Consider the following 55,615-nt stretch of genomic DNA (forward strand, 5'->3'; position numbering starts at 1 on the left):
TTCGTCACCGACGAGGTGCAGACCGGGTGGGGACGCACCGGCCTGCACACCTGGGGAATCGACGCCCACGGGGTCGAGCCCGACATCCTCGTGTTCGCCAAGGGGCTCGGCAACGGGCTGTCGATCGCGGGTGTGGCGGCGCGGGCCGAGATCATGGACAGTCTGCCCGCCAACTCCATCTCCACCTTCGGCGGCAACCATCTCGCCACCGCCGGTGCCCTCGCCAACCTTCGCTACCTCCTCGACCACGACCTGCAGGGCAACGCCGCCAAGGTCGGCGAACGCATCCTGCGGGGACTGCGCGACGACCTCGCCGCCACCCCCCACGTGGCCGAGGTCCGCGGTCGGGGCCTCATGGCCGCCGTCGAACTCGTCGACTCCGACGGTGCCCCCAGCCCGGCGCTCGCCTCCGCCACCGTGGAGGCGGCGCGACGCCACGGCGTCCTCATCGGCAAGGCCGGCCTCGCCGGCAACGTCATCCGCGTCGCCCCACCCATGTCCATCACCACCGAGGAGGCCGACCAGGGGCGTTCCGCGATCGTCGCCGCGCTACGTGAGGCATCGGCCATCATGTCGTGACCATGGATGTGGGTGCCGGCGGCCCCGCGGAAACGGGGAGTGGGCCATCGGCCCGCTCCCCCGCCCCCTCCGGCGTCTCCCGTTTTCCACAGGATCTTTCGAACGTTTGTTTTCATACTGAGGGTCGTCGAGGATGAACCCATGGACCCCTCGCCCCCCTCCACACCCCAATCCGTGCGTGACGCACTCGCGCGGGTCGTGGCACAGGTCGCCGCGCTCGACCCGGCGCCGCTGGAGGAATCCGAACTGGTCGGAGTCATCACCGACTGCGCCCGGCTCGCCTCCGCCGCGGCAGGGCTGAAACTCGCCGCCGTGGCGGCGCTGTGTGACCGCTTCGAGGAACACGACCACGGGCCAGTAGCCACCGGGGTGGAGTGCGCCGGGGGCGAGGTGTCGCTGGCGCTTGGGCTTACACCGGCCACCACCGACCGGCTCGTCGTGTTGGCCCAGGGGCTCAACGCCCGGCTGTCGGCAACGGCTGTCGCGTTGCGTGGTGGGCGGATCGGTGAGGACAAGGCACGCGTCCTGGTGGAGGAAACGAGCGCGCTCGACGACGCCACGGCGAGTCGGGTGGAGGAACGTGCCCTGTCATGGGCCCCACGCCTGACCACTCCTCGGTTCCGGTGGCGTGTGCGAGCGCTCGTCCACGACGCGGACCCCCACGGTGCCGCCGCACGGCGCGACCGGGCCGTCGCCACGCGTCGCGTCGGCGTGTGGGACGACGGGGAGGGCACCGCCGCCCTCGGCGGGTTCGGTCTGCCCAGCGCGGACGCGATCGAGGCCTACCAGTATCTGGACAGCGTGGCCCGCCAGCTCCACCGCGCCGAGGATTCCCTCGTGCGTGGTTCGCGGAGCTTGGAGCAGGTCCGCGCCGACCTCTTCGTCGATCTGCTTCGGGGGCGGGGCGTCGCTACGGTGCCACCGCGGGAGGCCGAACCGGATCCGCTCCTGCCGCCCGCGTCGGGTTGTGCGCCGGTCGGGGCGCCGGCCGTGTCCTTCAGTGCGGTGGGGCGCCTGCACCTGTCGATCCCGTTCGCCACCCTTGTCGGCTCCGGGCAGGCCGCGGGGGAGGCCGCCGGTTACGGCCCGTTGCTCGCCGATGTGGCGCGGCAGCTCGCGCACCGTTCGCTTGTCTCCCGGGGGGCCACTCGGGCGTGTTGGACGGTCACCGACGAGGAGGGGCGGGGGTTGGCGCATGGGGTTACCACCTACCAGCCGAGCGCTCGGATGCGCGCCGAGATTCTCGCGCGCGACGCCACGTGTGCCTTTCCCACGTGTGGGCAACCGGCGACGCGGTGCGACCTCGACCACACCATCCCCCACCACGCGGGTGGGGTGACCTGTCCCTGCAACCTCGCCCCTCTGTGTCGGCGCCATCACCGCCTCAAACAGCACCGCGATTGGTGGGTCGACCATCCATGGCCGGGGCACCTCAGATGGCGGACGCCGACCGGGGTGATCCATACGAGGGATGGCGCGTGTGGGCCGGAGCCGCCGTGAGCAGGGGTCGGTCTGGGGCGGTGGTCGCTCTGTGGTCGCTGTTTCGTACGCGCGTTCGCCTGGGATAGTGTCGGGTTCGCGTACGAACGTTCGAATCGTGGGGTGCTGTATGCGGTGGGACAACCTAGCCATGCGAGATGACGGCGGGCAGCCCGCGCTCATCGAACGTGGGGCGCTCACCCGGGAGTTCGACACGCCCGGATTCCGCGGGATCACCTTCCACGAGGTCCACGCGCGGTCCATCGTCAGCGAGGTGCCCGCCGCCTCACGCATGCCGTTTCGCTACACCATCAACCCCTACCGGGGGTGTAGCCACGGCTGTGTGGGCTGCTTCGCCCGTAACACCCACACCTACCTCGCCTTCGACTCGGGAGCCGACTTCGACTCCCAGGTCGTGGTGAAGACCAACGCCGTGGAGCTGTTGCGCCGCGAACTCGCCCGCCCCGTCTGGCGCACCAAGCGGGCCGGCGTCGCGATCGCCATGGGGACCAACGTCGACTGCTACCAACGCGCCGAGGGCCGCTACCGGCTCATGCCGGGGATCATCGAGGCCCTGCGCGACTACCGCCACCCCTTCTCCATCCTCACCCGCGGGCCTCTCATCCTGCGTGACCTGGAGCTGTTGCGCGACGCAGCCAGGTATGTCGACGTCAGCCTGGCCGTCTCGGTGCCGTTCGTGGACCGCGACCTGTCGCGTTCCTTCGAGCCCGGAGCCGCCACACCGGCTGCGCGGCTGCGCGTCTGTTCCCAATTCGCGGCCGCCGGTCTGGGCTGTGCCGTGCTGATGGCGCCGATCCTGCCCTACCTCTCCGACTCACCCCGCCAGCTCGAGGCCGCCGTCGCCGCCATCGCCGGGGCCGGAGCGCGCAGCGTCACCCCCATCGTCCTGCACCTGCGTCCCGGGGCGCGGGAGTGGTACATGGGATGGCTCGCCCACCACCACCCCCAGCTCGTGTCGCGCTACGAGGCGCTGTACCGCGGCGGTTCCTACACGCCCACCAGCTACCAGCGGCGGATCACCGACCAGGTGCGCGAACTCGCCGACCGCCACGGCATCGGCCGCCGTCACCATCGCGGCAGCGACGATGGGAGCCGGGCGGTCGACGACGCCGAGGCCGCGCACGCCGCGCTGAGCACCGCCCGGCCCACGACCGCCCAGCCCCAAACGCGGGCCACGCAGCTCAGCCTGCTGTGACCGGAGGCCGCCGCGGGGTGTAGCCGACACGGAAGAACCCTCGCACCGGATGGGCGACCCCCAACGTGTGCGCGAATCCCCGCTCGGGGTGGGCCGTATCGAACACGATCACGCCCGCGGTGTCCGCCCCCAGATTCGGGTCGTACACCCACACCCGGTGGCGCGTCGCTCCCTCGCCGACGTCGGAGTCGGCGTCGGCGTCGAACCGGTAGGCCAACACCTGGTGGTTGCGCGGCAGGAGCCGCGGGTCGGCGCCCCGCGCGGTGACCAGCCCCAGGATGACCGGGCGGCCTCGACCAAGGGACCGGGCGATCACGGGCCACTCCCCCGCCATCGTGCGCCGGGCGAGGGCCGTGTCCTCGCGCAGCATCCCGATGTAGTAGCCCGCCGCGCCGCGCGGCGGAAGCCAGGAGTCCACGAGTCGCCGCACCAGGTAGCGGTATAACGGGTGCTCGGGGTCGGGGCGGCGTGCGGGGGCGGGGAGTTGGGCGTGGAAGTAGTCCGCCGCGGCGAACACCATGCCGCCGCACAGGCCACGGGCCGCGTCCCCCACCGGTAGCCGTCCCCACGGAGTCCACACCCGCACCGCCGGTTGGTGCGGCCAGCGGTTGGTGAAGGGGAAGCCGTGGACGTGGGGATCGAAGCGGTGCGCCTCGGGCATGGTGGTCACCAGCGGGCGTGTGCGACGACGAACCATGCCCCGTCCATGCGGGCGTCGCCGTGGATCTCGGTGGCGAGTTGGTGGGCGGTGAGGTAGCGCTTGTAGACGCGGTGGCGGGAGCCGTCGCTGAGGGTGCGGGGCTGCCAGTGGGCGTCGGGGGTGTCGGGGCGGTGCGCGGAGTCGACGACGAGGAGTTCGCGCGCGACGCGGCGCGCTTCGGTGAGGAACGCCGCGCGTTCGGCGTCGGGAAGGTGTCCGTAGAAGTGACCGGCGACGAGCCGTTGGACGGCGCCGTCGCGCAGTGGCAGCCGTAGCGCGTCGGCGCGGAGCACCCGGCCGGCGGGCAGGCGGGTTGAGGCGAGGCGGGTCATGCGGGGGCTGAGGTCCAGCGCGGTGACGGTACCGGGCAGGTGGCGGGTGAGGAACGCCGTGCCGCAGGCGACGTCCATGGTGGTCGCGGGCCGGAGTTGGGACAGTAGGGCGGTCACGGCGGTCACCTCCTCGTGCCAGCCGGGTCGCTCACGTCCAGCGAAGAGTCCTTGTCCGTGGTACCACTGGTCGTACTCCTCGGCGCGCTGGTCGTAGTAGTGAGCGGTGGCTGCGTCACGGGCGAAGGCTGGAGTGCTCATCGTCGTCCATTATGCCGACGGGAGTAGGATGCGCCCAGATCATTGACGTGCGATTACTGCAGTGGCAGGAGGACCACACTCATGGGGCAGGCCGCCCAGGCGCCCTCGGGCACCCGCGATTTCCTTTCTGACGAGCTGCGCCGCCGTAAGGCGGCGATGGACACCGTGGCGGCGGTTTTCGAACGCTACGGGTTTGACCCGTTGGAGACGCCCGCGTTCGAACGGGTGGAGGTTCTCACGGGTAAGTACGGAGAGGAAGCCTCCCAGCTCCTGTTCAAGATCCTCAAGCGTGGAGTGCATGAGGCCAGCGGTGAGGCGGACCTGGCGTTGCGTTACGACCACACCGTGCCGCTGGCGCGGGTGATCGGCACGCACGGGGGGCGGTTGCCGTCCCCGTTCAAGCGCTACGTGATCGGCCCGGTGTGGCGGGCCGACCGGCCCCAGGAGGGCCGGTTCCGTGAGTTCGTGCAGTGTGACGTGGACACGGTGGGCTCCAGTTCCCCGCTGGCCGACGCCGAGGTCCTGTGGGCGCTCAACGACGCGTTGGAGGCCCTGGGTGTGTCGGGGTTCCGTTTCCTGCTCAACAGCCGCAACACCCTGTTCGGGCTGTTGGAGGTGCACGGGGTCAGCGAGAAGCTCGGCGCGAGCGTTCTGGGAGTGCTGGACAAGATCGACAAGGTGGGGGCCGAGGCCGTCACCTCGGAGCTGGTGGACTTGGGCGTGCCGGTGAGTTCCGCGGAGCCGCTGGTCGCCGACGTCGCCGCCGACGACCCCGACCGGTTGCGCGCGCGGCTGCGGGGTGACGAGCGCGGCGAGCGTGGCCTGGCCGAGATCGACCGGATGTTGGAGCTGACGCGGGGCCTGCCCGAGGGGCGGGTCGTGTTCACCCCCCGGATGGTGCGTGGCCTGGACTACTACACCGGGTGCATCTTCGAGGCCAACGCCGAGGGCTACCCCGGTTCCATCGCCGGAGGCGGCCGCTACGACCAGCTCGTCTCCTCCCTCGGTGGTCCCGACACCCCGGCCTGTGGTGGCTCCATCGGTATCGAGCGCATCCTCGCCGGCCAGCAGGACGCCCACACCCAACGCCGCGGCCTGGACGTCGCGTTGACCGTGTTGGACGGTGTGGCCGAACTGTGGGACCTCGCCGCCCAGCTGCGGGGCCGTGACCTGCGCGTGGGTACCTACCTGGGCACGTCCAGCAAGCTCGGCAAGCAACTGAAGTGGGCGAACGAGGCGCAGGCGCGCCTCACCGTGCTCTACGGCGCCGAAGAGGCCGCGGCGGGCGAGGTGACGGTGCGCGACATGGCCTCGGGTGAACAGACCCGGGTCGCGTTGTCCGCCGCGCCCGACCACATCTCCGCCGCGCTGGCGGACCGGGGCTGAGCCTCACCTCGCCCGTGTGGTGGGTTCGCCGGCGCGGACCCACCACACGTCCCCTACTCGGGGAGGAGCTCGCGCAGCAGCCGCGGCTCGATGTTTCCGCCCGACACGACCGCGACCGTACGGCCCTCGGGCGCCACACCCGACAGCGCCGCCGCCGCGGCCACCGCGCCGCTGGGCTCCACCAGGGTGCGACTGGCCCGGATCAGTGCCCCGGTCGCCCGGCGGATTTCCTCCTCCGACACGGTGAGCACACCGTCGAGGTGGGCGCGCAGGTGGGCGAACGTCAACTCCGACAAGCCGGTGCGCAGCCCGTCAGCGATCGTGCGCCCCGTGTCGGCCAACGGCCAGGACACCAGCCGCCCCTCGGCGAGGCTCTGCGCGGCGTCCCCCGCCAGCTCCGGTTCCACCCCGTACACCCGCACGTCCGGGCGCAGTGCCTTGACCGCCGTGGCCACTCCGGACGCCAGACCGCCCCCGCCGACGGGAACCAGCACCACCGCCACGTCGGGGCGCTGCTCCAGGAGCTCCACCCCCACCGTGCCCTGACCGGCGATCACGTCCGCGTGGTCGAAGGGGGGAACGACCGTCATGCCGCGCTCCGCCGCGACCCTCCGGGCCTGTTCGGCCCGCTCGGCCACCGGAACCTGAAGTACCTCCGCCCCCAGCCGGCGCACGGCGGCGACCTTGGACGCGATCGCCGAATCGGGAACGACGACCACGCACGGGATGTCCGCGGCTTTGGCCGCGTAGGCGAGGGCGGCGCCGTGGTTGCCGGAGGAGTGGGTCACCACGCCCGCGGCGCGGGCGTCGACGGGCAGGTGCGCCACGGCGTTGAGCGCGCCGCGGAGCTTGAACGCGCCCACCGGGGTCAGGTTCTCCGCCTTCACCCACAGGCCCTCCCGCAGCGTGGGTAGGGCCAGTACGGGGGTCGGGGGCAGGTGCGGTGCGATGAGGTGCGCCGCGGCGCGCACGTCGGCGAGTGTGATGAGGTCCATGGCGCCAGTGTGCCCGGCACGGGACGTCGCTTCGGTGGGTGGCCCCGCCGCACCACACCAGCGGCCGCGCACCGTGGCGGGGCCATCCACGGCTCGCTCAAGCGGCTCCGAACGTTCCGGCTCCACGGTCCGTCGACACCGCGAGCGGTCTTCCTGGAGGCCTACCCGGATCGGCGCGGGCGGCTCCCCGACGCAGAGGAGTCGCGACGGCGTCGGTACTACGTCGGCCGGCGAGTTCGCGTCCCTGGTCAGTGATCCGCCGCTGATCGCTGCTGAGCGTGTGGGAACCGCTGCGGTCGGGCGAACGCGTGAGCGTGGATCACTCTTGTCGCGATCGAAGGATCTGCGGAGGTGGGTGTCCGCTCATCACCCGCTCCCCCGCCGACCGTGGAGAACCCCTCCGCGGGCAACGGGCACGCATCCCGCCCGGGCGGTGCCCAGTGCTTCGGATCCGTCCGGTTCGTTCCGGGCTGCTCCCCCTCGTTCGCCGCTCCGGCGGCGTGGTGATGGGCGCGCGACAGAGCGGAGTCGATGCCGGCTTCCAGCGGCTGGGCGGCGGCGTCGTCGACGCGCTTGCTCCTGGGCGATCCTGCTCCAGGTGCCGCCCCCTGGCAGGTCCCGGGGAGGATCTCCTGGCGAGACATGACGACGAGCCCGATGGCGTCCAGGTCCACACACCAAACCCCGCGGACCCGCGCGGTGGGCCGGGCGTCTAGCCTGTGTGGGTGCGCACCGAACTGACCCGTGTTGACCTGCCCGGACGAGCCTTCTATCGGTTGTTGACCGCGTTGGTCGTGCCGCGCCCGATCGCCTGGGTGTCCACGACCTCCAGCGACGGCGTCGACAACCTCGCCCCCCACTCCTTCTTCACCGTCGCCTCCACCGATCCGCCGATCGTGCAGTTCACCTCCACCGGGCGCAAGGACTCCGTCACCAACGCCGAGAAGACCGGCGAGTTCGTCGTCAGCCTGGCCCCGGAGTCGATGCAGTCGCAGATCAACGCCACCGCGATCCAGTACCCGCCCGACACCAGCGAGTTCGACGAGGTCGGAGTGCTGCGGGAACCCAGCCAGCACGTCACCCCGCCGCGCGTCGCCGACGCCCCGGCCGTCCTGGAGTGCCAACTGCGCGGCACCGTGGAGATGGGCGACTCGGTGATCGTGTTCGGCGAGGTCGTGCACGCCGCCGTCAACAGCGCCGCCATGCGCGAGGGCCACCCCGAGATCACGGCGCTGCGCCCCATCGCACGCCTGGGCCGCAACGAGTGGGCCACCGTCGGCGAGATCCGCCCCATGGACCGCGTCCGCCGCGCCTGACCCCGCCCCGCGCGGTCAGCGTGGTGTGGCCGCCACACGGCGGCGCAGCCGCGCCGTGACGACGCCCTGGCGTGGCGCGAACAGGTAGGCGACGGTGAACGCCGTGGCCTGCGCGATCACGATGGATCCCCCGGTCGCCAGGTTCAGGTGGAAACTGGCGTAGGTGCCCAGCAGGGAGGCCGCCACCGACACCCCGACCGCGATCAGGAGCATCCGGGTGAAGCGGTCGGTCAGCAGGTAGGCCGTGGCACCGGGGATGATGACCATCGCCACCACCAGGATGATGCCGACCGCCTGCAGCGCCACCACCACCGTCAGCGCCAACATGCCCAGCAGCAGGATCTCCAACCGGCGCGGGCTGAGCCCCAGGGCGTGGGCGTGGACCCGGTCGAAGGCGAACAGCGTCAGGTCCCGGTGTTTGAGCAGCGCCACCGCAAGCACCACCACACCCATGACCACGACCTGGGCGATGTCGGTGTCGGAGACGCCCAGGACGTTGCCGAAGAGGATGTGGAACAGGTCGGTCTGGCTGGGGATCCGTGCCACCAGCACCACACCCAGGGCGAACAGTGCGGTGAACACCACCCCGATCGCGGCGTCCTCCTTCACCCGCGATGTACGGTTCACCATCCCGATCAACGCGACCGACCCGCCGCCGAACACCAGCGCGCCGAGCGCGAACGGCACCCCCAACAGGTAGGACAGCACCACCCCGGGGAGCACGGCGTGGGAGACCGCGTCGCCCAGCAGTGACCAGCCGATCAGGGTGAGCCAGCACGACAGGACCGCGCACGTCGCGCCGGCGATGAGCGCGACCAGCAGGGCGCGACGCATGAACTCGAACGCCAAGGGAGCGGTGAACCACTCCACCACCGCGGTCACCACGTCCATCACGCCTCCGCCGCCATGTGTGTGCTGCCGGTGCCGAAGACCTCCATGACGCGTTCGGGCGTGAGCACGTCATCGGGGGTTCCCTCGGCGATGACCCGGTTGTGCAGGAGGGTCGCCTCGTCGCACAGGGCGGGGACGCCAGCGAGGTCGTGGGTGGAGACGACGACTGTGTGTCCTCGGTCGCGCATGTCGCGCAGTACCTCGGTGATGGTGGCCTGGGAGCCGGTGTCCACGCCGGCGAAGGGTTCGTCCAGCAGGAACACCGCGGCGTCCTGTGCCAGGCCGCGCGCGACGAACGCGCGTTTGCGTTGCCCGCCGGACAGGGCGCCGATCTGGCGGTCGGCCAGTTCGGTCAGTCCGGTGCGCGACAGTGCCTCGGCGACGGCCTCGCGGTCGTGGGCCCGTGGGCGGCGGGTGAAGCCCATGTGGCCGTAGCGGCCCATCATCGTCACGTCCCACACCCGCAGCGGGAAGCTCCAATCCACCTGTTCGGACTGGGGGACGTAGGCGAGGAGCCCGGCGCGGCGGGCCCGCGCGGTGGACTGCCCGTGCACGGTGACCGTGCCGCGTTGGGGCATCACCAGGCCCAGCAGGCTTTTGAACAGGGTCGACTTTCCCGATCCGTTGGTGCCCAGGATCGCGCGGATCCGTGCGGCCCCGATGGTGAGGTCGACGCCCTCCAGGGCGCGCACCTCGCCGTAGTCCACGGTCACGTCCTCGACCACCACCGCCGGTTCGGGCGCCGTCGGGTGGGTCGGGGGCGCTGTCACGGCTCCTCCCCGGTCAGGCCGGCGACGATGGTGTCGGCGTTGTGTCGCAGCAGGTCCTGGTAGGTGGGGACGGGGCCGTCGGGTTCGGACAGGGAGTCGACATAGAGGGTGCCGCCGAAGTCGGCGCCGGCCTCGGCCGCGACCTGTTCCTGGGTGCTGGCGTTGACGGTGCTCTCGCAGAACACGGCGGGTACGGCGTTGTCGGAGACGAAGTCCACCACCTCGGCGACCTGGGTGGGGGTGGCCTCCTGTTCGGCGTTGACCGGCCAGAGGTAGCGTTCTTCGAGGTCGGCGTCGCGCGCGAGGTAGGAGAAGGCGCCCTCGCAGGTGACCAGGGCGCGTTCGGTCTCGGGCAGGGCTCCCAGCGCGTCCTGGGTGTCGGCGCCGATCGCGTTGATCTCCTCGGTGTAGGCCTCGGCGTTGGCGGCGAAGTCCTCGGCGTGTTCGGGAGCCAGGTCGGTGAGGGCGGCGCGAATGTTCTCGACGTAGATCGTGGCGTTGTCCGGCGACATCCAGGCGTGGGGGTTGTCCTGGCCCGCGTAGCCCCCGGCGGTGATGGCGATCGGCTCCACGCCCTGGCTCACGGTGACGCTGGGAGCGTCGACCTGGTCGGTGAACTGGGTGAACCACGCCTCCAGACCCATGCCGTTGTCGAGGATCAGGTCAGCGTCGGAGGCGCGGACCATGTCCCGGGGGGTGGGTTCGTAGGTGTGGATCTCGGCGCCGGGGCGGGTGAGGGACTCGACCTGGACGTGGTCGCCGGCGACGTTCTCCGTCATGTCGGCGAGCACCGTGAAGGTGGTCAGCACGGTGGGGGCGGCGTCGGTGTCCTGTGCGGCGGTGGTGGCGCATCCGGTGGCGACGAGGGTGAGGGCGGACCCCACGACCAGAGTTGTGGATAAACCACCTTGAATGTTCGTCACACCTAACTTTTTACCACAAGGCACCTAACAGTACTGATGGCGGGCTTGGCGAGGGAGTAGGGTCGCGCTCGAGCGGGGCCTCAGGCGTCGGCGCGGATCCACAGGGCGGCGGCGGCCACGTCGCCCAGCGCCTGTTCGCGTTCTTCCGAGCCGCGTCGGACCCGCACGATGAGGGGGCCGCCGAAGGGTTCGCGTTCCACGACCTCCAGGCGCATTCCCAGGGCGAGGTCCTGGTCGGTGAGGTAGCGCAGCAGTTCGGGGTCGGAGTCGTTGACGCGGACGATGTAGCCGATGGTGCCGGCGGGGGCCTCGGAGAGTTGGTGGGTGGCGCGGGCGACGATCTGTCCGTCGCGGGTGGGGATGGGGTCGCCGTGGGGGTCGGCCGTGGGGTTGCCCAGGTAGTCGGCGACGCGGTCGACGAAGCGGTCGGAGACGACGTGTTCCAGGACCTCGGCCTCGTCGTGGACCTCGTCCCAGGCGTATCCCAGGGCCTCGACGAGGTAGGCCTCGATGAGGCGGTGGCGGCGCAGTACCGATAGGGCGGCCTTCTCGCCGGACTCGGTGAGGTGGACGTCGGCGTAGCGGGCGTGTTCCACGAGTCCGGTCTCGCTGAGCTTGCGCAGCATCCCGGAGACCGAGGAGCTGGAGACGGCCATCCGTTCGGCGATGCGGGAGATGGTGACCCGGCCGGAGCCGCGCTCCTGGAGGTCATAGATGACCTTGAGGTAGTCCTCGATGGAGGTCGACGGCCGCTCCGGGACAGTGCTCATATCTCGCTACCGTACGCCAATCGGGGGGCGACTGTCGTACCAGCGGGTTTGCCGTGTCCATGATGTTCACGCCATGATCATCTCCCGCTCGCCTTCTCAAAATCGACATTTCGGGCGAATGGTGTCAGATTGGATCGTCGCTGTGGTGACGGTGAAAAAACAAGGGAGGGCTGATGTCGTCGAGCGTAGAGCTTCGTGGCGTCGACAAGTACTACTCGGCAGGACGGAGTGACGCCACGCAAGTCCTCTTCGACGTCGCGTTCACCGCCAACCCCGGCGAGTTCCTCGTCCTCCTGGGCCCCAGCGGATGCGGAAAGTCCACCAGCCTGCGCCTCGTCGCCGGCCTGGAACACCCCCAGAAGGGCGACGTCCTCATCGACGACCGCGTCGTCAACACCGTGCCCGCCGCCCAACGCGCACTGGCCATGGTCTTCCAGAACTACGCGCTGTTCCCCCACCTCACGGTCGAGGAGAACATCGTCTTCGGACTGCGCGTCCGCCGCGTCTCCAAGAACGAACGCGCCCAACGCCTCCAACGCGCCGTCGAACTCCTGGAACTGGGCCCCTTCCTCAGCCGGCGCCCCGCCCAGCTCTCCGGCGGACAGCGCCAACGCGTCGCCCTGGGCCGCGCCCTCGTCTCCGGCGCCTCCCTCATCCTCATGGACGAGCCCCTGAGCAACCTCGACGCCAAACTGCGCCAACAGATGCGCGTCGAACTGCGTCAACTCCAGCGCGACCTCGGCCTCACCGTGCTCTACGTGACCCACGACCAGGTCGAGGCCATGACCATGGCCGACCGGGTCGTCGTCATGCGCGAGGGCCGCGTCGACCAGGTCGACGCCCCCCGGGCGCTCTACCAGCGCCCCGCCCGCGCCGAGGTCGCCCGCTTCATCGGCTCCCCACCCATGAACCTGCTCGACGCCCACCTCACCGACGGCCGAATCGTCGTCGGCGAAGGCGAGAACCGGCTCACGGTCACCCCACCCCCCGGCCTCGCCGACCTGCCCGACCGCCTCCTGCTGGGCGTGCGCCCCGAGGACCTGCGGCTGGACTCCGAGGACAACACCACCAGCGCCCGGATCCGCGACGTCGAACTCCTCGGCGCCGACCAGCTCCTGCACCTGGACCTGGGAACCGCCAACCCCCTGGTCGCCCGGGTCCACGCCAACACCCCCGTCACCGTCGGGCAGACCCCACGCTTCGGCGTCCGCACCACCGACATCCACCTGTTCGACGCCGACACCGGGCTGCGCGTAGCCGCCTGGGACGACGCCGTGCCCGCCGCCGAGGCCCCCGGCGAGCGCAACCCATCGATCGGAGTAGCGAAGTAATGTTCGAGCCCCTCCCCCAGCGGGGTGGCGCACGCCGCCGCCCCACCACGGCCCTCGTGGCCACGGTCAGCGCCACGGCATTGCTCGCGGCGGGCTGTTCCGGCGACGGTGGCGGCGGTGACCTCGACAGCGCGACCGCCGAGGACCCGCTGGAGATCACCCTCTACTACCCCATCGCCGTGGGCGGCCCCCTCCAAGAGGTCGTCGACGACCTCGTCGCCGACTTCGAGGAGGAGAACCCCGAGATCTCCGTCGAGGCCGTCTACTCCGGCGACTACGACGAGACGATCGTCGCGGTGCAGACCGCGGTGGAAGGGGGCGACGCCCCCTCCACCTCAGTGCTGCTGTCGGCCGACATGTACCAATTGATCGAGGACGACATGATCGTCCCCTTCGACGACGTCATCACCGATGACGAGGACCGCGAGTGGCTGGACTCCTTCTACGACGGGTTCCTGGAGAACAGCCGCGACGCCGAGGGCCAGACCTGGGGCATCCCCTTCCAACGCTCCACCATCGTGCAGTTCTGGAACAAGGACCTCTTCGACGAGGCCGGCCTTGACCCCGAACAGGCGCCGCAGACCTGGGACGAGGTCATCGACTACGGCACCCAGGTCCAGGACGAGGCCGACGCCCGCTGGGGCGTCCAGATCCCCTCCGTCGGGTTCGCCTACTGGCTCTACCAGGCCCTCGCCATCCAGGCCGGCACCGAGATCGTCAGCGCCGACGGCACCGAGGTCGACCTGACCCAACCCGAGGCGCTGGAGGCCCTGGAGTACTGGGTCGACCTCTCCGAGGAGCACGGTGTCCACCCCGACGGCGTCGCCGACTGGGGCACCACACCGGAGGACTTCCTGCAGGGCGAGACCGCCATGATGTGGACCACCACCGGCCAGCTCAGCACCATCGTCGAGGGCGCGGAGTTCGACTTCGGCGTCGACCTGCTGCCCGAGGGCGCCCAGCGTGGCTCCCCCACCGGCGGCGGCAACTTCTACCTCTTCGCCGACGCCTCCGAGGACGAGCAGATCGCCGCCATGCGGCTCATCCGCTTCCTCACCGAGCCCGAGCAGGCCGCCCAGTGGAGCATCGCCACCGGCTACGTCGCCCCCACCCCCGAGGCGTGGGAGACCAACCTCATGCGGGACTACGTCGAGGAGGTACCCCAGGCCGAGGTCGCGCGTGACCAGCTCGACCACGCCGTGCGGGAGCTGTCCACCTACCAGCGTGGCCGCGTCTACGACGTCATCAACGACGCGCTGCAGGGCGCGCTCGTGGGTGACATGACCCCCGAGGAAGCCCTGGAGCACGCCCAGGAACAAGCCGACTCGATCCTCGCCCCCTACCAGGACTGACGCCAGGACCACACGTGGCGACACACGACGACACCACCCCCCGGACGGAGGACGCTCCGTCCGGGGCCCCGGACCCCACCACCCCCATGGGTGACTTCCACGGCCCACGCCGGGGACCGCTCCACCTGGCCCGACGCATTCCCGACCGCGTCTTCGCCTGGCTCCTGCTCGCCCCGGCGCTGCTCTTCCTCGCCGGCTTCACCGTCTACCCGGCGATCAGCGCCCTGTGGAGCAGCCTGCAGGAACCCGGACTGGGATCCAGCATCGGCCTCGGCCACTACGAGTACATGGTCAACGACCCGGTGTTCCGCCGCAGTCTGATCAACAACCTCGTGTTCTCGCTGGTCACCGTGCCGGTCAGCATCGCGATCGCCATGGCGATGGCCATCATGATCAACAAGGAGATCCGGGGACGCGGCCTCCTACGGCTGGCCTACTTCACCCCCGCGATGCTGCCCGTCGTGGCCGCCGCCGCGATCTGGCTGCTGTTCTACCAACCCAACTTCGGGCTGATCAACCGCACCGCCGAGGCCATCGGCCTCCAGGGGCAGAACTGGCTCGGCAGTCCCGGAACCGTCCTCCCCGCCCTGATGATCATGATGATCTGGCACCAGGCCGGGTTCTTCATGCTCTTCTACCTCGCCGGGCTCCAGGCCATCCCGCCCGAACTCAACGAGGCCAGCACCCTGGAGGGCGCCGGGCGCTGGTACCACTTCCGGCGGGTCATCTTCCCCATGCTCATGCCCACCACCCTGTTCGCCTCCATCGTGGGCCTGGCCAACAGCTTCAAACAGGTCGACTTCGTGTTCGTCATGACCAGCGGCGGACCCAACAACGCCAGCAGTCTCCTGCTGTACTACATCTGGCAGTCGGCCTTCCCCCAACGCCAACCCGACTACGCGGCCGCCGTCACCGTCGTACTCGTGGCCATCCTCGTGGGACTGGCCCTCATCCAGATCCGCCTGCTCGACCGACGAATCCACTACCGGTGACGCCCGTGACACGCACAACCGCCCTCCCCCGACTCTCCGACCGCGTCGAGGTCGCCACCGCGTGGCTGCTCGGCGCGTTGTGGATCGCCCCGCTGCTGTACGTGTTCTGGGCCGCGCTGCGTGAGCCCGCCGTCGCGCTGGTCTTCGACCCGACCACCGGGTGGACCTTCGACAACCTCGTCTCGGTGTGGAACGCCGCCCCGTTCGACCAGTACTACCTCAACACGGTGCTGCTGGTCACCGGGCTCACCACCGCCCAGATCGTGCTGGGGACCCTGGCCGCCTACGCCCTGGCCCGCTACACCTTCCCCGGCCGGGACGCGGTGTTCGTCTTCGTTCTCGTCCAACTGATGATCTTCCCCGAGATCCTGCTGTCGGAGAACTTCCGGCTGGTGTCGCTACTGGGACTCCAGGACACCATCCCCGGCATCGGGCTGCCCTACCTGGCCAGCGCGCTGTGCATCTTCCTGCTGCGCCAGTCCTTCAAGGGGGTGCCCAGCGAACTCGTCGAGGCCGCCGAACTCGAGGGCTGTTCCCGGCTGGAGACCCTGTGGAAGGTCTACGTCCCCATCGCGCGCCCCACCATCGTCGCCTTCGGGCTGGTGTCGGTGAGCTTCCACTGGAACAACTTCCTGTGGCCCCTGGTCATCACCCGCTCCGATGAGTCCCGACCGATCACCGTCGGCATCGTACGGTTCCTGTCCCCGGAGACCGGGATCGACTTCACCTCCCTGACAGCAGGCACCGTCATCGTCGTCGCGCCGCTCCTGGCGGTGTTCGTCATCGCCCAGCGCCAGTTCGTCCAAAGTTTCATGCGCTCGGGCATCAAGTAGTCCACCCCCACACCCTCAACACTTAGAGTGATCTAGTAATCGCTTTGGGTGTTGGGGGTGTGATGTCGATCGGGCCGATCGGCTCGGCGGGCTCGGGCTCGTGGCGCCGCCCCATGCGCGGTCGCGACACCGCCGAACGCCACCGCGCCTCCACCTCACTGGAACTGCTGTTCGACCTGTGCTTCGTGGTCGCCATCGGACTGGCCGCCACCCAGCTCAGCACCACGATCGTCGAGGGCGACGCCCGCAACGGCGTCCTCAGCTACCTCGAGGTCTTCTTCGCCATCTGGTGGGCGTGGATGAACTTCAGTTGGTTCGCCTCGGCCTACGACACCGACGACGTCGCCTACCGGGTGATGGCCCTCATCAAGATCAGCGGCGTGCTCGTGCTCGCCGCAGGCGTCCCCGCCGTGTTCCACGACACCGACCTACGCGTGGTCACCGCCGGTTACTGCATCATGCGACTGGCCATGGTCGGACAGTGGATCCGCGCCGCCGTCGAACACCCCGAGGGCCGCCCAGCCGCCGTGCGCTACGCCGCGGGCATCTTCGTCGTCCAGCTCGGCTGGATCGCCCGCCTCGCCCTGCCCGAGGAATGGGCGAGCTGGGGCTTCCTCGTCCTCGTCGTCGCCGAACTCTCGGTCCCCGTCTGGGCCGAACGCGTGCGCGGCACCCCCTGGCACTCCGGCCACATCGCCGAACGCTACGGACTGTTCACCATCATCGTCCTCGGCGAGGTCGTCCTCGCCGCGACCACCGCAGTGCAGTCCGCCCTGAAGGACACCGCCGCCCTGGACGAGCTGATCATCGCCGCCGCCAGCGGCCTACTCATCGTGTTCGCGATGTGGTGGCTCTACTTCGACCTGCTCGCCGAGTCCCCCACGACGGGCAGTCGCGGCAGCACCACCTTCGTGTGGGGCTACGCCCACTATTTCGTCTTCGCCTCCGCCGCGGCCGTCGGCGCGGGACTGGAGGTCATCATCGACATGGACACCGGACACACCCACCTCTCCGCCGGCCAGGCGAGCGCCGCGTTGGCCGTCCCCCTCGCCGTCTTCCTCGCCTGCCTGTGGTTCCTGCGCGCCTCCTTCCACCCCGGCCATCCCTTCCGGCACGCCGCCATCCTCCTCGGCGCCGCCCTCGTACTCCTCACCCTCACCACACCCGTCCCGCTGCCCCTGATCGCCGGCGTCATCACCCTGCTCACGGTCGGGCACGTGGTGGTGCGCGACAACGGTCGGTGACTCAGATATTGTGGGTACAAAGATGCGAATATAGGTACAGGGGGTGCGATGAGCTCGGTCTCGGTGAGGGAGTTTTCCTACAATCCCAGTGCGATCTTCAGTCGGGTTGAGAGGGGAGAGAGCATCGAAGTAACGAGGCATGGCAATCCAATCGCCGTTCTACTCCCCAGCGGAGGCGTCTGGGGGCGTTATTCAGAACTTGTCGCCAAAGGTGCGATTCGCCTGAAGTCCGCGACCAATCTCGACATCGACCGGTTCAGGACCTATAACTACACCTCCGAGATTGACCCGCTCGATGTGCTTCTCGCGGAGCGGGCGGAGGACGACCGGTGATCTATCTCGATTCGTCCGCTCTGGTGACACTCGTCTCTCAGCGTCGCCACGTTAAGGCTCTTCGTGGCTATCTTGATGCCCAGCCGTCGATGCCGATGGCGACCAGCACCATCGGTTTCGTGGAAACGGTTCGGACGTTGGATAGCGTTGGCGACTTCCCGAACGTGCTACAAGAGCTGCTCGACAACTACACCGAGATCGTCCTCACGGACGAAGTCCGCGATATGGCAGCGCAGCTTCCTTCGGGGGTGCGGACTCTTGACACCCTCCACATCGCGAGCGCGCAGCTTCTCGGCGAAACCCTCCACTGTCTGGTGAGCTACGACAAGCGTATGGTGCAGATGGCTCACCAAATTGGGCTCCCTGTGGCTTCTCCGGGGCTGGACTGAGGCGGTGTGTGGATCCCCACTCCACGCGTCCCGCCGTGGCGCCCCAAGCCCGCGCTGGGTGGGGATCTGGCTCTCCCCCGCCCCCGGCTTTGGAAACTCTTTGCAGGTCACGACCATGATCATTGATGATTGGAAGCTATGATTCGTACATAGGTTCTATCGCGGGTGGCCCTTCCCCGGCTGCGATGTCCCGCGCATCCGCGGCCCGCGCACGTCGCGACACCGGGGGGCGCCATGGGGGAAGCGGGCACGCCGGCGTTCCCACACCTGCGTACGGTCTCCTCGGGATCCATGCGGTACGGCACGGTGCATCCCCCCACCCTGGTCGCGCGCGCCGTTGAGCTCGGCATGGACATCCTCGCCCTCACCGACCGGGACGGCGTCTACGGCGCCGTCAAACACGTCCGCGCCTGCCAGGCCGCCGGCATCCGGCCCGTCCTGGGCGCCTCCCTCGCCCTGACCGGCGGTGGACGCGTCACCCTGCTCGCCCGCGGCCAGACCGGATGGGCCAGCCTGTGCCGCCTGATCACCACCGCCCACACCAACCTCGGCAAACCCCACCTCTCCCCCGCCGACATCGCCGAACGGGCCGCCGGCGTCGTCGTCCTCCTCGGCCCCGACTCCGACGTGGGCCACGCCCTGGCCGACCAACACCCCGAGACCGCGCGGCGTCTGCTGTCCCGGTGGCGCATGCACTGCGAAACCGTCCTGGAGATCGTCGATCACCTCGGCCCCGGCCAACGCCGCCACGCCCGCGCCGCCCTCGACCTCGCCGCCGACACCCGCACCCTCGCGGTCCTCACCAACGCCGTGCGCTACCCCACCCCCGACGGCGCCGAGGTCGCCCGCGTGCTGGACGAGGCCCAACGCCTGCTCCCCGGCGGAGCGCCCCCCGAGACCGACAGCGGCGAGGCCTACCTCAAGGACACGCCCACCATGCGGGAGGTCGCCGAACGGGTGTGCGCCGGGGACGCCACCGCCGCGCGGCGCCTGCTCGCCCACACCCGCGCCCTGGCCGAGTCCCTCGCCCTGGATCCCGACACCGACCTGGGCATGGCCCAGGCCCACCTGCCCGCCACCCCCGACGCCGTCACCGCGCTGTGGCGGGACTGCCAGCGCGGCATGGAACGACGCGGCCTGCACACCGACCCCCAGGCCCGTGCCCGCCTCGCCCGCGAACTCGCCATCATCGAGGCCAAGGGCTTCTCCGGGTACTTCCGCACCGTCGCCGACATCACCCAGCGGATCCGCGAGCGCGGCATCCGCGTCTCCATCCGTGGCTCCGGCGCCGGCAGCCTGGTCAACCACCTGATCGGGATCTCCACCATCAACCCCCTGGACCACGGGCTGCTGATGGAACGCTTCCTCACCCCCAGCCGCACCGGGCTGCCCGACATCGACTTGGACGTGGAGTCCGCCCGCCGGCTGGAGGCCTACGACACCATCTTCGAGGCCTACCCCCACTCGGCGTGTGTGTCGATGATGGAGACCTACCGGGCGCGCAGCGCCATCCGGGACACCGGAGCGGCCCTGGGGATCCCACCCGTGGAGATCGACACCCTGGCCAAGGCGTTCCCCCACATCAGTGCCCGCCGGATCCGTTCGGCGGCCGACGACCTGCCCGAGCTGCGGTCCCTGGGACTGGACCGGCCCCCCGTGCGGGCGTTGTTGCGCCTGGCCGAGCGTCTTGACGGTCTTCCCCGCCACATCGCGATGCACCCCTGCGGCATCGTCGTCTCCAACGCCGGACTGCCCGACCGCGCCCCCACCGAGCCCAGCCAGCTCGGCTACTCCATGGTCCAGTACGACAAGGACGACGTGGAGGAGATGGGGCTGATCAAGCTGGACGTGATCGGGGTCCGCATGCAATCGGCCATGGCCCACGCCCTGGACGAGGTCGAACGTGTCTCCGGCGAGCGGATCGACATCGACGCCGTCCCCGACGGCGATCCCGCCACCTACGCCATGATCGGCTCCTCCCGCACCATGGGCTGCTTCCAGATCGAGTCCCCCGGGCAGCGCGAGCTCGTCAGCCGGCTGCGCCCCCACAACCTGGAGGACCTCATCGCCGACATCTCCCTGTTCCGCCCCGGCCCCGTCAACAGCGACATGATCAGCCCGTTCCTCGCCACCCGGGACGGGCGCGAGGAACCGCGCTACCCCGCCGCGGCGCTGCGCGACGTGCTGGCGCCCACCGGCGGTGTCGTCATCTTCCACGAACAGGTCCTCGGGGTCCTCCACGCCATGACCGGATGTGGACTGGACGCCGCCGAGGCCATGCGCCGTCGACTCGGCGACGAGGAGGGTGCCCGACAGGTCCGGGAACGGTTCACCGCGATGGCCCTGGAGTGCGGCCACGACCCCACCGTCGTGGAACACGTGTGGGAGATCCTCGCCTCCTTCGGCGCGTTCGGGTTCTGCAAGGCCCACGGCGCGGCGTTCGCGCTGCCCACCTACCAGTCAGCCTGGTTGAAACGCCACCATCCGGCCGCCTTCTACGCCGGGGTCCTCACCCACGACCCCGGGATGTACCCGCGCCGGGTGATCCTCGCCGACGCCCGCCACTTCGACGTCCCTATCCTCCCGGTGGACGTCAACGCCTCCCTCGGGCAGTGGCGGGTGGAGTGGGCGGGGCAACGGTGGGGCATCCGGGCCTCCCTCGCCGACGTCAAGGGGATCAGCGGAGCCGAGGTCACCAGGATCACCGACGGGCAGCCCTACACCTCACTGCCCGACTTCGTCGACCGCGCCGCGGTCTCCCACGACGTCACCGACCGGCTGGTGCGCGTCGGCGCGTTCGACGCGTTGTACGCGGTGGGTGAGGGCCCTCAGGCGCCGCACCGTCGTGACCTGCTGCTGCGCGCCGACGCGGTGGACCGGGTTCACCGCCGCCGCGGTGTGGCCTCCGGGCAGCTCCCGCTGGCGGTCCAGGACCGCGAGACCGCCGCGCGGCTACCGGAGATGACGACCGCCGAGGAGATCCAGACCGAACTGGAGGTCCTCGGCTACGAGGTGGGTCACCACCTTCTCGACAGCTACGCCGAGGTGACGGCGGCGTTGCGGCGTTTGGGGGCGGTGTCCGCGCGGGATCTGCACCGGACGCGGCACGGGCAGGAGGTGGTGGTGTTCGGGGTGAAGGTCGCCACCCAGACCCCCGCGGTGCCCTCGGGGCAGCGCATCATCTTCACCACCCTGGACGACGGCACCGGCCTGAGCGACCTCACGTTCTTCGAGTCGGTGCAGGACCACTGCGCGGCCACCGTGTTCGGGTCCTGGCTCTTGGTGGCGCGGGGTCGGGTCCGGCGCCAAACCCACGGGTTGCCCACCATCAACGCCACCGACGCCTACGATCTCGACGATCTCGCGCGGGCCTGGTACGACGGCGGCCTGCGCGGGATGTGGGAGGAACTCGCGCGGCGGGGCGGCTCATCCCGGGGCGGAGTGGGTGGCGCGAGGGTCCGCCACTCCACGGGGTACACGGTGTCGGCCTACGCCGACCTGCCCACGACCCAGCAGGCCCCCCGCAAACTGTGGCACTCCAGCCCCGGGAGCGCCGGACAGTGAGCCGAGCACGGGAACGTCCTCGGGGCGCGCGGACTACGCCTTGTCCGCGATGACGCGTTCGGGGGGGTGCGGGGTCGTCCTGGGCCGTACCGGGGAACTCGGATGGTGTCCATGAGCTGGGGGAAGACCGTGGAGTCGTTGGTGTTTCCCGTGGTGATGACCAGGGCTCGCGGGAGTCGGCGCCCGTCGGTGGCCAGGTGGACCTGGGTGCTCAGTCCACCTCGAAAGCGACCGAGTGCTTGGTCCTGCTTTGTTCCGTGTTCGGTCCCTTTTTTGGTGCGCCGGCGGCGTGCTGGTGAGCGCGTACCCCGGTCGAGTCGATGCCGACCTCCCATTGGATACGGCCCACGGCGTCGTGGCGGACCTGGACGTGTCGCAGGATGGCCTCGATGGTGCCGTCGTTGGACCAGCGCCGGTAGCGGCCGTAGACACTCTGCCAGGGCCCGTAGCGTTCGGGCAGGTCACGCCACGGACAACCGGGAGCGAGTTTGTCGATCATGCCATCGAGCATGGTTCTGTGGTCGCGCCAGCGCCCACCTCGGCCCTGGTTGGTGGGCAGGAGCGGTCGGTGATCTCGTGTCGTCGAACCACACACCCATCACCAGACTCAACGACCTCCCCGAACACCGCACTTAGAGCCAGGACACGAACTGACCGTGCGATCCCGTGCGGGCCAGGGGGTGTTCGTCCAGGGTGAGCACGAACGCGTCGGCGCTGGAGGTGGTGGGCACCGGCCAGTCGAACTGGCTGGCCACCATCGGGCCCTCGTTGCAGACCCAGTGCACGCCGAGTCCGTGTACCAGGTGGCGGAACTCCGTACGTTCCTCGGGGGTGAGGTAGGCCAGGACGGCGCTGTGGAACACCACCGGAGTCGCGCCTTTCGGGATCTCGCGCACCAGGTCGGGCAGGGCCGACATCATGTCCCCCGCGACGATTCGGGGCGGTTCCCGTCGTGCGATGTCGACCATGGCCCGCAGCCGGTCGCGACGCGGGTCGTGGGTGGGGCCCGGCCAGATCAGGCACTCCAGCCAGTCCACGTCCTCTGGGTCGGTGACGTCGAGTGGGTTGAGGTCGATCCCCGCCCGCCAGGCCACCTCGGGTGGCTGTCGGGGTAGCGGTGCCGGGCCCGTCACCGCGCACCGCAGGGTCACCGGGCTCTCCGGGCCGATCGGCGGCCGATCGCCGTAGCGGTAGCGCAGCCGGTCCGGGTACAGGCACAGGCCGGCCGCCGCCCCGACCTCGATCAACGCCAGGGGTTGGGGCAGCGACGCCAGGGCCGGTAGCAGGGTCGCGCAGCGGGCCGCCTCGTTGGTCTGGGTGCGTCGCCGCGCGGTGACCTCGGTGAGTCGTTCCCAATTGTGGAGGACCCAGTCGCGGAAGGTGGCCGGGCTGTCGGTCGGACCACCGAGGTGACGCACGGCGGCCAGGACCAGGTTGGGTTGGCGCTGGCGTCGCGGGAGCGACGCCAGCCGCGACAACAGTTCGTCGTCCGCGGCGACCGCGCGGGCGATCGGCGCGTAGCCGGACCCCTCCTCCTGTGCCGCGTGGGCGAACCCGCGGTACCACGCCGCGAGGTCCCCGTCCCGGCCGGTTCCCCACTCCTGGTGGCGTGCGGTCATCGTCCCTCCCGTCGCGGCGGCCGTCGCTGCGCCCCTTAGCCTACGCAGCCCTCCGAGGGGAGCCCCGCGTCGGGGCGCGGCCGGTCGAGGCAGCGCCCCGGGGAGGGAACAACAAACAATGACATGTCCCAGCAAAGGTTCCGTTGGCGCACATCCACGCCGGCGACCGCCTGGGTAGGCTCTGCAGTGTCCGTGCCACGAGTCTTGAGGGGGGACACCATGGCACTTCCGTTGCGGTACCACAGGCCGGTTCCGGTGCAGAGCCAGTCATACGCATCCACCTGGGATCCGTTCTCGGAGATCGATGATCTGTGGTCGCGGATGACCAACCTGTTCGACCAGGTGGCACCGGATCGCGCCACCAGGGACACCAGCGCCTGGGTACCGGTGGTGGAAGCAGAGGAGCACGACGACGGCTACGTCGTCAAGGCGGAGCTGCCCGGCCTCAAACGGGAGGACGTCGACATCGACGTGCGCGACCGCGAACTGATCATCCGCGGTGAGACGACGACGCGGGACGAGGAGGGGAAGGAGAGCACGAAGACCGAGACGATGCTGCGCCGTCGTTCCGGCTCCTTCTACTACCGCACCTCCCTACCCGCGGACGTGGACACCAAGAGCATCACCGCCTCGATGCGGGACGGAGTGCTCAGCGTCGACCTGCCGCGCGGGCAGGAGGAGTCCGCGCGCAAGGTGGAGATCACCAGCGAATGACTTCCTCCCCTCCCGGGCGGGAAGGGACCATCCTCCGCGGGCCTGAACCAGACGTGTTCTCGGACCGCGACGGGGGTAGGGCGGGCCAGTGTCCTTCGCCGCGTTCACGCGACGCGGCGCCGGCGAGCCGCGGACCGGACACGACCACACCCGGGTGAGCCAACGCGTGGCGGCCGGGAGGTTACCGGTGACCCGCGCCGTAGGGTGCGTGTGGTGGGGCGGGGCCGGTCGGTGACGGTGCGCCGACCGGCCCCGTACTCGATCGTGAGATCGACCCCGTGGTCGTCGCGCTCCTGCGCCACCGTCGGGGAGGGTGGCTCTGGGCCACGGCCTTCGTGGATCCTGCTTTCACCGCCACTAGCGCGGGGTTCACCACCTGGCTCGCGACGACGAACTCCGTGAGCGCCACGGCGTGGCTTTGGCTAGCACCGTCGTGGGGACTCTGAGCCTCCTCAGACGCGGGGGCTCGCCTGCGGATCCTGGACGAACTCCACCCTGCCCGCTGAACCGTCCACGGTGATCACGTCGCCCGTCGTGATCAGGGTCGTCGCGTCCCGGACGCAGATCGCCGCCGGGATCCCGTACTCGCGCGCCACCGTCGGTCCGTGCGCGATCGGCGACCCGGTCTCGGTCACCAGCCCCGCCGCGGTCATGAACAGCGGAGTCCAGCCCGGGTCGGTGGTGGGTGCCACCAGGATCTCCCCCGGGCGTACCTCGGCGCCACGTGGGTCGCGCACCACCCGCGCCGGGCCGGTGGCGCGACCCGGCGCCGCCGCCATCCCCACCAGGGTTCCCTCCGGCGCGTCGGGCGCCGCCAGTTCGGCCTCAACGTCGGTCCCGTCGGAGAGCAGGACTCCGGGGACGTAGTGGCGGCGGGACTCGCGGGCGTGGACGGCACGCCGCTGGGCCACCAACGCCCGATGATCCACCCCGTGCCGGACCATCTCCCCCAGTTCGGTCAGATCCAGGAACATCACGTCGTCGGCCTCGGCGAGCCGACCCGCGTCCCGCAACCGCTCACCCACCGCGAGCAGGGATCGACGCGACTCGGCCAACGCGTACAGCCACACGAACTTCGGCAACTCCCGCAGGCCGCCCAGCTCCCGTGCGCGCTGGAGGAAGAACCCCGCCAACCACGCGCGCACCGGGCGGGTCCGGCCCGCCCGACGTACCAGCGTCGCCGCGTGCCGTTGGGCCTCCTCGGCCGCGCGGGCGAACCGTCGGGGCGGCGCCTGCTCCGGGTCCTCCACCCGCAGGTAGCCGGCGATCGCCGCGAGGACCGGGGTGGGGTCCTCCCGCCATCGCGGGTTGCCCACGTCCACCTCACCGGCCGCCCGGTGCCCATAGGTGCGCAGGAATCCGGACAGCCCGAACTCCGGGAGAGTGCCGGCGAGATAGCGTTCGGCGAGCTCGGCGGGCGGCGTGTCCCGGAGCAGGTCGCCGTGTTGCGCGGCGCGCCGCGACACCTCCCACAGCGCGAGGTCCATCTCGGTGGTGACGTTGTGCGGCATCCCCCGGAACACCGCGGAGATCTCGGCGGTGTCGGCGACGCCGCGCAGCAACAGTCGTGGGACCTGCTGGGCGAGCATGCCGGCGCCCAGAGGCGGGATCAGGGACCCCATTCTGACGCGCATGAACGCCACCTCGATCCCGGTCGCGCGTTGCAGTTCCCGCTCAGCGGTGACGGTCGGACCCAGGGGAACGATCCGGTCGCGCGTTCGGCGCATCGACGCGAACGCCTTCGCGCGTGCGTGGGCCGGGCGGGCCAGTGCGGCGGCTGTGCCCGCGATCAGGGGACCGGCCAGCGACGCCGCGACCCGGAGACTCGGCCCCCACGGGACGGATCGTCCCGGCCGTGGTGCGAACCGTGGATCGGACAGGGCGTGCCGTACCGCCTTGGCGGCCGTGGGGCCGTAGGCGCTGAGGGAGGGCCCCAACCGGTCTCGTGTCGTCCGGTCGCGTAGGAACGGCGTCAGGTCGACGTACATCCGTCCACCGACCGCCGTCATCACGTCCGCGGCCTGCGCCCGGGTGATGCTCACGCCGACACCGGCGAGCCAGTCCACCAGTACCTGGTGCAGGAGCGACATCCCCATCGGGGTGACCGGCCGCACCAGGCCCTGCATGTGTCCGACGTGGAAGTACAGGTGGGTGTCGGCGTCCTTGGCCGGTGGGAGCGGGAACAGCGTGGTGATCGGGCGGGACTGCAGCAGCCATAGTGTCCCGGCGGTGTCGATCGCCCACTCGGCGTCCTGGGGAGCACCGAAGAGGTGTTGGAGACGTTGACCTGCCGCGCGCAGCACGGCGAGGTCCTCGCGGCCCAGACACCCCGACGTCGCGCCGAGCGCGTCCTCGCCGAGGACGTAGTGGTCGGTGTCCCGCGCGCCGTCCACCACGCCCGTGCCCAGCCCGGCGACTGCGTCGACCACCATCTCGGTGCGTGCGTTGGTCAACGGGTTCGCGGTGAACAGGACGCCGGCCGCGCGGGGGCGCACCATGCGCTGCACCACCACCGCCATCGCGGCGTCGTCGATCGTGTGGGCGCGGCGGTAGGCGACGGCCCGCTCGCCCGTGAGGGAGTCCCAGCATCGTTGGACGGCGTCGAGCAACGCCTCGACGCCCACCACGTCCAGCAGCGTGTCCTGTTGGCCCGCGAAGCTCGCTTCGGGCAGGTCCTCCGCGGTGGCGCTGGAGCGAACCGCGACCGGCGTGTCCTCCCCCAGCCGCGCGTAGGCGGCACGCAGCGCCTCACGCGGAATCTCACCCCGTCGGAACGGCTCGGTGGTGAGACAGAAACCATCGGGCACACGCTCCCCGGCGCGGATCATCTCCCCCAGTCGCGCCGCCTTGCCCCCGACCAGGTCCAGCATGCTCGCGCGGGCCTCGGCGAGTGGGATCACGTCCATGGCGGGACCTCGTCTCTGTTCGGTGTCCTCGGGCGCGCCGGGCGACGTGCGCCGAGGATTCTCCCCCGCCCTGATCGTCGCCAAAACTGACCATAATGGCCGACTGTTCGCGAAACGATGGCGGCGCCTCCGGGGCACGCCGATGATGGGGCGCGGCCGGTCGCACGGTTGGGACGAGGACGGTGGTGGATGAGTCGCGGCGCCGCTGGGGACGATGACCCGCTCGCGTGGGACGCCGACTTCGTCCCCGACGACGACCAGGACGACGAGGAGGATGACCCGGGCGACGCGGAGTGGCCGGTCCTCCTGGGGGCGGAGGACCCGACCGTCCCGGTCCATCCCGACATGGACGTCGTCGACGACTTCGGCACGATCGACGACTACATCGACGAGGCGTTGGGTGTGGTGGGGCCGTCGCGCTGGGTCGCCGTGGTCGACGTGCAGGTACTCCTCATCGCCCAGGAGTCGGTGCTGCTCGTGCGCCGCGCCAACACCGGCTTCTGCGACGGGATGTGGAGCCCGCCCACCGGTCGGCTACGTGCGATGGAGTCGGTCGTGCTGCGCGCCGTCCGGGAGGCCGAGGAGACGCTCGCGGTCAGCGTCGACCCCGAACGGTTGCGCTTCCTCCACGTGACCCACTATCGCAGTGACTCCGACCGGGTGGTGTTCGTCTTCGCCGCGACCGCGTGGGACGGAGAGCCCGCCAACGCCGAACCCCACGAGCACGACGCGCTCTCGTGGTTCCCGTTGGACGCGCTGCCCGAGGAAACGATCGCCTGCACGGTGGCGGCGATCGCCAACTACCGTGCCGGGCGTCCCTTCAGTCTCCTCAACTGGTGGTGACGCGTCCCCTCACCCAGGTGCCGTTCCCTGGACGAAGGCGAAGCGGTCGGTGTAGCGGAGAATCGACTCGGGGTGCGCGCGGCGCATCTCGGCTGTGCCCTCGGCCAGCTCATCCTCGGTGAACGTGAACAACACCGACATCCATCGGTTGTGCTGGACGAGACGGATGTAGTGTTCACGATCCACGGCCACGTCGAACTCCTCGTAGCGGAGTTCGGTGTCCAACCCAGTGGCCCGCATCGCGGTGGCGAGATCCTCCGGCTCGGGCTGGTTCGCGGCGAACCGGTCCAGGGCCGCCTGGAACAGGGGGTACTCCAGCCGGGGCGGCAGGCTCACCACGAGGAGCCGCCCGCCGGGGGCCAGGCGTTGGCTCAGGCCGTGAATGGTTCCGGCGATGTCGCTCACGTGGTGGATGGTCTCCTTGACCAGGATCGCCTCCACCTGGTCGTAGGGAAGGCTGGCCGCGCCCGTGGCGACCGCCTCGGCGCCGGCGTGGACGGTGCGGATTCGTGGGTCGGCGGGCACCTGGTCCAGCATGTGGCGCGAGGGGTCGACACACAGTAGCGGGGTGTCCGGGCTGACCGAGGGCAGCAACCCCCGCACGAATAGCCCCGTCCCTCCCCCGATGTCGGCGACGCGGTCGCCGGGCCGAACCCGCAGCCACTGGGCGATACGGTCGTTCATCCAGGTCACGTAGGCGTCACTGTGCGCCCAGTTTCCGTCGTAGTCGTCGGCCAGATGCTCGTAGTGCGCGGCGACGGCGTCGTGCACGAGCCATCCCTCCCGGGGAACCGATCGGGTGCGGTCGAATCTCGACCCTAGGCACGGATGCCCCCCAGCGGTCAAACCTCCAGCGTGGACCGCCCGGCCGTTCCGACCCGGCGCGCCGGCGCGTCACTCCCGGTCCGCGTATTGGTGGCACCGGCCAGGGAACACCTCGCCCACCGCGTCCCAAACAGCGGACACGGCCATGGAGGAGAGCTCACCCGTGGCGCCGGCCGCCGGCCCCCCGACCGAGGCGGGTCCGCTGTTGCCGACATCGAACATGGTGCTGGCCAAACCGACGATCAGCGATTGGAGACGCAACGCCGCCCGCTCGGGGTCGAGGTCCGGATCCACCTCACCGCACTCCACACCGTTGGCGATCGCGACGGCCAGGCGGGTACGAATCCGCCGCCCGGTGTCGGCGGCGGTGCGCGCCAACTGGGGATCATCGGCCGCGAGCCCGCCGAACGCGCGCATCACACGCTGTTCCCCCCAGCGTTCATCGTCCAGAGGCAGGAGCTCCAGGAGACTTTCCGCCACGACCTCGCGGATCGAACGGCGGTGCGCGGGCGCTGCCGCGATGTGCTGGCCGGCACGAGCCTCCACGTCGGCCATCGCCTGGGTGTAGGCGCAGCGCAACAGGTCGTTCTTGTGCGGGAAATAGTGCTGTACCAGGCCGACGGAGAACCCCGCCTCGGCCGCGGTGCGGGCGACGGTCACGCCGGGCAACCCCCTGGCCGCGGCGACAGTGCGAACGGCCCGTGTGATCTGGCCGCGACGGAGTTCATGGTCGGCGACGCGTGGCATGACATAACCGTATCAATGTATGGTTATGCGGATTCCAATATCCCAATACGGTTATAGGGGCGTCATGATCCTCTCCATGCGCGGCGCCATAGCACTCGTGGCACTCCTCCTCGCCGTACCGGCGGCGCCACCCGACGTCGACGACGACCTCCTCTCCAGGGTCGACTCCACACTGGAGGAATCGCTGTCGGACACCGGCGTTCCCGGACTGGCCTACGCCGTCGTCACCCCGGACGGCGCGCAGCGCGTCGGCGCGTTCGGGCACGACGGCAACGACGCCCCGGTCACCGCCGACACCCCGTTCCTGTGGGGGTCGATCGCCAAACCCGTGGCCTCGACCGCGGTGTTGACGCTGGTCGAGTCCGGCCAGGTGGAACTGGACGCGCCCGTGCGTCGCTATCTGCCCGAGTTCGACCTCGCCGGTCCGAGCGACATCTCCCGTATCACCGTGCGTCACCTGCTGGAGCAGACCAGTGGATTCCCGGAAGACACCCCTCTCACCGACCGCTTCGACGAAATTGGCGACCCCTATGAGCGTGCGGTGCGTGACCTGGCGGACATCGCCCCCCAATCCGAACCAGGAGTCGCCCACACCTACTCGAGCGTGAACTACCTCATCATCGGGGCGATCGTCGAAGCGGTCACCGGCGAGTCCTACACGTCCTATCTGCGCCGCGCGGTGCTCGAACCGCTGGAGATGGACACCGTGATCATCGAGGACTCCGACGGACAAGGACTCCCTCCGGGCCACCGGGTCACCTTCGGCAGACCCGTCGCCTTCGACGCACCCTACGACCCGGCCGGCGCGAGCTACGGGGGCTATATGGGCGGGACCGTGGAGGATCTCGCGGCCTTCGCCACCGTCCACCTCAACGGAGGGGAGGTGGGCGGCCAACGTCTCCTCGAGGCCGAACAGGTGGCCGAGGCGCACGAGGGTGCCATCACGCTCAGCGACTCGATGTCCTATGGACTCGGATGGCGTGAGGACAGTCGAAATCAGGACCTCGGTACCGTCACCTACTGGCACGGCGGGGCCGTGAGCGGCTACCACGCCATCGTCGTGTTGCTGCCGGAGGCCGGATACGGGCTCGTCGTCCTGCAGAACGCCTACAGCGATTTGCTGGACGACCAAGTCGTGTCGGTCGGACTCAACGCGGCGCGGATTCTCGCCGGTGGGACGGGCGAGGTGCCCGCGTCGGCCCCGGCCTACTGGTGGCTGTTGGTGGCGTTGAGCACCGTCGTCGTCACCGGCGCGGCTCTCACCGTGGACACGGTCCGTCGTCTCTTGGGCGTTCGCTCGGCGGAAGGAGAAGGTCCCGCACCGGCGCGCCGCGTCTGGGCGCCAACGCTCGCATGGGTGCTGGGCGCAGCGTGTGTGGCCTGGCTCGCCGTGGTGGGTTTCCCTGCCTGGGCGGGCTTTGGAATGCGGACCATACTGCTGTTCACCCCGGACATCGGCTGGCTGCTCGTCGCGATCGCGGCGACGGGGATATGCGTGGCGGGCCTGCGGATCGCGCTGGCGGTCGTTCGGACCCGGGCGCGGCGGTCTCGAGGGGCCGTCTAGAGTGCGAATCGGACATGGATTCGTGGGAGTAGGAGCGGTATGAACCTGGAGGAACGGGGACCGGGGTTCGCGGCGTTTTGGACGGAGCGCCACCTGGCGACCTTGACGACCCTGCGCGCCGACGGGACTCCGCACGTGGTGCCGGTGGGGGTGACCCTCGACGTGGCGCGCGGCGTGGCCCGGGTCATCACCAGCGGCGACTCGCTCAAGGCGCGGCTGGTCGCCACGAACGCCGGCGCGGAGGGCGCTCCGGTCGCGGTCTGTCAGGTGGACGGCCGGCGCTGGTCGACGCTCGAGGGGCGCGCGGTGGTCCGCGACACCCCCGAACAGGTCGCCAGCGCCGAGGCCGCCTACACCGACCGCTACAAGCCGCCGCGGGACAATCCCCGCCGGGTCGTCATCGAGATCACCGTGACCCGGGTCAAGGGCAACGCGTGACACCGCGCGGCCTCGGCCGATCCGCTCACCGCGGCGTGGTCAGGCGCGCGAAGAAGAACCGGATGTCACCCACCAGGTCGGCGGGGTGCTCAAGCCCCGGGAAGGTCCCCCCACGGGGGAACTCCGTCCAGTGGATGATGGTGGGGTTGTCCCGCTCGGCGAACCTCCGGATGGGGCGCACGATGTCGGCGGGGAACACCGCGACCCCCATCGGAACCGTGGGTTCGGCGATCGTCACCCCCTCCTCCGCGGCGTGGTCGGGAGTGTCGGGCGACTCCACGAACGACCGCGCGCTGGAGCCCGCGGTGCGGGTGAGCCAGTAGAGCATGACGTTGGTCAACAGCGCGTCCCGGGACACCTCGCCCAGTCCCGGGCCGTCGGTCCACTCCTGGAACACGTTGGCGATCCAGGCCAGCAGCCCTATTGGTGAGTCCGTCATGGGATAGGCGTAGGTCTGGGGACGAGTGGACTGGATCAGTTTGAACCCGTACAGCTCCCGCATGTAGTAGTCCACGCGTTCCATCCGGCGCTGTTCGGCGTCGCTCAGCCCCTCCAGCTCGCCCGGGTCCCCCGAGGGCCAGGAGATGAGGCCGTTGGTGTGGACGCCGATGACGTGCTCATGGTCGATGATCCCCAGTTCACGGGAGATCCACGTCGCCCAGTCCCCGCCCTGCGCGCCGTAGCGCGTGTACCCCAGGCGACGCATGAGTTCGGCCCAGGCCCGTGCGACCCGTTCGGCGCCCCATCCCATCTCGTGCGTGGGGCCGGACAGGGTGTAGCCCGGCGGGGTGGGGACCACGAGGTGGAACGCCTGGGTCGGGTCGCCGCCGTGGGAGCGGGGGTCGGTGAGCGGGCCGATGACGTCGAGGTACTCAACGATCGAACTGGGCCATCCGTGCGTGATGACCAGCGGCGTCGCGTCGGGCTCGGGGGAACGCACGTGCAGGAAGTGCACGGTGGCGCCGTCGATCTGGGTCGTGAACTGCGGTAGGTCGTTGATCCGGCGTTCCCAGGCGCGCCAGTCGTAGCTGGTGCTCCAGTGGTGGGTGAGCCGCTTGAGCTCGTCGAGCGGGACGCCCAGGCTCCAGTCGGGCGTCGGTGCAGGGTCCGGCCAGCGGGCGCGGTCGAGCCGTTGGGCGAGGTCGTGGAGTTCTCCGTCCTCGACGGCCAACGTGAACGGGTGGATTCGGGTGTCGTCCTGGTGTGGGGACACAGACGCCTCAATTCATAGTACGGCGTACGAGATTACTTGACCCTATAACGTACGGGGTACGGAGATATTCCGTCGACCAAGGAGGAGTTCGCGATGGCACGCCACCAGAGCGGGGCGGGGGATCCGGTTCGGAGTCTGCGACTCCTGTGGCAGGACCCAGAGACACCCGTGCGCCGGGCCCGCGGCCCCCGGCCCGCGCTGCGTCTCGTGGAGATCGTGGAGACCGCGCTGCGTGAGGCCGACGCCAGTGGGATCGACGCGGTCTCAATGCGTCGCCTCGCCGACTCGCTGGGCGTCGGCGCCATGTCGCTGTACACCTACGTCCCGGGCAAGTCCGAACTGGTGGACCTGATGGTCGACGCGGCACACCGCACCCTCTACCGCGAGTCCAGCCCGCGTGACCTCCCCGGGTGGCGGGACCGGCTGGACCTCGTCGCCTGGGAGAACTGGCACCTGTACCGACGCCACCCGTGGTTGTTGGACGTCGACGTGTCCAGCCGGCCAACGCTGGGGCCGGGAACCACCGCCAAGTACGACTCCGAACTCGCCGCGGTGGACGGAATCGGCCTCGACGACCTTCAGATGGACAGTGTCGTCGCCCTGGTCGTCGGCCACGCCCAAACCTCGGCCCGGGCCGCCGAGGCCAGGACGCGCACGCGGCTCGCCAGCGCGCACGACGACGAGGAGTGGTGGCGGCGGTGGGAACCCGAACTCCGGCGTGTCCTGGACCCTACGCGGTTCCCTCTCGCCACACGGGTCGGCCAGCACGTCGGCGAGGCCACCGCGACCGCCCACGATCCCGAGCGCTCGTTCGTGTTCGGCCTCAACCGCATCCTCGACGGCGTCGCCCAGCTCATCGCCGCCGGTGGGGGCGACAACGCCGGAGCCACCTGAGGCGTGGCCCCCGGTTAGCCCTCTCCCGGAGGGTTACTCCGAGGTCGTGGTGCGCACCGAGGTCGCCAACGGTTTCTCCCGAATGAAGAAACTCAGCACGAAGCCGCACACCAGCAGCGGAACCGCGTAGAGGAACACCGGGGGAAGCGCCCCCGCGAAACTCCCCACGATGGTGTCCTGTACCGCGTCGGGAAGGTTGCGCAGGGCCTCCGGCGTCAACGAGCTGAGGCCGGCCTCTCCGCCCTCCAGCTCGAACCCACCCGGGACCCGCGAGTCCACCTCGGTGTTCAGACGGGAGACGAAGATCGAGCCGAACACCGCGATCCCGAACGACGCCCCGATCTGACGGAAGTAGTTCGACGCCGACGTCGCCGCTCCCAAGTGCTCCGGCGGCGCCGTGTTCTGCACGATCAGGACCAGGTTCTGCATGATCATGCCGACGCCCAGGCCGAGGACCAGCATCGCCGTCGCGTTGTACAGGTAGGGGGTGGAGGCGTCCATGCGGGACAGCAGCGTCATCCCCACGGCCGTCACCGCTGTGCCGAGGATCGGCCAGATCTTGTAGCGACCGGTGGCGGTGATGAGCCGTCCGGTGGTGATACTCGCGGTCAGCATCCCCACGATGATCGGCAACATCAACAGTCCGGAGGCCGTCGCGCTTACCCCGTTCACCATCTGCAGGAACGTCGGCAGGTAGGCGACCCCGGAGAACATCGCGATCCCCACCGTCACCCCGATCACGCTGGCGAGCACGAAGTCACGGTCGCGGAACAGGCTCAGCGGGATGATCGGCTCGCTGGCACGGCGCTCCACGAGGACGAACAGGACGGCGGTGACCACGGTGCCCACCCCCAGACCCACGATGACCGGGCTGGACCAGGCGTACTCCGATCCGCCCCAACTCGTGAACAGGACCACGCAGGTGCTCGCCGCGGCCAGGAGCACCGTGCCCAGGTAGTCCAGCCGCGGCCGGGGGCCACGCCGAGGGCTGCCGGGCAACACGAGGGCGATCACCAGCACGGCGACGGCGCCAAGCGGCAGGTTGATGTAGAAGATCCACCGCCAGTCCAGGTGGTCGGTGAAGAACCCGCCGAGGATCGGCCCGGCGACCGAGGCCAGACCGAACACGCCACCGATGAGACCCATGTAGCGACCTCGCTCCCGCGGGGACACCACGTCGGCGATCACCGCCTGGGCGCTGATCATCAATCCGCCGCCGCCGAGCCCCTGCAGCGCGCGGAAGGCGATGAGCTGCGTCATGTCCTGGGCGATCCCGCACAGGACCGACCCCACGAGGAACACCACGATCGCGAACTGGAACACCCGCTTGCGGCCGAAGAGGTCGCCGGCCTTGCCGTAGATCGGCATACCGATGGTCGCGGCGAGCATGTAGGCGGTGATCACCCAGGACAGGTGCTCGAGCCCGTTCAGTTCGCCCACGATCGTGGGCAGCGCGGTGGACACGATGGTCTGGTCCAGCGCGCCCAACAGCATCGCCAACATCACGGCGGCGAAGATCCACCAGATCCGCCGCCGAGGCAGCCCTGTCCCCGGGCCATCCGGCTCCGGAGAGGGAGGTGGCGAGTCCGTGGGCCGGTCGGTAGCAGTCATGAACGCCCTACTTACGTCGTCGTGGCTGGTCGCGCGGCGGCCAGACGTGGGGCCGGGACGGCCGGGTCAAGGACGGGGGATGTGCCGAGCGGAGTGTGGGACCGCCGACGGTCACGGGCCGTCGGCGGTGGAGAAGGCCGCGCGCACGGTCGCGAACGTCTCCTCGAACAGGGAGGTGAACTCCTGGGCGCCGGAGTGCGGCTCCGCCGCGGCGCGCCGCATCGCGAGCCGCGCCGTACCCGTGGCGATCATCGCGATCGCCTGCGGACGCACGTCGTCGGGGTCGTCCCCCAGACGATCGGCGACCGATTCGGTGACGAAGCGTTCCATCGCCGCGAACACCGCCATGACCTGCGGCATCAGTTGTGGTTCGCGTTCCAGTAGCTCCTTGCGGCGGTGCATGTCCTCCAGGAAGACCCGCACCTCGCGCGGGTCCTCGTCCATGGCGGAGGAGAAGAAGACCTTCAGGTCGGTGATGAGATCCCCGCTGGGGCCTCCGTCGACGAACCGCTGCCACGCCTGTGGTCCCGGGCGGGGTGGTCCGCTGCCCACCAGGGCGTCGTCCTTCGACGAGAAGTAGTTGAAGAAGGTGCGGGTCGACACGTCCGCCGCTGCGGCGATGTCGTCGACGGTGACGTTGTCCAATCCGTCCCGGATCGCGAGCTCGACCGCCGCGCGTTCCATCGCCAGGCGGGTGGCGCGTTTCTTGCGTTCCCGCAGTCCCGGTTGGGCGTCGTTCACCGTCACACCCAAATTATTGCAGAAACTGCAAACATGCGCGTAGTGAATATGTGCGTGACATGCACCTCAGCGGTGCGGTGGCGGAGAACCCGTGCGTTGGCGGAGGAGATGGGCGCGAAGGCGGCGCCGGCGGGTCAGGGTCACCAGCTCGACCGTCGCGCCGAGCAGGAAGCCGAGGAGCACCGGAGCACCGCCCGCGACGAACACGGACAGGATCGTGGCCGTCGTCGCCGCGCCGTCCTCGCCGTGGGCGACGGCGTAGCGCTGTCCGTCGGATGGATCGCCACAGAAGACGGTGTACTCCCCGGGCTCACCCACCGAGAACGCCGTCACCAGCCGCCAGTACTCCCCGTCCACTTCACCCTGGTGGTCGACGACCGTCGCGCCGAGTGACGCGCCGGGGTCGGGACCCCGCCAGGTCGCGGTCAAGGTCGGACGCGGTGAGATCGGGATCGTCACTGTAGAGGTGCCAGGCGCGACCTCGTTGGTCGACCGCGGCCACGGTGAACGTCGCCGCGTGACCGCTCGGGAACCGCGCCGTGAAGTCCGGCGGCTCGACCGCGCACACGAACACGACGGCGAAGCCGATGACCCACAGACCCCCGCCCAGTACCACGGACGGGGGAGGACCTCGGAGGGAGTCACCGCGTTTGGACGCACACCCTCTGTGTGACACCCGCGGTGTGGGGGGCGACCGGCCGTCGCCCCCCACGGGTGTCAGCGCTTCTCGATCGCGACGAACTCGCGCGCCGCCGAGCCGGTGTACACCTGACGCGGGCGGTTGATCTTCGTGGCGGGGTCGTGCTTCGCCTCACGGAAGTGCGCGATCCAGCCCGGGAGCCGGCCGATGGCGAACAGCACGGTGAAGAAGTTCGTCGGGAAGCCCATGGCCCGGTAGATCAGGCCGGTGTAGAAGTCGACGTTGGGGTAGAGCTTGCGCTCGACGAAGTACTCGTCGGACAGCGCCGTCTCCTCCAACGCCTTGGCGATGTCCAACAGCGCGTCGTCGCCGGCGAGACGGTCGATGAGCTTGTCGGCGTGCGCCTTGACGATCCGCGCGCGCGGATCGTAGTTCTTGTAGACACGGTGCCCGAAGCCCATGAGCTTCACGCCGTCTTCCTTGTTCTTGACCTTGCGAACGAAGGAGGCGACGTCACCACCGTCGGCGCGGATGCCCTCCAGCATCTCCATGACCGCGGCGTTGGCTCCACCGTGCAGCGGACCGAACAGGGCGTTGATCCCGGAGGAGACGCTGGAGAACAGGTCGGCGCCCGAGGATCCCACCATGCGCACCGTGGAGGTCGAGCAGTTCTGCTCGTGGTCGGCGTGCAGGATGAACAGCAGGTCCAGGGCCTTGACGACCTCGGGGTCCAGCGCGTAGTCCTCGGCGGGGACACCGAAGGTGAGGCGCAGGAAGTTCTCCACCAGCCCCAGGTCGTTGTCCGGGTACAGCAGGGGGTGGCCGATGGACTTCTTGTGGGCGTAGGCCGCGAGCGTCGGGAGCTTGGCCATCAGCCGCGCCGTGGCGAGGTCGAGGTTCTCGTCGTCGTTGGGCTCGAGGCTGTCCTGGTAGAAGGTGGAGAGCGCCGACACCGCGGACGACAGCACCGGCATGGGGTGGGCGTCCCGGGGGAAACCGTCGAAGAACCGTTTCAGGTCCTCGTGCAGCATGGTGTGCCGGGTGATGCGTCCGGCGAAGGCGTCGTACTGCTCCTGGGTGGGCAGCTCGCCGTAGATGAGGAGGTAGGAGACCTCGAGGAAGTTGGCCTTCTCCGCCAATTCCTCGATCGGATACCCGCGGTAGCGCAGGATCCCTGCGTCTCCGTCGATGTAGGTGATCGCGGAGGAGCAGGCTGCGGTGTTCACGAAACCGGGGTCGAGTGTGACCATGCCGGTGTCCGCCAGCAGCCTCTTGACGTCGATTCCGCGAGCGCCCTCGGTCCCGCTGGTCACGGGCAGCTCCAGCTCCGTGCCTTCGTAGCGCAGTGCGACGGACGGGGTAACTGAGGTCGCATCGGGCATGTGAGTCCCTCTCCAGGTCTTTCGGGAACGAGGTGTCAGTCGCTTGCCGCCGTTCGCGCCGGTCAGCGGGGCGACCTCGGTACTGTCTCCCGTTGAAGTCTGATCTGGTCCTACGGTAACGACTGACCAGCACGATGAACGCGGCGGGGTGAGCGCTGATCGCTCCGTTGCTTGTTGGTGGTTCACGTCGGCTGGCGCGGCAAGCTTTATGAGAGTACTTCTACCCGCTGAGCCCGCACGACAACCCGGACAATCTATGTCAAACCCGGCGTTCTACGGTGGTCTGGGCGGTGCGGACGGGGCGATGCCGGGGGCGTTGGAGGCACAGGTCACCGTTGTGGGTTGCGTCACCGACGGTGATGCGGGGATGCCGGTGCCCCCGTGCGGCGGTGGCAACAGTCCCCACACACGCCCGCGCCGGGCACCCGGTAGTACAGGCAACAACTGCGGCGGACGAAGGTCGTCAGCGGATCGGGAGTCGGCTCGGCGAGCCCCCGCAGCGGAACCTGGTCCAGGAGGCGGGTGGTCACCTCACGGACGACCGCGGCCTGGTCCGGGCGGGCGGCCGCCAGTGCGCGAGCGGAGCCCGCGAGGGACGAGACGGCGTTCCCCCACAGCATCCGCACCGAGATGCGACCCCGCCGGCGCAGGGCCTCGAACGTGGGAGCCAGGGCCGCCTCCACGACATGCGCGCGCAGCGCGGCCACCCCCGCCGTAGGGTCGCCGCGCCCCACCACGTGCGCCGAGTCGCGCGCGAACCCCAACGTCAAAGAGCCGCCCGGAGGTTGTCGCCAGACCAGCGCCTCGGGTGCGGCGACCACGCCGTGACACACGACCGTCGCGAGCGTCGGCGACAGCAGGCGCGACGCCAGACCCTGGCCGAACACGGAGGCGGCGACGCGCCACTCGACGTCGGCGGGCGCGCACCCCAGGCGTTCGGCGAAGCGCTCCGCGACGGCGGCGACCTCCGCGTCCAACAGCGGGGGGTCCTCCCACAACGCGGACAACGAGTGCCAGCCAGGCTCCTCCGCGGAGTGCCAGCCAGGCTCCTCCGCGGCGGCGGCCAACGAGAAGAACGCGTTGACACCCGCCACGTCCCGGACCGCCTCGCGCAGCGTCGTCACCACTCCCCCTCGCTGTCGTGTCACCACCCCGATTCTCCCCGAATCCCCTCGTGGTGGGTCCAGGCGCCCTCCCCACCGACGCGGAAACCGTTGGTGTCCCCGGACGTGGCGCACTACGCTCGGGGGTATGCCTGGACCGCTGCCCGTCACCGACTCCCTGGTCATCCCGGAGTCGGACCTCAGCGTGCGGTTCTCCCGCGCGTCGGGCCCGGGAGGACAGGGCGTGAACACCACCGACAGTCGGGTGGAGCTCTCGCTGGACCTCGCGCACACCGGCGCGCTGACCGAGGAGCAGCGTGACCGTGCGTTGGCGCGGCTCGCGGGTCGCCTGGTCAACGGGGTGCTGACGGTGAGCGCGTCGGAGTACCGCTCCCAACTGCGCAACCGCCAGGCCGCGGAGGAACGCGTCCAGGACCTGCTGCGCGATGCGGTGGCCCCACCGCCACCTCCGCGTAAGCGCACCAAGCCCTCCCGGCGCGCGAAGCAGCGACGCCTGGACGCGAAGAAGCGCAGGTCCCAGGTCAAGCACCTTCGCCGGGGAGGCTGGGCCGACTGACCCCTCCGTCGTAGCCGGGGCTCGGCGGAACCATCGATCCCAGCCAGCCTCTTTGTTCCCGCCCATCCTTTTTGGGATGCTGTGAGGGTGGTGAGTCAACCGACAACGAACCCCGTTCCACAGGGTGTGCCGGACGTGCTGGGGCCCGAGTACACCGCGATCACGCTGCCCTTGGGTCAGGACGAGGAAGGCGACGTCGTCGCGACACTGGTGCGGCGCAGAGCGCCCGTCGACCACGGCCGCGCGGTCCTGCACCTGCACGGCTACACCGACTACTTCTTCCAGGCGCACGTCGCCGACTTCTACGTGGACCGGGGCTACCACTTCTACGCCCTGGACCTGCGTAAGTGCGGACGGTCGCTACGGGACTACCAGACCCCGAACTTCTGCCACAGCCTCACCGACTACATCCCCGAGCTCGACCGCGCCGTCGACATCATTCGCCGCCAGGACGGGGTGGACACACTCGTCCTCGAGGGGCACTCCACCGGCGGTCTCCTCGCCGCGCTGTGGGCGCACCGGGTGCGGGGCCGAGGCGTCGTCGACGGGGTCGTCCTCAACAGCCCCTACTTCGACCAGAACGTGGCCCCGGGGCTGCGGCCCGCTCTCGACCCCCTGTTGTCGATGCTCGCGGCGCGCACCCCCAAGGCGCGCCTCCCGATCGGTATGCGCGAGGGCTACGGACAGAGCATCCACGTCGATGACCACGGCGAGTGGAACTACGACCTCACCCTGAAGCCCCATGGTGGTTTTCCGATCCGACTGGGGTGGCTCGCGGCCGTCCTGCGCGCGCAGAGCGTGGTCCGCCACGGGCTCGCCATCGACGTACCGGTGCTGGTGCTCGCCTCCTCCCGCAGTCGACGCTCCCCCCGCTACAGCGAGGAGGGGCGCGCGGCGGACACGGTGCTCAACGTCGCGCACATGGCCCGTATCGCCCCCCGCTTGGGCAAGGACGTCACCTACGCCACGGTGGAGGGCGGCATGCACGACGTCACCCTCTCCGACCCGGCCGCGCGGGAGATCGCCTTCACCGAGCTCGCGGACTGGTTGGACCGCCACTACACGAGCACGGAGGCGCCGACGCCCCCGCACGCGTGACCGCGATGACCCGCGCCGCGTCCCTTCCTAGGGTGCGGCGTCGGCGACGATGACGACCAGGTCGCGGTACTCCCACTCGACCCGGGGGGTCAGACCCGCCGCGCTCAGCCAGTCGAGTTGCTCGTCCCTTCCGCTGGGCGTGTCGAACACCCCGTCGATCTCGGTGTGGACGTCCCGCGGGTCCGATGGGACGACGATGTCGGCCAGGGTGAAGCGTCCGCCGGGCCGTAGCGCCGCCGCGACGCGGGTGAAGAGGTCGGCCTTCTCCGGTCCGTCGAGGTGGTGGATGGCGAGGGTGGAGACCACGGCGTCGAACCCTCCCTCGGGGAGGGGGTCCTGGAGCCGTTGGGTCACCAGGTGGGTCGAGTCGGGCAGTTGGGTGCGGGCTCGGTCCAGCATGGACGCGTTCTCGTCCACGCCGACCACGGTGGCCGTCGGGTGGGAAGCGAGGATCCGCAGGGTGGTCTCCCCGGTCCCGATTCCGAGGTCCAACAGGCGACGGACGGGGCGCTGGGCGAACGCGGCGGAGGCGTGTCGCTGCAGGCCGTCGTAGTCGGCGATCTCCTCGTCCATGAGTGCGCGGTAGGTGGTCGGGTCGAACGCGAAGGATTCGCTCATATCCGCCTTCTACCACGCGCGAACGCCGCACGCACCGTGTTTTCCCGGCCGGCGCTCCTGGCGCGCGGTCATTGTCGGTAGTGCTCGACCTCGTTCTCCGAGCGCAGTGCCGCCTCGTTAGGATCCTGGCCGAACTCGCGCCGTGCCCGGCGCTGACGCAGCAGGTCCCAACACTGGTCGAGCTGTCGCTCCAGTTCCGCGACCCGGGCTCGGTCCTCGTCGGTCGAGCCGCCGGAGGCCAGGGCGCTCCGCAGGTCGCGTTCCTCCTGCGTCATGTGCTTGATCCTGGCGAAGATGTCGTTGTCGACGCTCATAACCCACCCCGAATCATGTGCTCGTCAGGTTACTCATTGTAGTTGTCCGGCCTCTGGGGTGGTGGTGGAGAACGACTAGAGTCGCACCCATGGGTGAGGAGACGACACCGACCAGCCCGTCGGGTGAGTCGGGTGAGGGGCAGCCGCGTCCGCTGCCGCCGGGGCCACCGTCCACACGCGCGGATCGGTGGTTGTGGGCGGTGCGCCTGCTCAAGACGAGAGCCGAGGCGGCCCAGGCGTGTCGTGGTGGACACGTACGAGTGAACGACCAGTCCGCGAAGGCGGCCAGCCCGGTGCGGGTGGGGGACGTCGTCAAGGTGACCGCCCATGGTCAGACACGGATCGTCGAAGTCACCCACGTGCTGGAGAAGCGCGTGGGCGCTCCTATCGCCCAGCGCTGCTACGTGGACCGGACTCCCGCACCTCCCCCACAGCAGGCGACCCCGGTCGCGCGTCGGGACCGAGGGGCCGGCCGTCCCACGAAACGCGATCGCCGTGTGATTGACCGGACCTTCGGATCGCGGCAGAGTTAACGCGCCCAATATCACTGCCGGTGAGTTTTACTCGAGGTTCTCGGTAAAACGCCATTCATGGTTACGCAAACGCACGGGAGTTTTTTTCCTTTGTGATGAAAAATGTCCCGGTTTGTGCATCAATTTGTCACCCGCGCTGCGGAGGGTGTTGCCGGTAGCTCTTGATCTACGACACCGAGGAGTGCCGTGACGTTGCAGGTTCCGTTAATCCCGCACACCCGTACCTCCGCTCCCGCGCCCCGCACTCGCCGTTGGGTGCGGACCGCGGCCACGACGGCTGTCAGCTTCGCGTTCCTGCTGGGTGGAACCGCGACGGCCAACGCAGACACGGTGGAGAGCGACGACGTCGAGAGCGCGAGCTGGGGCATGCCCCGGCCCGACCTGATCGACGTCGCGCACCGTGGGGCGTCGGCGTACGCGCCGGAGAACACGCTGGTGGCCTACGAGGTCGCGGACGATCTGGGCACGCACATGGCCGAGATCGACGTCCAGCGCACCGCGGACGGCGAGCTCGTGCTGATGCACGACGTCACCCTGATTCGCACCACAAACGTCGAAGAGGTGTTCCCGGACCGCGACTCCTACAACGTCGGCGACTTCACCCTGGAGGAAATGCGTCAGCTCGACGCGGGGTCGTGGTTCGACGAGTCCTTCGCCGGCGAACCCATCCCGACCCTCGGTGAGGCGCTCGACCTCTTCGAGGAGCTGGACCTGCCCATGCTCCTCGAGGCGAAGTCCACGAGCCTGTATCCGGGGATCGAGGAGGACATCGCCGAGGAACTCTGGCAGCGCTCCTACTGGAACCGGCCCGGCCGTCCATTCGAGCCACACCGCCTGGTGATCCAGGCGTTCGAGTGGGACACCATGGAACGCTCCAAGGAGCTGTTGCCACGGATTCCGCACGGGCTTCTCGGTCGCGTGGACGAGTCGGAGATCGAGGACTACGCCCAGTGGGCGGACCAGATCAACCCGAACCAGAACACCATCGACGCCGACTACGTCGAGGCGGTGCAGGACGCGGGTCTGGAGATCTACGTCTACACCGTGAACAGCGAGAGCGACATCAATCGGGCGATCGACAACGGTGTCAACGGGATCATCAGTGACTACCCGGACCGCGTGCTGGAGATCATGGCCGAACGCGATGTCTGACTGAGTCGTCCGTAAGCGGTTCTCGGGGTGTGGTGCCGGTTGGTACCACACCCCTTTCGTCGCGGTGCTACCGATATCACCCAATAGTTACGGATCGCGACCTGATGCGGCCACACCGTTGACGGAAAGCCGAAGCCCCCCGGCACCGTTGAGACATGTCTCACATCCCCCCGCCACGCAAACGCCGCGTAATCCACCGATTCGGTCCGGCCCATCGCCGATCACTCGCCGCCCTCACCACCCTCGCCCTCCTGCTGTGCGCGTGTGGGGACGACGGAGACGCCCCCGAAGCACAGGACAGATCAGAAGAGGAACGAGAGGACGAACAACAACCCCCCGAGCCGCGCACCGTCACCGTCCTGGGCGCGGGTGACCTCCTCATCCACAGCACGGTGTGGCAGCAGGCCGAGGCGCACGGCGACGGCACCTTCGACTTCGCCCCGATGATGGACGGCCTCGCCCCCACGATCGGTGAAGCCGACCTCGCCCTGTGCCACCTCGAGGTGCCGCTCGGTGAACCCGAGGGGCCCTTCTCCGGATACCCCATGTTCCAGGCGCCGCCCCAACTCACCGACGCCCTGGTGGAGTGGGGCTACGACGGCTGCTCCACCGCCTCCAACCACACCCTTGACCAGGGCACCGACGGCATCGTGCGCACGCTGGACGCGTTGGAGGACGCCGACCTCGGCGCCGCCGGCAGCGCACGGGACGAACAGGAGGCCGCGGAGACACAGATCTACGAGGTCGCCACCGACGACGGGGATCCGGTGAGCGTCGCGCAGCTCTCCTACACCTACGGGTTCAACGGGATGACCCTGCCCGAGGGGCAGGAGTGGATGGGCAACCTGATCGACGCCGAGACGATCCTCGCCGACGCCCAGACCGCGACGGAGGCCGGGGCCGACCTCGTCACGGTCGCGATGCACTGGGGTGAGGAGTACGTCCACGACGCCACACAGGAACAACGGGACCTGGCCGCGGAGCTGCTCGCCTCCGAGGACATCGACGTGATATTCGGCCACCACGCCCACGTCGTGCAGCCCGTCGACGAGTTCGACGGCGACTGGGTCATCTACGGGATGGGCAACCAGCTCTCCGGCCAGCACGTCGTTGGCACCCCCCAACGGGAGGGGGCCATGGCCCAGGTCACCTTCGTGGAGGACGCGCAGGGGCAGTGGAGCACCGACGCCGTGGAGATCGTGCCGACGTGGCTGGCCACCGACCCACTGCGCGTGGTCCACCTCGCCGACGAACTCGCCGACCCCGATCTCCCCGACGCCCAGCGTGAGGAGTTCCAGGGCGCCTACGACCGCATCACCGGACACATCGACGGTCTCGGCGCCCTGGACCACGGAGCGGAGGTCACCCCGGTCGACTAGCTCCCCGTCAGCGGGGAGTCACCGCGCGCCGTGAGGAACGCCCGGAGGTGTCGCAGGAGCTCCTCCGGGCGTTCCTCGGGAACGAAGTGTCCGCAGCGCTCGATCGCGGTGCCCGTCACGTCCTCCGCGTACTCGCGCCAGATGTCCAGCGTCGGTAGCCGCGCCGGCAATCCCACCGACCCCCACAGGGCCAGGAGCGGGGCGGTGACGCGGCGCCCGGCCGTCGCGTCCTCCTCGTCGTGGGCGAGGTCGACGTCCTGCGCCCGGTAGTCGTCGAACCCCGCGCGGAGTGCCCCGGGGCGGGAGAACGCACGCACGTAGTCGTCAACGGCCTCGGGCGGCAGCGCGTCCCGGTTGTAGGTCCATCGCTCGAAGAAGTACTCGAGGTAGCCGCGAACGTCCGGTGAGACCAGGCGTTCAGGGAGGTCATGTTGCATGTGAAACAACCAGTGCCAGTAACCGGCGGCGACCGTCGCGTCCAGGCGGCGGAACATCTCCCGCGTCGGTACGACGTCCAACACGACGAGCCGGCTGACCTGGTCGGGCCGGTCCAGCGCCCAACGGTGCCCCACCCGGGCTCCGCGGTCGTGGCCGATGACGGTCGCTGAGTCGAAGCCCAGATGTTCGACGAGTCCGGCCATGTCGGCGGCCATCTGACGCTTGTCGTAGCCGTGTCCGGGCTTGTCGCTCGTGCCGTAGCCGCGCAGGTCCGCGGCGACGACCGTGTGGTCCCGCGCGAGGTCGTCGATGACCAGGTCCCAGCACCGTCGGGTCTGTGGCCACCCGTGGAGAAGCACCAACAGCGGGCCGTCGCCGGCGCGGGTGTAGCCGATGCGCACGCCCTCCACCTGAGCGAAGTCGTGGTGACGGACCGGGTCTTGCGTCATTTCTACCTCCAGGGGGATCAACCGAGCGCGAAGAGGGTGATGCCGTGTTCGCGCAGCAGACGACGTTCGCCGGACGTGACGGGGTCGCGTCCGGTCGCCTTGGCCACCATAACGGCGTCGTCCCGGCCCAGGGAGGACGCCGCGTCGACGGGGGTCGGGCCGAGCAGGAGATCGACGACGGCGGACAGGCCCGCCGGGCTGCTCCATCGGTCGGTCGCGGTCCCCTTGGCGAGGTCGATGCCGTGGAGGACCAGTTCGACGACGCGGGTGAGGACGTAGTCGCGAAGGAGCATCGCGTCGCCGTGTCGCGTGCGGACGATCCGGTCCGGTGGTTGCGTGGCGCACTGGTGGGCGACCGTTCGCCATGTGTGGTCGAAGTGGTCGATGAGCGCCGCCCTCGTGGGGAACGCGTGGGCACGGTGGCGGGCTGACTGGACGCGTTCGTCACTGGCCGCGGTCGTGAGTGCCTGCCCCTCGAGGTAGTACCGGGTGGGGTCGGTGTCCGCGACCGTCGGGGGGTCCGGCGCGCGGAGCATGGCGGGCACCCGCTCCACCGTCATCAGGACGTGGGCGAAGAGCTCCCGGTTGCTCCACGGAGGGCATGGCGAGGGCAGGTCCCACGCCGCCCCGGGGAGAGCGCGTGCGTTGGCGGTGAGGCGCTCGGCCTCGGCCCGCATCGCCGCGATCTCGGGGAGGTGGTCCTCGTCCATCACGGTGCCCGGAACTCGACGAACCGGTCGCTGGCGGCGACGATCTCCGTGGTCATGGGGGTTGCGCCGTGACCGGCCCCGTCGACGAGAACGAGTTCGGCGTCGGGCCAGGCGCGGGCGATGCGCCAGGCGACGTCGGGAGGCCCGCTGATGTCACGGCGACCGTGGATCAGGACGCCCGGGATGCCGGCGAGGTGTGCGGCGCCGCGCTCGAGCTCACCGTCGTCGAGGAAAGCGGCGTTGCTCCAGTAGTGGGTGACGAGGCGGGCGAAGGTCATACGGAACGCGGGATCGGCGTAGCGCGGGTTGGGGCTGTGGGGGGCGGCGGCCGCGACGTGGGTGTCCTCCCACGCGCACCAGTCGCGGGCGGCGCGTTCCCGTACCGCGGGGTCCGGGTCGGCGAGGAGTTGGGCGTAGGCGGCCGCCAGCTCGTGGTCGCCGTGCGCGGTGGGCGCGCCCGCCCGGAGGCGGTGCCAGGCCTCGGGGAACACGCGTCCCATGTCGCGGGTGATCCACTCGACCTCGCGGCGGGTGGTGTTGGTGACGGCGCACAGCAGCACCGCGTTCACCCGGCGGGGGTGGCGTTGGGCGTAGGCGAGGCCGAGGGTGCACCCCCAGGAGACGCCGAAGACGACCCAGGAGTCGATGCCGAGGTGTTCGCGGAGCCGTTCGATGTCCTCGACGAGATGGTGGGTGGTGTTGACTGTCAGGTCCGTCGCGGGGTCGCCCGCGTCGGGCGTGCTGCGACCGCTGCCGCGCTGGTCGAACAGGGTGATCCGGTAGGCGTCCGGGTCGAAGAACCGCGCGAGGTCGGGATGGCTGCCGCTGCCGGGGCCGCCGTGCAGGACGACCACCGGGGTTCCCTCAGGGGTGCCCCGGGACTCCCAGTAGACGCGATTCCCGTCGCCGACGTCGAGCATTCCCTGGGCGAAGGGCTCGGTCACGCTGTAGCCCGCGGACATGACATCCCTTCCGTTGTGAACCGGGTTCGTGATCCTACCGGTGGCCCGCAGGCGCAGCTAGGGGATCGGTCGGGGCGGTGCCGGGGGATCACCGGATGTCCTGGATGTCCGATTCTGGGATGATCATCGTCGTTGGATCTCTTACGTGGCAGGGGTTAGGCGATGGCGCGGGTCTCCCGACGGGCGGTACTGAAGTACGGGGCGATTGGGATGTCGGTGACGGCGCTCGCTTCCGGTGGCGGAGTCGGGTGGGCGTTCCTGGACGCGACGACGGACACCGCCGACCGGTTGGACTTCGACAATGCGTTGGCGATCCCTCCACTCGCCGACTCCGAGGTCGACGACGACGGGCGGCGAACCTTCGCGCTGGAGGCCGACATCGGCGAGCTCCAGATTCATCCCGGCGAGGCGACGACGACGTGGGGGCTCAACGGCGACTATCTCGGTCCCACACTGCGAGCCACCCGGGGCGAAACCGTCGCGATCAGCGTCACCAACAACATCGGGGAGACCACGAGCCTGCACTGGCACGGCATGCACCTGCCCGCCGCGATGGACGGAGGCCCCCACCAGGAGATCGACCCCGGGGACACCTGGACCCCCACGTGGACGATCGACCAGCCGGCGGCGACCCTCTGGTACCACCCACACCCGCACGGCGCGACCGCGCAGCACGTCTACCGGGGGGCGGCCGGTCTGTTCCTCGTCGACGATCCCGAGGCGGACGCGCTGGGGCTGCCCAGCGAGTACGGCGTCGACGACATTCCCGTGATCGTCCAGGACAAGAACTTCGACCGGGCGAACCAGTTCAACGAGTCACCGACCCTGATGGGCGACGTCGGCATCGTCGGGGACACCATCCTGGTCAATGGGACCCACGCCCCCTACCTGGAGGTGGGCCACGAACTCGTGCGGCTTCGCCTGCTCAACGCCTCCAACGCCCGGGTCTTCGCGTTCGGCTTCGTCGACGAACGCGAGTTCCAGCTCATCGCCACCGACGGAGGACTGCTCCCCGCTCCGCACACCATGACCCGGATCCAGCTCTCCCCCGGTGAACGCGCCGAGATCCTGGTGTCCTTCACCCCCGACGAGGAGGTCGTGCTGCGCGGCTTCCCGCCCGACCTGGGGCGGGTGGGCGCCTGGTCGAGCCGGTTCGACGGCGGCGACGACACCTTCGACATCCTCCAGGTCCGAACCGCCTCGGAGCTCCACTCCGCCCCGGCGATCCCCGAGGAGTTGGCCCCCGCACCCGATCTGGATCTCGACGGAGTCGAGAACCCCACCCGGGTCTTCCAACTGGCGGGGCGCAGTATCAACAACGAGCACATGGACATGCGTCGGATCAACTTCGCCACCACCGTCGACTCCGTGGAGATCTGGGAGGTGTTCAACGGCCACGCCACCCACCACAACTTCCACGTCCACGACGTCCAGTTCCAGGTGATCAGCGTCGACGGCGTCGAACCTCCGCCGGAACTGCGGGGTTGGAAGGACACGATCTTCCTGCCGCCCTACGAGCGCTTCCGGATCGCCATGCACTTCAAGAACTACACCGACCCCGACGTGCCGTACATGTACCACTGCCACATCCTCTACCACGAGGACCAGGGCATGATGGGCCAGTTCGTCGTCGTCGAGCCCGGCCAGGAACCGGGACTGCCCGAAACCGACCACGCGGCGCACTGACCCGCGAGGCGTCGGCCGTCGTCAGCGGGACCGGTAGGCGTCTCCCCGGTGTTCGACTGCGGTAACTGTGACCGTCCGAGACTCGTCATCGATCCCATACAGAACGCGGTATGTGCCGCGACGCGCGGAATATGTTCCGTCGTAGGGCGGCAACAGGAGTTCCTTTCCTACACGACGGGGATTATCCAGTAGTACCGATGTGATGAACTCGCAGACCGCGTGGGCGACCTTTTGCGGAAGCCGGTTTGAGAGTGCCCGCGCCACCGGAGCAGCTATCACAAGGTGATATCGGGTTTTGATGTCATTCACCGCGATGCTCGGCCATCAGGGATCGAAGCTGATCGACGTCGAGAACATCACCCTGCTCTCGGGCGATTTTGGACTCGGCGAGTTGGCCCATGAGCTCCGGACTGCTGAGTACCTCCAACGTCTCCTCCAAGGCGTCCAGATCGTCGGCGGACATGATGACCGCGGCGACCTCACCGTGTCGGGTGATGGTGACGCGTTGATGCGTGCGCTGTACGTCATCGACGAGTTCGGACAATCGATTGCGTGCCTCGGTGAGGGGCAATGTCTCCATGACACGAAGACTATCTAAAATCTGGCGTGATGTCTGTGCAGACTGTCCGCGGGCTCGCGAACCTATGCACTCCGGCATAGGCGTGCCGTGCGGATCCGGCGATGCGGGGCGGCCGTCTGACGCTCACCATGGAGGGATGAGGCGGGTTGACTGGGTGACACGACTGTTGGGTTCGTATCGAGGGGGCACCGTGTGGATCATGGTGGTCGCGTGGGCCGGGCTGAGCGCCGTGCTGCTCGTCGAGGCGGACGGCATGACGGACTCCCGACAGCGGGCGGTGGCCGTGGTGGCGAGCGCCCTGTTGGCGGGCGCCTTCGTCGTCGCCCGCCGCTCCCCCGCCATCGCGCTGATCCTCGTGGGTGCGTTGGCCCTGGCACAGGTGCTGGTCAGTGTCGTGGTCCTCCAGTCGGCGTGGGCCATGTCCTGCCTGCTTCCCGTCATCGTGTTCGCCTTCCACGCCGGCCGTCGCTCGGTGGGACCACTCGCGGTCGTCGGGCTGGTCATCGGTGCGGCGACGGTCTCGGGCAGTGTGCTCGCGGCACAGTGGATGACGGGTCGTGGCGCCGACAATCCCGCGAGCGTGTTCGCGGACTGGGCCGGCGTCGTCATCGTCGCGATCATGGTGGCGCTCGCGCCATGGCTGCTGGGCCGCTACTGGCGGGACCACGACGCGATCGGGGCGCGCGGGTGGGAGGTGGCCGAACACCTGGAACGCGTGCGCACGGTCGAGACCGAACACGCGCGGCTGCGGGAACGCGCTCGCATCGCCAGCGACATGCACGACTCACTCGGACACAGCCTCACCCTCGTGGGCGTGCGGGCGGCCGCGCTGGAGATGGCCGCCGAGGCCGACAGCGATCAGCGCGCGGCGGCCAGTGAGTTGCGCGCCGCCGCGCACGAGGCCACCTTGCGGCTGCGCGAGGTCATCGGTGTCCTACGCAGCGAGCACTCGGGCGACGACGAGGCGACCGTGGACGACGTTTCCACGCTGGTGCGCAGCGCGCGCTCGGCGGGCCTGCGCGTTCGACTCACGCGGGAAGGGCTGGACCTGCCGACCACCACGCCGGTCGGCGCGGCGGCGTGCCGTGTCGTCAGGGAGGCGCTCACCAACGCGGCGAGGTACGCCGCCGACGCGGAGATCACGGTGCGGGTGAGCCGCGACGGGGCGTCCACCTCGGTACTCGTCCAGGACGACGGATCGTGGACCGTCGCAGCGGGCGCGGGCTCGGGCTCGGGTACGGGGCTGGCGGGACTTCGGGAACGGGTGGAGGAACTCCGCGGCACGCTGGACGCCGGGCCGGTCGAGGACGGTCCCGGCTTCCGGGTGCGGGCATGGTTGCCGGAGTCGGACGACACGGCCTCCCAGCCGCGTCCCGGTACGCGGCTGACCCGGGAACGGGAGAACGTTACGCGGCGGGCGCGGCGCGGGCTGCTCACCGCGGTCCTCGTCCCCGTCGGGTTGACCGCGACCCTCGCCGGACTGACGTTCGCGCTGCTGGGGCTGCGTGGCGCCAACTCGGTCCTGGACCCGGCCGACTACGCCGAACTCGACCTGGGCGACGCGCGCGGGTCCGTCGAGTCCGTACTCCCCGCGTTCTCCTCGCGCCCCCGCGACCTCATCGGGGAGTCCCCCGCACCCGACGGCTCGGTGTGCGAGTACTATCCGTCGAGCCGTGAGTCCGGACTGCCGACCATCTTCCGGCTGTGTTTCGTCGCGGACCGTCTCGTGGCCAAGGACGAGTTCGAGCAGCGGCCATGACCTGGCGACGACGCTTGAGAGGTGGGGATGGTGGAGCGAACACCCCTGCGGGTGGTACTCGCCGACGACGAGCGGATGGTCCGCGCCGGGATCGCCTCGATCCTCGCCTCCGCCACGGGCTTCGAGGTCGTGGGCGAGGCGTCCGACGGGGCCGAGGCCGTCGCACTCGTGGCTCAACACGGACCCGACATCGCCTTGCTGGACGTGCAGATGCCGGGAACGGACGGCCTGTCCGCGGCCGACACGATCCTCGCCCAGCACCCCGGAACCGCCGTCGTCGTTCTCACGACCTTCTCCGAGGACGCCTACGTGGCCCGCGCGCTCGGCGGCGGCGCGAGCGGTTTCGTCCTGAAGACGGGTGACCCCAACGACCTGGTCTCCGGGCTACGGGCCGTGGCAGACGGCGGAGCGTACCTGTCGCCGGAGATCGCGCGCCGTGTCATCGACGAGCTGGGCGCCGGCGGGACGCGGGGCCGGATGTCGCGGGGAGCGCTCGCGCGCGAGCGCGTGGGTCAGCTCACCGAACGGGAACGGGAGGTGCTCGGGCTCCTCGGCGAGGGGTTGTCCAACGACGCGATCGCCCGACGTCTGGGCATCGTCCCGGGGACCGCGAAGGTCCACGTCGGGTCGATCCTGTCCCGGCTTGGCGTCGCCAATCGCGTACAGGCCGCGATCCTCGCCTACGAGGCGGGACTCATCGCCGAGACCTGAGCGGACACGCTGGTCAGCGCGTCGCACTGCGCTAGATTCGTTCCATGACCGACACCGCCGCCCTGCTGGACCACGTGTGGCGCGAGGACGGCGCCCGGCTGCTGGGGGCCCTGGCTCGTCGGATCGGCGACCTGGGGCTCGCGGAGGACGCGCTACAGGAGGCCGCGGCGGAGGCGCTGCGCACCTGGTCCACCGATCCGCCCCCCAACCCGGCCGGGTGGCTGGCCACCACGGCGCGCCGCAGGGCCATCGACCGGCTGCGACGTGCGGACACTGAGGACACCAAGCTTCGGGTCCTCGCCGCGCGGGCGGAGGAGCCGGCGGAGGACGCGGGGGACGACGTCGTCGCGCTGCTCTTCGGCTGCTGCGACCCCACGCTGCCCGCCGACACCCGGGTCATGCTCACCCTGCGCGCGGTGTGCTCGTTGACCGTCCCGGAGATCGCGAGTGCCTTCCTCACCACACCGACAGCCGTCACGCAACGCCTCACGCGGTGTCGGCGCAGACTGCGCGACAGCGGCGTCACCTTCCAGGTCCCACACCCCGAAGAGTTCGCCCCACGCCTGGATTCCGTCCTCGCGACGATCTACCTCCTGCACAACGAGGGATACCTGGCCACGGACGCGTCCGCGGGACACCGTCCCGACCTCGTCGCGACCTCCGTGCGGTTGGGGCGGGAACTGACCACCCTGATGCCGCGAGAGACGGAGGTGGCCGGGCTCACCGCGTTGATGGAACTCAACCAGGCCCGTGGCGGACAACGCCTCGACCGCGACGGCGGCCTGCTGCTGTTGGGGGAACAGGACCGCCACGCCTGGGATCAGCGACTCATCGCCCAGGCCTCGACACGGTTGGAGCGGGCGCTGGCGCGACGGCGCCCAGGGCCCTACCAAGTGCAGGCGGCGATCGTGGCGCTCCACACCCAGGCTCCGGACGTGGCCGGAACCGACTGGCGCCAGATCCGGTTGTTGTACGACCGTCTGTACACCCTGCGCCCCGCGGCGCTGGTCCGGTTGAGTCGGGCGGTGGCCACCTGGCACGTCCGGGGTGCCGGCGCGGCGCTTGATGAGGTGGACGCGTTGCGGGCCGACCTGGAGGGCAACCGTCTGTTCCACGCGACCCGGTCGCGGCTGCTGGAGGACCTCGGTCGCCTCGACGAGGCGACCGAGGCGACGCGGCGGGCCGTCGGCCTGGCGATGAACCCCGCGGAACGGCGGTTGCTGGGCCGACGGCTGCACGCACTCAGTGCTCGATGATGGGGCGCACCTCCACGCTGTTGCTGGGGCAAGTCGCCAGTCCGGGGAAAGTGGCGGCGACGGACAGTGCCTCCTCCAGCGAGTCGGCGACGATGTAGCTGATGCCGCCGATGATCTCCTTCAGCTCCAGGTAGGGGCCGTCGGTCACCTGCGGTGTGCCGTCGGCGTCGAGCCGGATGGTCTTGGCCTGCTCCGGTGGTGTGAGTTCGCCGCCGACGTCGAGCTTGCCCTCGGCGATCCACTTCTCCGCCCAGGCGATGATCCCTTCCATCTCCCGTTCGGAGGCAGCTTCGGTGACGTGGGCCCACTCCTCCGGTGCTCCGCACACCAGCATGAGGTAACGCATGTCTGTTCCTCTCGACGGGGACACCAGGGTGGCGTCCTCTCACCCCTACTACGAATGGCGTCGCCTTCCATTCGACATCGGCCGCGATATTTTCTCTCGGCTCACGTCCGAGGCAGGTGGATCAGTGTCTTTCCGGTGTTTCCGCCCTTCAGGATGTCCAGGAACGCCGAGACCGCGGTGTCGATCCCGGTCGTGACGGTCTCCTCGCGGGTCAGGGACCCGTCGGCCAGCCACCCCGCGGCGAGCTGGGTGTACTCCGCGGCGAGGTGGCGGTGGTCGCCGATGATGAACCCGCGCAGGGTCAGCCGTTTCTTGATCGCCTGGTACAGGTTGTCCGGCCCTGGGCCTCGGCCCTCGGCGTTGTAGTGCGCGACCGCCCCGCACAGCGCGACCCGACCGTTGGGCCGCACCACGTCCAGCGCCGCTTGCAGGTGTGTTCCCCCCACGTTGTCGAAGTACACGTCAACGCCGTCCGGCGCGGCGAGGCGGAGATCTTCGAGGAGAGTGCCCTCCTTGTAGTCGACGGCGGCGTCGTATCCGAAGTCCTCCATCGCGCGGCGCACCTTCCGCGCGCCCCCCGCCGAGCCGACGACCCGCTTCGCGCCCAGGTGACGGGCGATACGTGGGATCACGCTTCCCACCGCGCCGGAGGCCGCGGAGACGAACACGGTGTCGCCGGGGTCCACTCGCGCGATCTCGGTGAGTCCGACGTAGGCCGTCAGGCCCGTCGTTCCCAGCACCCCGAGGTAGGCCGACGCCGGCGCGATGGCGGTGTCGAGCACCTCGACCTGGCCCGCGTCCAGGAGGGCGTGTTCGCGCCAGCCGAGGAAGTGCCGCACCACTGTCCCCGTAGGGAGATCCGGCGTGTCGGACGCGACCACCGTGCCGACCGCGCCGCCGGTCATGGTCTCTCCCAGCGCGAACGGCGAGATGTAGGACTCCACGTCGTCCATCCGGCCGCGCATGTAGGGGTCGACCGACAGCCAGTCGTTGGCGACGACGACCTGACCGGGGCCCGGGTCGGGTACCTCGACCGTGACCGTCGCGAAGTCGTCGTCGCTTGGCTCCCCTCTGGGGCGGGAACGTAGCTGGATCTCCCTGCTGGTGAATACCACGGCGTGTCCTCTCTGTCGGGCAGGGCCGAATATATGCCGCTCAGGGGACACGAACGGCCACGAATCGGCTGAGTAGGCGGGATTCCGTCCCTTGGGGGCGGACGGGGACGACAATGGACCGCTACGATCGATTACCGCACAAACCCGCCGTCGAAGGGTCTCGCCGGTGATGACAGCCTGGGCGGAGCCGCAGCGCGCACCACTCACCTGGGAGATGTTCCTCGGAATCGACCCCGAGACCCGGCGCGACCTGGAACTCGTGGACGGCTACCTGGTGCCCCGAGAACAGCGTTCCTCCGAGCACCAGGCGGTGCTGCGGCGCCTGCTGTCCATCCTGGAGGAGGCCGCGGGCGACGCCGAACACGGACTGTCCCCGGGAACCGGTTTCGCCACCGACACTGAGGTGGACGTCCTGTTGTGGCGGGAACCGCCCACGGCGCGGAAGCCCGACGCGGTGTTGTACCGCGCGCTGGCGGAGGGCGAGGAGCTGACCGCGGACCACGTGGTGATCGTCGCCGAGGTGTTGTCGACGTGGTCCCAGCGGCGTGACCGTGTGCACAAGATGGCGGACTACGCCGACGCGGCGATCTCCAACTACTGGCTCGTTCACTACGACCGGTCCGGGGTGGTGGGCATCGAACGGTACGCGTTGCTCGACCCGACCAAGCCCTACCGTCACATCGGGACGACGTACCGCAGCATGACCTCACGTCGACGCCCCTGACGTCGTCGGCGACTCCCCCAGGCAGGAGCGGATCCCGCCGAGGAGGTGTGCCCGGAACCGGGGGTCGTGGTAGCTCTCCGTCCCGTGCCCCAGCGCGGTGTAGAACACGGGGCCTCCGCCCATCCGATGGGTCCAGGCGATGGGGTGGTCGTCGTCGGTCGCGAGGAGCACACGGCTGTGCGGCTCCGGTGCGTCGTGGAATTCGTACCAGGCGTCGGTCGTGGTCCAGACTCCGTCGATGAGGTGCCGTGTGGCGGGATGGGTGGGGTCGGTGACGCGCAGGGTCGCGGTCCGCGTCGGTGTGTGGTCGTGGGG

Annotated in this window: 57 protein-coding genes (2 of these 57 only partly in view); 28 read left to right on the top strand and 29 right to left on the bottom strand. The window is 69.8% G+C overall.

The window, feature by feature from the left end:
• The 3 genes from J4H86_RS01725 to J4H86_RS01735 form a co-directional block, all read left to right on the top strand.
• A protein-coding gene (locus tag J4H86_RS01725; RefSeq protein WP_236541430.1) for an aspartate aminotransferase family protein crosses the window boundary here: on the top strand, nucleotides 1-579 show its 3' portion. The gene continues 720 nt to the left of window position 1, outside the view; 579 of the gene's 1,299 nt are visible here — the last part of the coding sequence; its start codon lies beyond the left edge, outside the window; the stop codon is at nucleotides 577-579.
• 174 nt (nucleotides 580-753) lie between these two features.
• Nucleotides 754-2,079, top strand: coding sequence for an HNH endonuclease signature motif containing protein (locus J4H86_RS01730; protein WP_236541431.1), 1,326 nt, complete (start codon nucleotides 754-756; stop codon nucleotides 2,077-2,079).
• Between the two features lie 130 nt (nucleotides 2,080-2,209).
• Nucleotides 2,210-3,274, top strand: a complete 1,065-nt coding sequence (locus J4H86_RS01735) for an Rv2578c family radical SAM protein (protein ID WP_236541432.1) — start codon at nucleotides 2,210-2,212, stop codon at nucleotides 3,272-3,274.
• Here the strand turns inward: J4H86_RS01735 and J4H86_RS01740 are convergent.
• Nucleotides 3,261-3,971, bottom strand: a complete 711-nt coding sequence (locus J4H86_RS01740; RefSeq protein ID WP_236541433.1) for a hypothetical protein — start codon at nucleotides 3,969-3,971, stop codon at nucleotides 3,261-3,263. The two genes, J4H86_RS01735 and J4H86_RS01740, sit on opposite strands and share 14 nt — an antisense overlap.
• Nucleotides 3,941-4,564: a class I SAM-dependent methyltransferase gene (locus J4H86_RS01745; protein WP_236541434.1), complete on the bottom strand. Its 624-nt coding sequence runs from the start codon at nucleotides 4,562-4,564 to the stop codon at nucleotides 3,941-3,943. Before J4H86_RS01745 ends, J4H86_RS01740 begins: the two co-directional genes overlap by 31 nt.
• An 81-nt stretch (nucleotides 4,565-4,645) precedes the next feature.
• On the opposite strand from J4H86_RS01745, the gene hisS reads away from it, so the two are divergent.
• Nucleotides 4,646-5,950, top strand: a complete 1,305-nt coding sequence (hisS, locus tag J4H86_RS01750) for a histidine--tRNA ligase (protein ID WP_236541435.1) — start codon at nucleotides 4,646-4,648, stop codon at nucleotides 5,948-5,950.
• A 53-nt stretch (nucleotides 5,951-6,003) separates the two neighbouring features.
• Here the strand turns inward: hisS and J4H86_RS01755 are convergent, their stop codons facing one another.
• A complete protein-coding gene (locus tag J4H86_RS01755; protein ID WP_236541436.1) occupies nucleotides 6,004-6,945 on the bottom strand; it encodes a threonine ammonia-lyase in 942 nt (313 codons plus the stop codon).
• 725 nt (nucleotides 6,946-7,670) lie between these two features.
• Between J4H86_RS01755 and J4H86_RS01760 the strand changes: the two genes are divergently transcribed.
• Nucleotides 7,671-8,261: a flavin reductase family protein gene (locus J4H86_RS01760; protein ID WP_236541437.1), complete on the top strand. Its 591-nt coding sequence runs from the start codon at nucleotides 7,671-7,673 to the stop codon at nucleotides 8,259-8,261.
• Between the two features lie 15 nt (nucleotides 8,262-8,276).
• On the opposite strand, the gene J4H86_RS01765 is transcribed toward J4H86_RS01760, so the two are convergent.
• From J4H86_RS01765 to J4H86_RS01780, 4 genes are all read right to left on the bottom strand, one after another.
• On the bottom strand, nucleotides 8,277-9,152 hold the full coding sequence (locus J4H86_RS01765; RefSeq protein WP_236541438.1) for a metal ABC transporter permease: 876 nt from the start codon (nucleotides 9,150-9,152) through the stop codon (nucleotides 8,277-8,279).
• The gene (locus J4H86_RS01770; RefSeq protein WP_236541439.1) at nucleotides 9,152-9,922 is read right to left on the bottom strand and encodes a metal ABC transporter ATP-binding protein; all 771 of its coding nucleotides are present in this window, start codon (nucleotides 9,920-9,922) and stop codon (nucleotides 9,152-9,154) included. The genes J4H86_RS01765 and J4H86_RS01770 overlap by 1 nt, the downstream gene beginning before the upstream one ends.
• Nucleotides 9,919-10,812: a metal ABC transporter substrate-binding protein gene (locus J4H86_RS01775; RefSeq protein WP_394356496.1), complete on the bottom strand. Its 894-nt coding sequence runs from the start codon at nucleotides 10,810-10,812 to the stop codon at nucleotides 9,919-9,921. Before J4H86_RS01775 ends, J4H86_RS01770 begins: the two co-directional genes overlap by 4 nt.
• A 113-nt stretch (nucleotides 10,813-10,925) precedes the next feature.
• Complete coding sequence (locus J4H86_RS01780) at nucleotides 10,926-11,615, bottom strand: metal-dependent transcriptional regulator (protein WP_236541441.1); 690 nt, start codon at nucleotides 11,613-11,615, stop codon at nucleotides 10,926-10,928.
• A 173-nt stretch (nucleotides 11,616-11,788) separates the two neighbouring features.
• Here J4H86_RS01780 and J4H86_RS01785 point away from each other — a divergent pair, with 173 nt between their 5' ends.
• The 8 genes from J4H86_RS01785 (at nucleotide 11,789) to J4H86_RS01820 (ending at nucleotide 21,653) form a co-directional block, all read left to right on the top strand.
• Nucleotides 11,789-12,946 carry an ABC transporter ATP-binding protein gene (locus J4H86_RS01785; protein WP_236541442.1) on the top strand — a complete coding sequence of 386 codons (1,158 nt, stop codon included), beginning with the start codon at nucleotides 11,789-11,791 and terminating at the stop codon, nucleotides 12,944-12,946.
• On the top strand, nucleotides 12,946-14,298 hold the full coding sequence (locus tag J4H86_RS01790; protein WP_236541443.1) for an ABC transporter substrate-binding protein: 1,353 nt from the start codon (nucleotides 12,946-12,948) through the stop codon (nucleotides 14,296-14,298). Before J4H86_RS01785 ends, J4H86_RS01790 begins: the two co-directional genes overlap by 1 nt.
• A gap of 14 nt (nucleotides 14,299-14,312) precedes the next feature.
• On the top strand, nucleotides 14,313-15,290 hold the full coding sequence (locus tag J4H86_RS01795; protein WP_236541444.1) for a carbohydrate ABC transporter permease: 978 nt from the start codon (nucleotides 14,313-14,315) through the stop codon (nucleotides 15,288-15,290).
• Nucleotides 15,291-15,295: 5 nt separating this feature from the next.
• Nucleotides 15,296-16,123, top strand: a complete 828-nt coding sequence (locus tag J4H86_RS01800; protein WP_236541445.1) for a carbohydrate ABC transporter permease — start codon at nucleotides 15,296-15,298, stop codon at nucleotides 16,121-16,123.
• Nucleotides 16,124-16,185: 62 nt separating this feature from the next.
• A complete protein-coding gene (locus tag J4H86_RS01805; RefSeq protein WP_236541446.1) occupies nucleotides 16,186-17,367 on the top strand; it encodes a low temperature requirement protein A in 1,182 nt (393 codons plus the stop codon).
• A 48-nt stretch (nucleotides 17,368-17,415) separates the two neighbouring features.
• A complete protein-coding gene (locus J4H86_RS01810; RefSeq protein WP_236541447.1) occupies nucleotides 17,416-17,700 on the top strand; it encodes a type II toxin-antitoxin system Phd/YefM family antitoxin in 285 nt (94 codons plus the stop codon).
• Nucleotides 17,697-18,089, top strand: a complete 393-nt coding sequence (locus tag J4H86_RS01815) for a type II toxin-antitoxin system VapC family toxin (protein ID WP_236541448.1) — start codon at nucleotides 17,697-17,699, stop codon at nucleotides 18,087-18,089. The genes J4H86_RS01810 and J4H86_RS01815 overlap by 4 nt, the downstream gene beginning before the upstream one ends.
• Before the next feature lie 234 nt (nucleotides 18,090-18,323).
• Nucleotides 18,324-21,653: a DNA polymerase III subunit alpha gene (locus tag J4H86_RS01820; RefSeq protein ID WP_236541449.1), complete on the top strand. Its 3,330-nt coding sequence runs from the start codon at nucleotides 18,324-18,326 to the stop codon at nucleotides 21,651-21,653.
• On the opposite strand, the gene J4H86_RS27555 is transcribed toward J4H86_RS01820, so the two are convergent.
• From J4H86_RS27555 to J4H86_RS01830, 3 genes are read right to left on the bottom strand one after another with little or no spacing between them, the layout of a single operon-like run.
• A complete protein-coding gene (locus J4H86_RS27555; protein ID WP_394356497.1) occupies nucleotides 21,578-21,868 on the bottom strand; it encodes a transposase in 291 nt (96 codons plus the stop codon). The genes J4H86_RS01820 and J4H86_RS27555 overlap by 76 nt on opposite strands.
• The gene (locus tag J4H86_RS01825) at nucleotides 21,865-22,248 is read right to left on the bottom strand and encodes a transposase (protein ID WP_269134517.1); all 384 of its coding nucleotides are present in this window, start codon (nucleotides 22,246-22,248) and stop codon (nucleotides 21,865-21,867) included. Before J4H86_RS01825 ends, J4H86_RS27555 begins: the two co-directional genes overlap by 4 nt.
• A gap of 37 nt (nucleotides 22,249-22,285) precedes the next feature.
• Entirely contained in the window at nucleotides 22,286-23,272 is a 987-nt protein-coding gene (locus J4H86_RS01830) for a DUF2332 domain-containing protein (RefSeq protein WP_236541451.1), read from the bottom strand.
• 219 nt (nucleotides 23,273-23,491) lie between these two features.
• On the opposite strand from J4H86_RS01830, the gene J4H86_RS01835 reads away from it, so the two are divergent.
• On the top strand, nucleotides 23,492-23,986 hold the full coding sequence (locus tag J4H86_RS01835; RefSeq protein WP_236541452.1) for an Hsp20/alpha crystallin family protein: 495 nt from the start codon (nucleotides 23,492-23,494) through the stop codon (nucleotides 23,984-23,986).
• A 452-nt stretch (nucleotides 23,987-24,438) separates the two neighbouring features.
• On the opposite strand, the gene J4H86_RS01840 is transcribed toward J4H86_RS01835, so the two are convergent.
• Nucleotides 24,439-26,892, bottom strand: a complete 2,454-nt coding sequence (locus tag J4H86_RS01840) for a PEP/pyruvate-binding domain-containing protein (protein ID WP_236541453.1) — start codon at nucleotides 26,890-26,892, stop codon at nucleotides 24,439-24,441.
• 189 nt (nucleotides 26,893-27,081) lie between these two features.
• Here J4H86_RS01840 and J4H86_RS01845 point away from each other — a divergent pair, with 189 nt between their 5' ends.
• On the top strand, nucleotides 27,082-27,735 hold the full coding sequence (locus J4H86_RS01845; RefSeq protein ID WP_236541454.1) for an NUDIX domain-containing protein: 654 nt from the start codon (nucleotides 27,082-27,084) through the stop codon (nucleotides 27,733-27,735).
• A 9-nt stretch (nucleotides 27,736-27,744) separates the two neighbouring features.
• Here J4H86_RS01845 and J4H86_RS01850 read toward each other — a convergent pair whose 3' ends face one another.
• A complete protein-coding gene (locus J4H86_RS01850) occupies nucleotides 27,745-28,506 on the bottom strand; it encodes a class I SAM-dependent methyltransferase (RefSeq protein WP_236541455.1) in 762 nt (253 codons plus the stop codon).
• 123 nt (nucleotides 28,507-28,629) lie between these two features.
• On the bottom strand, nucleotides 28,630-29,307 hold the full coding sequence (locus J4H86_RS01855) for a TetR/AcrR family transcriptional regulator (protein ID WP_236541456.1): 678 nt from the start codon (nucleotides 29,305-29,307) through the stop codon (nucleotides 28,630-28,632).
• Between the two features lie 76 nt (nucleotides 29,308-29,383).
• Here J4H86_RS01855 and J4H86_RS01860 point away from each other — a divergent pair, with 76 nt between their 5' ends.
• Both J4H86_RS01860 and J4H86_RS01865 read left to right on the top strand, forming a co-directional pair.
• Nucleotides 29,384-30,871, top strand: coding sequence for a serine hydrolase domain-containing protein (locus tag J4H86_RS01860; RefSeq protein ID WP_236541457.1), 1,488 nt, complete (start codon nucleotides 29,384-29,386; stop codon nucleotides 30,869-30,871).
• 39 nt (nucleotides 30,872-30,910) lie between these two features.
• Nucleotides 30,911-31,309 carry a pyridoxamine 5'-phosphate oxidase family protein gene (locus J4H86_RS01865; RefSeq protein ID WP_236541458.1) on the top strand — a complete coding sequence of 133 codons (399 nt, stop codon included), beginning with the start codon at nucleotides 30,911-30,913 and terminating at the stop codon, nucleotides 31,307-31,309.
• A gap of 25 nt (nucleotides 31,310-31,334) precedes the next feature.
• Here J4H86_RS01865 and J4H86_RS01870 read toward each other — a convergent pair whose 3' ends face one another.
• Nucleotides 31,335-32,522: an epoxide hydrolase family protein gene (locus J4H86_RS01870; RefSeq protein ID WP_236541459.1), complete on the bottom strand. Its 1,188-nt coding sequence runs from the start codon at nucleotides 32,520-32,522 to the stop codon at nucleotides 31,335-31,337.
• Between the two features lie 93 nt (nucleotides 32,523-32,615).
• Between J4H86_RS01870 and J4H86_RS01875 the strand changes: the two genes are divergently transcribed.
• Entirely contained in the window at nucleotides 32,616-33,416 is an 801-nt protein-coding gene (locus J4H86_RS01875) for a TetR/AcrR family transcriptional regulator (RefSeq protein ID WP_236541460.1), read from the top strand.
• Between the two features lie 33 nt (nucleotides 33,417-33,449).
• On the opposite strand, the gene J4H86_RS01880 is transcribed toward J4H86_RS01875, so the two are convergent.
• The 5 genes from J4H86_RS01880 to J4H86_RS01900 form a co-directional block, all read right to left on the bottom strand.
• Complete coding sequence (locus J4H86_RS01880) at nucleotides 33,450-35,027, bottom strand: MDR family MFS transporter (protein WP_236541461.1); 1,578 nt, start codon at nucleotides 35,025-35,027, stop codon at nucleotides 33,450-33,452.
• Between the two features lie 111 nt (nucleotides 35,028-35,138).
• Nucleotides 35,139-35,774: a TetR/AcrR family transcriptional regulator gene (locus tag J4H86_RS01885; RefSeq protein WP_236541462.1), complete on the bottom strand. Its 636-nt coding sequence runs from the start codon at nucleotides 35,772-35,774 to the stop codon at nucleotides 35,139-35,141.
• 60 nt (nucleotides 35,775-35,834) lie between these two features.
• Nucleotides 35,835-36,197 carry a hypothetical protein gene (locus tag J4H86_RS01890; protein WP_236541463.1) on the bottom strand — a complete coding sequence of 121 codons (363 nt, stop codon included), beginning with the start codon at nucleotides 36,195-36,197 and terminating at the stop codon, nucleotides 35,835-35,837.
• 288 nt (nucleotides 36,198-36,485) lie between these two features.
• The gene (locus J4H86_RS01895; RefSeq protein ID WP_236541464.1) at nucleotides 36,486-37,790 is read right to left on the bottom strand and encodes a citrate synthase; all 1,305 of its coding nucleotides are present in this window, start codon (nucleotides 37,788-37,790) and stop codon (nucleotides 36,486-36,488) included.
• Nucleotides 37,791-38,137: 347 nt separating this feature from the next.
• Nucleotides 38,138-38,938, bottom strand: a complete 801-nt coding sequence (locus tag J4H86_RS01900; RefSeq protein ID WP_236541465.1) for a (2Fe-2S)-binding protein — start codon at nucleotides 38,936-38,938, stop codon at nucleotides 38,138-38,140.
• A 103-nt stretch (nucleotides 38,939-39,041) separates the two neighbouring features.
• Between J4H86_RS01900 and arfB the strand changes: the two genes are divergently transcribed.
• A complete protein-coding gene (gene arfB / locus J4H86_RS01905; RefSeq protein WP_236541466.1) occupies nucleotides 39,042-39,470 on the top strand; it encodes an alternative ribosome rescue aminoacyl-tRNA hydrolase ArfB in 429 nt (142 codons plus the stop codon).
• Nucleotides 39,471-39,560: 90 nt separating this feature from the next.
• Nucleotides 39,561-40,568 (top strand): alpha/beta hydrolase, encoded by a 1,008-nt coding sequence (locus tag J4H86_RS01910; RefSeq protein WP_236541467.1) that lies wholly within the window; start codon nucleotides 39,561-39,563, stop codon nucleotides 40,566-40,568.
• A gap of 27 nt (nucleotides 40,569-40,595) precedes the next feature.
• On the opposite strand, the gene J4H86_RS01915 is transcribed toward J4H86_RS01910, so the two are convergent.
• Both J4H86_RS01915 and J4H86_RS01920 read right to left on the bottom strand, forming a co-directional pair.
• A complete protein-coding gene (locus J4H86_RS01915; protein ID WP_236541468.1) occupies nucleotides 40,596-41,186 on the bottom strand; it encodes a class I SAM-dependent methyltransferase in 591 nt (196 codons plus the stop codon).
• Nucleotides 41,187-41,254: 68 nt separating this feature from the next.
• On the bottom strand, nucleotides 41,255-41,500 hold the full coding sequence (locus J4H86_RS01920; RefSeq protein ID WP_269134518.1) for a DUF2630 family protein: 246 nt from the start codon (nucleotides 41,498-41,500) through the stop codon (nucleotides 41,255-41,257).
• A gap of 89 nt (nucleotides 41,501-41,589) precedes the next feature.
• Between J4H86_RS01920 and J4H86_RS01925 the strand changes: the two genes are divergently transcribed.
• The 3 genes from J4H86_RS01925 to J4H86_RS01935 all read left to right on the top strand — a co-directional run bounded on the left by J4H86_RS01925 (nucleotide 41,590) and on the right by J4H86_RS01935 (nucleotide 44,564).
• Entirely contained in the window at nucleotides 41,590-42,033 is a 444-nt protein-coding gene (locus J4H86_RS01925) for an RNA-binding S4 domain-containing protein (RefSeq protein ID WP_236541469.1), read from the top strand.
• A gap of 186 nt (nucleotides 42,034-42,219) precedes the next feature.
• Nucleotides 42,220-43,185, top strand: a complete 966-nt coding sequence (locus J4H86_RS01930) for a glycerophosphodiester phosphodiesterase (RefSeq protein ID WP_236541470.1) — start codon at nucleotides 42,220-42,222, stop codon at nucleotides 43,183-43,185.
• A 155-nt stretch (nucleotides 43,186-43,340) separates the two neighbouring features.
• On the top strand, nucleotides 43,341-44,564 hold the full coding sequence (locus J4H86_RS01935) for a CapA family protein (RefSeq protein ID WP_236541471.1): 1,224 nt from the start codon (nucleotides 43,341-43,343) through the stop codon (nucleotides 44,562-44,564).
• Here J4H86_RS01935 and J4H86_RS01940 read toward each other — a convergent pair.
• From J4H86_RS01940 to pip, 3 genes are read right to left on the bottom strand one after another with little or no spacing between them, the layout of a single operon-like run.
• Nucleotides 44,561-45,451 carry an alpha/beta fold hydrolase gene (locus J4H86_RS01940; RefSeq protein ID WP_236541472.1) on the bottom strand — a complete coding sequence of 297 codons (891 nt, stop codon included), beginning with the start codon at nucleotides 45,449-45,451 and terminating at the stop codon, nucleotides 44,561-44,563. The two genes, J4H86_RS01935 and J4H86_RS01940, sit on opposite strands and share 4 nt — an antisense overlap.
• 17 nt (nucleotides 45,452-45,468) lie before the next feature.
• Nucleotides 45,469-46,161 (bottom strand): maleylpyruvate isomerase N-terminal domain-containing protein, encoded by a 693-nt coding sequence (locus tag J4H86_RS01945; protein ID WP_236543869.1) that lies wholly within the window; start codon nucleotides 46,159-46,161, stop codon nucleotides 45,469-45,471.
• The gene (gene pip / locus J4H86_RS01950; RefSeq protein ID WP_236541474.1) at nucleotides 46,161-47,123 is read right to left on the bottom strand and encodes a prolyl aminopeptidase; all 963 of its coding nucleotides are present in this window, start codon (nucleotides 47,121-47,123) and stop codon (nucleotides 46,161-46,163) included. The genes J4H86_RS01945 and pip overlap by 1 nt, the downstream gene beginning before the upstream one ends.
• A gap of 162 nt (nucleotides 47,124-47,285) precedes the next feature.
• Here pip and J4H86_RS01955 point away from each other — a divergent pair, with 162 nt between their 5' ends.
• Complete coding sequence (locus J4H86_RS01955; RefSeq protein WP_236541475.1) at nucleotides 47,286-48,809, top strand: multicopper oxidase family protein; 1,524 nt, start codon at nucleotides 47,286-47,288, stop codon at nucleotides 48,807-48,809.
• A 21-nt stretch (nucleotides 48,810-48,830) separates the two neighbouring features.
• Here the strand turns inward: J4H86_RS01955 and J4H86_RS01960 are convergent, their stop codons facing one another.
• A complete protein-coding gene (locus J4H86_RS01960; RefSeq protein ID WP_330932474.1) occupies nucleotides 48,831-49,118 on the bottom strand; it encodes a type II toxin-antitoxin system RelE family toxin in 288 nt (95 codons plus the stop codon).
• Nucleotides 49,111-49,389, bottom strand: a complete 279-nt coding sequence (locus J4H86_RS01965) for a type II toxin-antitoxin system Phd/YefM family antitoxin (RefSeq protein ID WP_236541477.1) — start codon at nucleotides 49,387-49,389, stop codon at nucleotides 49,111-49,113. The genes J4H86_RS01960 and J4H86_RS01965 overlap by 8 nt, the downstream gene beginning before the upstream one ends.
• A gap of 136 nt (nucleotides 49,390-49,525) precedes the next feature.
• Here J4H86_RS01965 and J4H86_RS01970 point away from each other — a divergent pair, with 136 nt between their 5' ends.
• The 3 genes from J4H86_RS01970 to J4H86_RS01980 are packed head-to-tail and all read left to right on the top strand — an operon-like array spanning nucleotide 49,526 to nucleotide 53,115.
• Nucleotides 49,526-51,148: a sensor histidine kinase gene (locus J4H86_RS01970; RefSeq protein ID WP_236541478.1), complete on the top strand. Its 1,623-nt coding sequence runs from the start codon at nucleotides 49,526-49,528 to the stop codon at nucleotides 51,146-51,148.
• Between the two features lie 27 nt (nucleotides 51,149-51,175).
• A complete protein-coding gene (locus tag J4H86_RS01975) occupies nucleotides 51,176-51,859 on the top strand; it encodes a response regulator (RefSeq protein WP_236541479.1) in 684 nt (227 codons plus the stop codon).
• 44 nt (nucleotides 51,860-51,903) lie between these two features.
• Nucleotides 51,904-53,115, top strand: coding sequence for an RNA polymerase sigma factor (locus J4H86_RS01980; protein WP_236541481.1), 1,212 nt, complete (start codon nucleotides 51,904-51,906; stop codon nucleotides 53,113-53,115).
• Here the strand turns inward: J4H86_RS01980 and J4H86_RS01985 are convergent.
• Nucleotides 53,102-53,461 (bottom strand): YciI family protein, encoded by a 360-nt coding sequence (locus J4H86_RS01985; protein ID WP_236541483.1) that lies wholly within the window; start codon nucleotides 53,459-53,461, stop codon nucleotides 53,102-53,104. The genes J4H86_RS01980 and J4H86_RS01985 overlap by 14 nt on opposite strands.
• Nucleotides 53,462-53,562: 101 nt before the next feature.
• Nucleotides 53,563-54,576, bottom strand: a complete 1,014-nt coding sequence (locus J4H86_RS01990) for an NADP-dependent oxidoreductase (protein WP_236541485.1) — start codon at nucleotides 54,574-54,576, stop codon at nucleotides 53,563-53,565.
• A 169-nt stretch (nucleotides 54,577-54,745) separates the two neighbouring features.
• Here J4H86_RS01990 and J4H86_RS01995 point away from each other — a divergent pair, with 169 nt between their 5' ends.
• Complete coding sequence (locus J4H86_RS01995) at nucleotides 54,746-55,300, top strand: Uma2 family endonuclease (protein WP_236543871.1); 555 nt, start codon at nucleotides 54,746-54,748, stop codon at nucleotides 55,298-55,300.
• Here J4H86_RS01995 and J4H86_RS02000 read toward each other — a convergent pair.
• Nucleotides 55,283-55,615, bottom strand: partial view of a ThuA domain-containing protein gene (locus J4H86_RS02000; protein ID WP_236541486.1) — the 3' portion only. Its footprint extends 327 nt past the window's final position; the window shows 333 of its 660 coding nt (coding positions 328-660); its start codon lies off the right edge, out of view; it ends in the stop codon at nucleotides 55,283-55,285. The genes J4H86_RS01995 and J4H86_RS02000 overlap by 18 nt on opposite strands.

The organism is Spiractinospora alimapuensis (assembly GCF_018437505.1).
GTDB lineage: Bacteria > Actinomycetota > Actinomycetes > Streptosporangiales > Streptosporangiaceae > Spiractinospora > Spiractinospora alimapuensis.

Excerpts from the sequence above, each read along its gene's own strand:
- J4H86_RS01735 (WP_236541432.1), top strand. The coding sequence starts at position 2,210 with ATGCGAGATGACGGCGGGCAGCCCGCGCTCATCGAACGTGGGGCGCTC.
- J4H86_RS01740 (WP_236541433.1), bottom strand. The coding sequence starts at position 3,971 with ATGGTTCGTCGTCGCACACGCCCGCTGGTGACCACCATGCCCGAGGCG.
- J4H86_RS01745 (WP_236541434.1), bottom strand. The coding sequence starts at position 4,564 with ATGAGCACTCCAGCCTTCGCCCGTGACGCAGCCACCGCTCACTACTAC.
- hisS (WP_236541435.1), top strand. The coding sequence starts at position 4,646 with ATGGGGCAGGCCGCCCAGGCGCCCTCGGGCACCCGCGATTTCCTTTCT.
- J4H86_RS01755 (WP_236541436.1), bottom strand. The coding sequence starts at position 6,945 with ATGGACCTCATCACACTCGCCGACGTGCGCGCCGCGGCGCACCTCATC.
- J4H86_RS01765 (WP_236541438.1), bottom strand. The coding sequence starts at position 9,152 with ATGGACGTGGTGACCGCGGTGGTGGAGTGGTTCACCGCTCCCTTGGCG.
- J4H86_RS01780 (WP_236541441.1), bottom strand. The coding sequence starts at position 11,615 with ATGAGCACTGTCCCGGAGCGGCCGTCGACCTCCATCGAGGACTACCTC.
- J4H86_RS01785 (WP_236541442.1), top strand. The coding sequence starts at position 11,789 with ATGTCGTCGAGCGTAGAGCTTCGTGGCGTCGACAAGTACTACTCGGCA.
- J4H86_RS01790 (WP_236541443.1), top strand. The coding sequence starts at position 12,946 with ATGTTCGAGCCCCTCCCCCAGCGGGGTGGCGCACGCCGCCGCCCCACC.
- J4H86_RS01805 (WP_236541446.1), top strand. The coding sequence starts at position 16,186 with ATGTCGATCGGGCCGATCGGCTCGGCGGGCTCGGGCTCGTGGCGCCGC.
- J4H86_RS01810 (WP_236541447.1), top strand. The coding sequence starts at position 17,416 with ATGAGCTCGGTCTCGGTGAGGGAGTTTTCCTACAATCCCAGTGCGATC.
- J4H86_RS01820 (WP_236541449.1), top strand. The coding sequence starts at position 18,324 with ATGGGGGAAGCGGGCACGCCGGCGTTCCCACACCTGCGTACGGTCTCC.
- J4H86_RS01830 (WP_236541451.1), bottom strand. The coding sequence starts at position 23,272 with ATGACCGCACGCCACCAGGAGTGGGGAACCGGCCGGGACGGGGACCTC.
- J4H86_RS01835 (WP_236541452.1), top strand. The coding sequence starts at position 23,492 with ATGGCACTTCCGTTGCGGTACCACAGGCCGGTTCCGGTGCAGAGCCAG.
- J4H86_RS01840 (WP_236541453.1), bottom strand. The coding sequence starts at position 26,892 with ATGGACGTGATCCCACTCGCCGAGGCCCGCGCGAGCATGCTGGACCTG.
- J4H86_RS01845 (WP_236541454.1), top strand. The coding sequence starts at position 27,082 with ATGAGTCGCGGCGCCGCTGGGGACGATGACCCGCTCGCGTGGGACGCC.
- J4H86_RS01855 (WP_236541456.1), bottom strand. The coding sequence starts at position 29,307 with ATGCCACGCGTCGCCGACCATGAACTCCGTCGCGGCCAGATCACACGG.
- J4H86_RS01860 (WP_236541457.1), top strand. The coding sequence starts at position 29,384 with ATGCGCGGCGCCATAGCACTCGTGGCACTCCTCCTCGCCGTACCGGCG.
- J4H86_RS01865 (WP_236541458.1), top strand. The coding sequence starts at position 30,911 with ATGAACCTGGAGGAACGGGGACCGGGGTTCGCGGCGTTTTGGACGGAG.
- J4H86_RS01875 (WP_236541460.1), top strand. The coding sequence starts at position 32,616 with ATGGCACGCCACCAGAGCGGGGCGGGGGATCCGGTTCGGAGTCTGCGA.
- J4H86_RS01880 (WP_236541461.1), bottom strand. The coding sequence starts at position 35,027 with ATGACTGCTACCGACCGGCCCACGGACTCGCCACCTCCCTCTCCGGAG.
- J4H86_RS01895 (WP_236541464.1), bottom strand. The coding sequence starts at position 37,790 with ATGCCCGATGCGACCTCAGTTACCCCGTCCGTCGCACTGCGCTACGAA.
- arfB (WP_236541466.1), top strand. The coding sequence starts at position 39,042 with ATGCCTGGACCGCTGCCCGTCACCGACTCCCTGGTCATCCCGGAGTCG.
- J4H86_RS01915 (WP_236541468.1), bottom strand. The coding sequence starts at position 41,186 with ATGAGCGAATCCTTCGCGTTCGACCCGACCACCTACCGCGCACTCATG.
- J4H86_RS01920 (WP_269134518.1), bottom strand. The coding sequence starts at position 41,500 with ATGAGCGTCGACAACGACATCTTCGCCAGGATCAAGCACATGACGCAG.
- J4H86_RS01925 (WP_236541469.1), top strand. The coding sequence starts at position 41,590 with ATGGGTGAGGAGACGACACCGACCAGCCCGTCGGGTGAGTCGGGTGAG.
- J4H86_RS01935 (WP_236541471.1), top strand. The coding sequence starts at position 43,341 with ATGTCTCACATCCCCCCGCCACGCAAACGCCGCGTAATCCACCGATTC.
- J4H86_RS01940 (WP_236541472.1), bottom strand. The coding sequence starts at position 45,451 with ATGACGCAAGACCCGGTCCGTCACCACGACTTCGCTCAGGTGGAGGGC.
- J4H86_RS01945 (WP_236543869.1), bottom strand. The coding sequence starts at position 46,161 with ATGGACGAGGACCACCTCCCCGAGATCGCGGCGATGCGGGCCGAGGCC.
- pip (WP_236541474.1), bottom strand. The coding sequence starts at position 47,123 with ATGTCCGCGGGCTACAGCGTGACCGAGCCCTTCGCCCAGGGAATGCTC.
- J4H86_RS01955 (WP_236541475.1), top strand. The coding sequence starts at position 47,286 with ATGGCGCGGGTCTCCCGACGGGCGGTACTGAAGTACGGGGCGATTGGG.
- J4H86_RS01965 (WP_236541477.1), bottom strand. The coding sequence starts at position 49,389 with ATGGAGACATTGCCCCTCACCGAGGCACGCAATCGATTGTCCGAACTC.
- J4H86_RS01970 (WP_236541478.1), top strand. The coding sequence starts at position 49,526 with ATGAGGCGGGTTGACTGGGTGACACGACTGTTGGGTTCGTATCGAGGG.
- J4H86_RS01975 (WP_236541479.1), top strand. The coding sequence starts at position 51,176 with ATGGTGGAGCGAACACCCCTGCGGGTGGTACTCGCCGACGACGAGCGG.
- J4H86_RS01980 (WP_236541481.1), top strand. The coding sequence starts at position 51,904 with ATGACCGACACCGCCGCCCTGCTGGACCACGTGTGGCGCGAGGACGGC.
- J4H86_RS01985 (WP_236541483.1), bottom strand. The coding sequence starts at position 53,461 with ATGCGTTACCTCATGCTGGTGTGCGGAGCACCGGAGGAGTGGGCCCAC.
- J4H86_RS01995 (WP_236543871.1), top strand. The coding sequence starts at position 54,746 with ATGACAGCCTGGGCGGAGCCGCAGCGCGCACCACTCACCTGGGAGATG.